45 protein-coding genes (2 of these 45 cut by a window edge) are annotated in these 57671 nt (G+C 43.5%); 25 read left to right on the top strand and 20 right to left on the bottom strand.

Going from position 1 to position 57671, the window contains the following annotated elements; all coding sequences use genetic code 11:
• The 4 genes in view from RB622_RS03270 to RB622_RS03255 are tightly spaced (at most 21 nt apart) and all read right to left on the bottom strand, a layout consistent with a single transcriptional unit that may run on beyond the window.
• On the bottom strand, window positions 1–119 hold the 5' end (the start) of the coding sequence (locus tag RB622_RS03270) for an FdhF/YdeP family oxidoreductase (protein WP_308045075.1). 2197 nt of this gene lie to the left of the window's left edge; the window shows 119 of its 2316 coding nt (coding positions 1–119); it begins with the start codon at window positions 117–119; the stop codon falls past the left edge of the window.
• A 2-nt stretch (window positions 120–121) separates the two neighbouring features.
• Window positions 122–490, bottom strand: a complete 369-nt coding sequence (locus tag RB622_RS03265) for a DUF7009 family protein (protein WP_308045074.1) — start codon at window positions 488–490, stop codon at window positions 122–124.
• A 21-nt stretch (window positions 491–511) separates the two neighbouring features.
• Window positions 512–1342 carry a formate dehydrogenase accessory sulfurtransferase FdhD gene (gene fdhD, locus RB622_RS03260; protein WP_308045073.1) on the bottom strand — a complete coding sequence of 277 codons (831 nt, stop codon included), beginning with the start codon at window positions 1340–1342 and terminating at the stop codon, window positions 512–514.
• An 11-nt stretch (window positions 1343–1353) separates the two neighbouring features.
• A complete protein-coding gene (locus RB622_RS03255) occupies window positions 1354–1956 on the bottom strand; it encodes an NTP transferase domain-containing protein (protein WP_308045072.1) in 603 nt (200 codons plus the stop codon).
• Window positions 1957–2155: 199 nt separating this feature from the next.
• Between RB622_RS03255 and RB622_RS03250 the strand changes: the two genes are divergently transcribed.
• Complete coding sequence (locus RB622_RS03250) at window positions 2156–3199, top strand: hypothetical protein (RefSeq protein ID WP_308045071.1); 1044 nt, start codon at window positions 2156–2158, stop codon at window positions 3197–3199.
• Window positions 3200–3533: 334 nt separating this feature from the next.
• Window positions 3534–4649, top strand: a complete 1116-nt coding sequence (mnmA, locus tag RB622_RS03245) for a tRNA 2-thiouridine(34) synthase MnmA (protein ID WP_308045070.1) — start codon at window positions 3534–3536, stop codon at window positions 4647–4649.
• Window positions 4650–4753: 104 nt separating this feature from the next.
• Here the strand turns inward: mnmA and RB622_RS03240 are convergent, their stop codons facing one another.
• From RB622_RS03240 to RB622_RS03220, 5 genes are all read right to left on the bottom strand, one after another.
• Window positions 4754–6061: an amidohydrolase gene (locus RB622_RS03240; RefSeq protein ID WP_308045069.1), complete on the bottom strand. Its 1308-nt coding sequence runs from the start codon at window positions 6059–6061 to the stop codon at window positions 4754–4756.
• A gap of 190 nt (window positions 6062–6251) precedes the next feature.
• Window positions 6252–6899, bottom strand: coding sequence for a lipid-binding protein (locus RB622_RS03235; RefSeq protein ID WP_308045068.1), 648 nt, complete (start codon window positions 6897–6899; stop codon window positions 6252–6254).
• Between the two features lie 13 nt (window positions 6900–6912).
• Window positions 6913–7548, bottom strand: coding sequence for an immunoglobulin-like domain-containing protein (locus tag RB622_RS03230; RefSeq protein ID WP_308045067.1), 636 nt, complete (start codon window positions 7546–7548; stop codon window positions 6913–6915).
• A 19-nt stretch (window positions 7549–7567) separates the two neighbouring features.
• Window positions 7568–9055, bottom strand: coding sequence for a SusD/RagB family nutrient-binding outer membrane lipoprotein (locus RB622_RS03225; protein WP_308045066.1), 1488 nt, complete (start codon window positions 9053–9055; stop codon window positions 7568–7570).
• Between the two features lie 11 nt (window positions 9056–9066).
• Window positions 9067–12267 carry a SusC/RagA family TonB-linked outer membrane protein gene (locus RB622_RS03220; RefSeq protein ID WP_308045065.1) on the bottom strand — a complete coding sequence of 1067 codons (3201 nt, stop codon included), beginning with the start codon at window positions 12265–12267 and terminating at the stop codon, window positions 9067–9069.
• A 565-nt stretch (window positions 12268–12832) separates the two neighbouring features.
• On the opposite strand from RB622_RS03220, the gene RB622_RS03215 reads away from it, so the two are divergent.
• From RB622_RS03215 to RB622_RS03200, 4 genes are all read left to right on the top strand, one after another.
• Window positions 12833–15970: a TonB-dependent receptor gene (locus tag RB622_RS03215; protein WP_308045064.1), complete on the top strand. Its 3138-nt coding sequence runs from the start codon at window positions 12833–12835 to the stop codon at window positions 15968–15970.
• 20 nt (window positions 15971–15990) lie between these two features.
• Window positions 15991–17592, top strand: coding sequence for a RagB/SusD family nutrient uptake outer membrane protein (locus RB622_RS03210; RefSeq protein ID WP_308045063.1), 1602 nt, complete (start codon window positions 15991–15993; stop codon window positions 17590–17592).
• 198 nt (window positions 17593–17790) lie between these two features.
• On the top strand, window positions 17791–19035 hold the full coding sequence (locus RB622_RS03205; protein ID WP_308045062.1) for a pyridoxal phosphate-dependent aminotransferase: 1245 nt from the start codon (window positions 17791–17793) through the stop codon (window positions 19033–19035).
• A gap of 137 nt (window positions 19036–19172) precedes the next feature.
• A complete protein-coding gene (locus RB622_RS03200) occupies window positions 19173–19967 on the top strand; it encodes a queuosine precursor transporter (RefSeq protein WP_308045061.1) in 795 nt (264 codons plus the stop codon).
• A gap of 137 nt (window positions 19968–20104) precedes the next feature.
• On the opposite strand, the gene RB622_RS03195 is transcribed toward RB622_RS03200, so the two are convergent.
• Window positions 20105–20860 carry an RNA methyltransferase gene (locus tag RB622_RS03195; RefSeq protein WP_308045060.1) on the bottom strand — a complete coding sequence of 252 codons (756 nt, stop codon included), beginning with the start codon at window positions 20858–20860 and terminating at the stop codon, window positions 20105–20107.
• Window positions 20861–20916: 56 nt separating this feature from the next.
• Between RB622_RS03195 and RB622_RS03190 the strand changes: the two genes are divergently transcribed.
• The 6 genes from RB622_RS03190 (at window position 20917) to secG (ending at window position 28088) form a co-directional block, all read left to right on the top strand.
• Window positions 20917–23334: a BamA/TamA family outer membrane protein gene (locus RB622_RS03190; RefSeq protein WP_308045059.1), complete on the top strand. Its 2418-nt coding sequence runs from the start codon at window positions 20917–20919 to the stop codon at window positions 23332–23334.
• Window positions 23335–23506: 172 nt separating this feature from the next.
• Window positions 23507–24961: a tRNA (N6-isopentenyl adenosine(37)-C2)-methylthiotransferase MiaB gene (gene miaB, locus RB622_RS03185; protein ID WP_308045058.1), complete on the top strand. Its 1455-nt coding sequence runs from the start codon at window positions 23507–23509 to the stop codon at window positions 24959–24961.
• A 72-nt stretch (window positions 24962–25033) separates the two neighbouring features.
• Entirely contained in the window at window positions 25034–26329 is a 1296-nt protein-coding gene (locus tag RB622_RS03180; protein ID WP_308045057.1) for a sigma-54 dependent transcriptional regulator, read from the top strand.
• Window positions 26330–26359: 30 nt separating this feature from the next.
• The gene (locus RB622_RS03175; RefSeq protein ID WP_308045056.1) at window positions 26360–26920 is read left to right on the top strand and encodes an LptE family protein; all 561 of its coding nucleotides are present in this window, start codon (window positions 26360–26362) and stop codon (window positions 26918–26920) included.
• Window positions 26921–26979: 59 nt separating this feature from the next.
• Window positions 26980–27654, top strand: coding sequence for a hypothetical protein (locus tag RB622_RS03170; protein ID WP_308045055.1), 675 nt, complete (start codon window positions 26980–26982; stop codon window positions 27652–27654).
• Between the two features lie 53 nt (window positions 27655–27707).
• Complete coding sequence (gene secG, locus RB622_RS03165) at window positions 27708–28088, top strand: preprotein translocase subunit SecG (RefSeq protein ID WP_308045054.1); 381 nt, start codon at window positions 27708–27710, stop codon at window positions 28086–28088.
• Window positions 28089–28234: 146 nt separating this feature from the next.
• Here secG and RB622_RS03160 read toward each other — a convergent pair whose 3' ends face one another.
• Window positions 28235–28942: a hypothetical protein gene (locus RB622_RS03160; protein ID WP_308045053.1), complete on the bottom strand. Its 708-nt coding sequence runs from the start codon at window positions 28940–28942 to the stop codon at window positions 28235–28237.
• 232 nt (window positions 28943–29174) lie between these two features.
• Here RB622_RS03160 and groES point away from each other — a divergent pair, with 232 nt between their 5' ends.
• Both groES and groL read left to right on the top strand, forming a co-directional pair.
• Window positions 29175–29471 (top strand): co-chaperone GroES, encoded by a 297-nt coding sequence (gene groES, locus RB622_RS03155; protein WP_308045052.1) that lies wholly within the window; start codon window positions 29175–29177, stop codon window positions 29469–29471.
• A 53-nt stretch (window positions 29472–29524) separates the two neighbouring features.
• Window positions 29525–31156 (top strand): chaperonin GroEL, encoded by a 1632-nt coding sequence (gene groL / locus RB622_RS03150; RefSeq protein ID WP_308045051.1) that lies wholly within the window; start codon window positions 29525–29527, stop codon window positions 31154–31156.
• Between the two features lie 331 nt (window positions 31157–31487).
• Here groL and RB622_RS03145 read toward each other — a convergent pair whose 3' ends face one another.
• A complete protein-coding gene (locus RB622_RS03145; protein ID WP_308045050.1) occupies window positions 31488–32150 on the bottom strand; it encodes an ABC transporter ATP-binding protein in 663 nt (220 codons plus the stop codon).
• Between the two features lie 88 nt (window positions 32151–32238).
• On the opposite strand from RB622_RS03145, the gene sucC reads away from it, so the two are divergent.
• Window positions 32239–33462 (top strand): ADP-forming succinate--CoA ligase subunit beta, encoded by a 1224-nt coding sequence (gene sucC / locus RB622_RS03140; RefSeq protein ID WP_254411659.1) that lies wholly within the window; start codon window positions 32239–32241, stop codon window positions 33460–33462.
• A gap of 959 nt (window positions 33463–34421) precedes the next feature.
• Here the strand turns inward: sucC and RB622_RS03135 are convergent.
• From RB622_RS03135 to RB622_RS03125, 3 genes are all read right to left on the bottom strand, one after another.
• Complete coding sequence (locus RB622_RS03135; protein ID WP_308045049.1) at window positions 34422–35753, bottom strand: GntP family permease; 1332 nt, start codon at window positions 35751–35753, stop codon at window positions 34422–34424.
• Window positions 35754–35790: 37 nt separating this feature from the next.
• The gene (locus RB622_RS03130; RefSeq protein WP_308045048.1) at window positions 35791–36939 is read right to left on the bottom strand and encodes an acetylxylan esterase; all 1149 of its coding nucleotides are present in this window, start codon (window positions 36937–36939) and stop codon (window positions 35791–35793) included.
• 104 nt (window positions 36940–37043) lie between these two features.
• Window positions 37044–37919 carry a diacylglycerol kinase family protein gene (locus RB622_RS03125; protein WP_308045047.1) on the bottom strand — a complete coding sequence of 292 codons (876 nt, stop codon included), beginning with the start codon at window positions 37917–37919 and terminating at the stop codon, window positions 37044–37046.
• A 47-nt stretch (window positions 37920–37966) separates the two neighbouring features.
• On the opposite strand from RB622_RS03125, the gene RB622_RS03120 reads away from it, so the two are divergent.
• The 8 genes from RB622_RS03120 to RB622_RS03085 all read left to right on the top strand — a co-directional run bounded on the left by RB622_RS03120 (window position 37967) and on the right by RB622_RS03085 (window position 48786).
• Window positions 37967–38974, top strand: coding sequence for an App1 family protein (locus tag RB622_RS03120; protein WP_308045046.1), 1008 nt, complete (start codon window positions 37967–37969; stop codon window positions 38972–38974).
• Between the two features lie 9 nt (window positions 38975–38983).
• A complete protein-coding gene (locus RB622_RS03115) occupies window positions 38984–40144 on the top strand; it encodes an aminotransferase class I/II-fold pyridoxal phosphate-dependent enzyme (RefSeq protein WP_308045045.1) in 1161 nt (386 codons plus the stop codon).
• 75 nt (window positions 40145–40219) lie between these two features.
• A complete protein-coding gene (locus RB622_RS03110) occupies window positions 40220–40906 on the top strand; it encodes a response regulator transcription factor (protein WP_308045044.1) in 687 nt (228 codons plus the stop codon).
• 42 nt (window positions 40907–40948) lie between these two features.
• Entirely contained in the window at window positions 40949–42316 is a 1368-nt protein-coding gene (locus RB622_RS03105) for a HAMP domain-containing sensor histidine kinase (protein WP_308045043.1), read from the top strand.
• 81 nt (window positions 42317–42397) lie between these two features.
• A complete protein-coding gene (locus tag RB622_RS03100; protein ID WP_308045042.1) occupies window positions 42398–43645 on the top strand; it encodes a TolC family protein in 1248 nt (415 codons plus the stop codon).
• A 33-nt stretch (window positions 43646–43678) separates the two neighbouring features.
• Window positions 43679–44818, top strand: coding sequence for an efflux RND transporter periplasmic adaptor subunit (locus tag RB622_RS03095; RefSeq protein WP_308045041.1), 1140 nt, complete (start codon window positions 43679–43681; stop codon window positions 44816–44818).
• 146 nt (window positions 44819–44964) lie between these two features.
• On the top strand, window positions 44965–48069 hold the full coding sequence (locus RB622_RS03090; protein ID WP_308045040.1) for a CusA/CzcA family heavy metal efflux RND transporter: 3105 nt from the start codon (window positions 44965–44967) through the stop codon (window positions 48067–48069).
• A gap of 204 nt (window positions 48070–48273) precedes the next feature.
• On the top strand, window positions 48274–48786 hold the full coding sequence (locus RB622_RS03085; RefSeq protein ID WP_308045039.1) for a hypothetical protein: 513 nt from the start codon (window positions 48274–48276) through the stop codon (window positions 48784–48786).
• Between the two features lie 37 nt (window positions 48787–48823).
• Here RB622_RS03085 and RB622_RS03080 read toward each other — a convergent pair whose 3' ends face one another.
• From RB622_RS03080 to rpoN, 5 genes are all read right to left on the bottom strand, one after another.
• On the bottom strand, window positions 48824–49552 hold the full coding sequence (locus tag RB622_RS03080) for a type II CAAX prenyl endopeptidase Rce1 family protein (protein WP_308045038.1): 729 nt from the start codon (window positions 49550–49552) through the stop codon (window positions 48824–48826).
• 116 nt (window positions 49553–49668) lie between these two features.
• Window positions 49669–51096, bottom strand: a complete 1428-nt coding sequence (locus RB622_RS03075) for an ATP-binding protein (RefSeq protein WP_308045037.1) — start codon at window positions 51094–51096, stop codon at window positions 49669–49671.
• Window positions 51097–51174: 78 nt separating this feature from the next.
• On the bottom strand, window positions 51175–52668 hold the full coding sequence (locus tag RB622_RS03070; RefSeq protein WP_308045036.1) for an ATP-binding protein: 1494 nt from the start codon (window positions 52666–52668) through the stop codon (window positions 51175–51177).
• 4 nt (window positions 52669–52672) lie between these two features.
• On the bottom strand, window positions 52673–54121 hold the full coding sequence (locus RB622_RS03065) for a sigma-54 dependent transcriptional regulator (protein ID WP_308045035.1): 1449 nt from the start codon (window positions 54119–54121) through the stop codon (window positions 52673–52675).
• 22 nt (window positions 54122–54143) lie between these two features.
• Window positions 54144–55595, bottom strand: coding sequence for an RNA polymerase factor sigma-54 (gene rpoN, locus RB622_RS03060; protein WP_308045034.1), 1452 nt, complete (start codon window positions 55593–55595; stop codon window positions 54144–54146).
• Window positions 55596–55849: 254 nt separating this feature from the next.
• Here rpoN and RB622_RS03055 point away from each other — a divergent pair, with 254 nt between their 5' ends.
• Together RB622_RS03055 and RB622_RS03050 are read left to right on the top strand one after the other, a co-directional pair.
• Window positions 55850–57292, top strand: coding sequence for an ATP-binding protein (locus RB622_RS03055; protein WP_308045033.1), 1443 nt, complete (start codon window positions 55850–55852; stop codon window positions 57290–57292).
• 76 nt (window positions 57293–57368) lie between these two features.
• On the top strand, window positions 57369–57671 hold the 5' portion of the coding sequence (locus tag RB622_RS03050; RefSeq protein WP_308045032.1) for a response regulator. The gene runs 93 nt beyond the window's last position; only the first 303 of its 396 coding nucleotides appear in the window; its start codon is at window positions 57369–57371; its stop codon lies beyond the right edge, outside the window.

Raw genomic sequence — 57671 nt, 5'->3', positions numbered from 1 at the left:
TCTATGCTGGAAACAACCGCCGGAATGCCAGCTGCAATGGTTTTTATTTTTCCTTTTTTTAAGCCGGTAAAGGTTTCCGGATTTTCAGCACCCGGTATTGACGAATTTTCTGAGCTCATAACTAACAGGTTTTACTCGGGTTTTCATAATTATCAGACTGGTCTTCGGTCGTGTTGTCCAGGCATTTAAAATCCTTTTCCACCAAAAGATACAACGTCTCTGTCTCGCTTATCCGCATGGTCGCATCAAAACCGACCACCTGATTTACTGGCCAGTCCAACAGCAATGATCCAGGTACTTCCATCGTAATCCGGTCATTTTTGTAAGAAGCGGTTAAGGCCGTAATCCCGGCACTTTTTTTAAGACAATAACCGAAAGAGGCATTCCCAAAAGAAGTTTTTTCTTCCACAACACCTTGGTTCACAAGCTTGTAAACTTCCGATTTCGATAACCTTATTCTGATCGAATTGCCCTGAATGCGTATTTTCATGTTATTTATTCAAAAGACAGGTCAGATGATAATCCGCTGGCTGCCTGTGTAAATATTAAATTTTTCATTCCCCAAAAAGCCGATTAAGGTAATACCAAAATCCTCTGCGAGCCGCAAAGCCAGGCTCGACGGTGCGCCAATGGCCGCTACGATCTTTATTCCAGCCATACTGGCTTTCTGAATCAGTTCAAAACTTGCCCTGCCGCTAAGCAGCAGAATCGAATTTTTCAAGGGTAATTGTTTATTTAAAAACGATGTACCAATGACCTTATCCAAAGCGTTATGCCGCCCCACATCCTCTCGCAGCAACAAAAAATCGCCCTGCTGATTGAACAGTGCAGACGCATGCAGACCGCCCGTGTTCTGAAAAACTTCCTGCCGCTTTTTCAGTGCATTCTGTAAATTGTAAAATAAATCCGCTGCAACCTGAATCGTATCATCCTGATTCTGATAAACTGAAACTGTTTTAATCGCCTCAATGCTGGATTTCCCGCAAACACCGCAGCTGGATGTGGTGTAAAAATTCCTTTCAGCCGTATGAAGCTGCGGGATTTCATTTTCATTAAAAACCACTGTCACTTTATTTTCGTCAAATAAATCAGTTCTAATATCGGTGATCTGATCCGATTTTTTGACGATACCTTCCGTAAACAGAAATCCGGCTGCGAGTTCCGCGTCGTTTCCGGGTGTGCGCATCGTTACAGAAATGCTCTTGACAACCGGATTCCCCTGATTTTTATAGCTGATCCGAATTTCCAGCGGCTCTTCGACGGCAAGCTGATCGGTGAAATCAACGATGCTGCCAGAACTCACTTTTCTAACCCTAATATGCTTAACCGAATTATTTTGCATGCACTGTATTTCTAAAACTGATTTTTTCGGGTTATTATCTTTTTTGCCGCCTGATAGTCCTCCGGCGTATCAACACTGACTATATTTCCCGGCCTTGGCGGATCGTATTTTCCAGCATTGTGCTCTCTTAGAAAATGTTGCAGCGAATACTGCTGCTTATTGAACATATTCAAAAGCTTTGCTCCGGATTTTTGCGAATACCAGGCCAGCAAGGGTTCATACATTGTGTTTTCCTTTTGATAAAAGGCAAATGCTATTCTTTTACTATCCAAAGATTTTAGAAATTCTTTTAAATCCTTGTTACTGATGTAGGGATAATCACAACCAACAACAAGAAAATTCTGATCCGGAAATGTGGCAAAAGCGGTCAGCAATGCAGCCATCGGGCCAATATTTTCATAGACAGGTAAGTCGGCCAGAACTGCATACGGTTTGGCAATGCTTTCCGCCTGCTGGCGGTTGCAGGAAATAAAAACCTTATCACATATCCATTCCAGCATTTCATAAACATAATACCGTTGTTGTTTTCCGTGATAGTCGATTAAACTTTTGTCGCTTCCCATTCGTGTGCTTTGTCCGCCACAAACAACAAGTCCATACAGTTGCTTTTTCATGTTTTGCTTATCGTTATGCAATTTGGTTAGAGCGGGCCAATCTTTCCATGTCAACAGACAATATAAAGTTAACAGTATACAAAACTTAAAAAAAGATAATCCGATGAAGCTTTTATGAAAAAATGATGGTGTAAATGATTAAAAAGAGTAGGTTGGTCCAATTTAAACAAATGCCTGTGATATTTTGTAAATTGCATATATGGAGACAAGCGATGTTAAGATTTCACGGAAGAAGCCAATTTATCCGGTCAGTGTCGAGTTGAGAAAATATCTTCGTTCTTACCAACGAGAGGCGCGTTTGCCGGTTGGTTATAATGATTTGCTTAACTTTTATGAGTCTTTCCCGGTGATTGACAAAAATGGAAAGGACACCCTTTGGGAGAGTCCGTTGTATCCGCCATATGATATAGAAAGGCTTCACAATGGCTTGAAAAAGGCGTATGCGATGCTGAAGGCTTCTGGTAATCTCAGGATTGTTGAGCACAAATACATTGATAAAATCGAGTATTGCACTTTTGGCAATTCGAATCCGTTCCGGATCAAGATCGTTAACCGGCTGAATGATATTTATGATTATTTTTATGTGAAGCGTGCGGATGCTTCGCGGATCTATGGCCTGGAACTTGAAGAAATATTCTCTCCAAATCAGGTCAATTATCTTGTAGATGGCAATTCATTAATTGAAGAGCATATTGCAGGCATTCCGGGTGATGTATTTTCGAAAACGCGCCTGGATCATACGGATTATAACCCTAAACGTATTGCCAAAGAATTTGTCAAGTTTAATGAGCGTTGCATGATCACGCTTTTGGGGGATATGCGGGCCTATAATTTTGTGATGCAGATAACACCGGATTTTGACGATTTTCAGTTCAGGCTGCGTGCCATCGATTTTGACCAGCAATTTTATGAAGGAAACTTAAAGGTGTATCAGCCTCAGTTTTTTAAGGAAAATCTCCCGTATGTAAAGTTGGCGATGGAACATTTGACTGACAAGACCGTGCTCCAATACCAGCAGGAAGAGCAGTCTTCTATTGTACATCAGGTAAGAAGTGAGCGGCACCGGCTGGCGGCTTTGAGAGACGTTTCTAAAAAAGATAAAATATCAACATCGGAAAAAATCCTCGAACTACGTGCTGGTTTAGCCCAGTATTACAACAATCCAGATTATTATAAATGCCTGACAATGACTGACATTATCGAACTAAATGTAAAAAATGTGATACGACAGGTCAGGCTTTGATTTTAATGGTTAAGTATCTGGGCGTATTTTACTTCACACTAACAAACTGATACAGAGTTAATTATTTACATATAAAGGATTTATCAGGATCTTGTACTCGCAGGGGTTAAGGAAGTCGGCCAATTTTGTACCATCGGTGCATTTCGTTGGTAGCAATATTGGGGATGCAATTGTTTCACTCGTTCCGTAGGAACGTTTGGTGCGCTTTCGGGAATTGTTACGGCAAATCCGCTATGATTAACTATCTTTGCGGAACCAATCAGATAATTTTCTCTGTTTGCATTTTTCAAATTAATCAAAATCGGAAGGCGTTCAACCTTCGCTGATTCCCGCAATGAGTAAACACGGACGAATTTTAGTCGCCATGAGTGGCGGTATCGACAGCTCTCTGGCAGCTGTCATGTTACACGAACAAGGTTATGAGGTCATTGGTATGACCATGAAAACCTGGGACTACGCCAGCAGTGGCGGCACCAAAAAAGAAACAGGCTGCTGCTCCCTTGATTCGATCAATGATGCAAGAAGTATTGCCGTTGAACTTGGATTTCCACATTATATATTAGATATCCGTGCAGAATTTGGCGATTATGTAATCGACCATTTTACAGGAGAATATCTTGAAGGACGTACGCCAAACCCTTGCGTTTTGTGTAATACGCACATCAAATGGGATGCACTTTTAAAACGTGCCGATCGTTTGGATTGTGAGTTTATTGCCACAGGTCATTATGCGAATATGCAGTTTAATGATGGTCGTCATTATGTTTCCAAAGGCATAGACAGCTGGAAAGATCAAAGTTATGTGCTTTGGGGTGTTTCGCAGCAGAGCCTTAGCCGGACGAAACTTCCGCTGGGATATTTGCATAAAACGGAAATCCGCGAAATGGCCCGTGAACGTGGTTTTATAGATCTGGTAAATAAGGCGGAAAGTTATGAAATCTGTTTCGTGCCCGACAATGATTATCGTGGATTTTTGAAACGCCGTATCCCTGGTTTGGAAGCGGAAGTAGCAGGCGGAAACTTTGTATATGAAGACGGAACCATTGTGGGAAAACATGAGGGTTATCCTTTTTATACGGTTGGCCAGCGTAAAGGTTTAGGCATAGCGCTAGGCAGGCCGGTTTTTGTGACAGAAGTTCGCAAGGACACCAATGAAGTTGTTTTGGGAGACTTACCGGATCTCTTCCGTGATGGCATGTATGTTGGCAAATTGAACTGGCAAAAGTACGACGGCCTTACCGAACCTTTGGAAACCGTAACAAAAGTGCGTTACAAACATGACGGCACGCCGGCACTATTACTGCCTGATGAACCAGGTAAGATCAAAGTTAATTTTCACGATGGTGTTAACGGTATCGCGCCCGGACAGGCTGCTGTTTTTTACGAAGGAGATGACGTAGTAGGTGGTGGCTGGATCATGAAGAATTTCAGACAAGACCGCGAAATATAAATTACCGGATTGATTATCCGGAGGAGTCAAGACCGGGCGTCCCCGTTTTTAAAATGGGGACGCCCAGACTTGACTTCACTTTTAGGCAATTCCTAATCCGCTCCTTATTTCTTACTTTTCTTTTCCATATAATCAAGTGCGAGTCTGCTCAGTGAGCGAACGCCCAGCACTATACCACTGTCATCGATAAAGAAGTCGGGCGTGTGGTGTGCAGCGGCTTTTAACGGATCTTTTCCTTTTGGCATTCCACCCAGAAAGAAGAAAAACCCGGGTACTTTTTGCTGATAATATGAAAAATCTTCCGCACCCGTTACCGCCGGAATCAGTTTTACATTGTCTTTTCCAGCCACATTTTGCAGCGTACCAATCATTTCTTCTGTTAACGGAACATCATTGAAGGTAACGGGATAAAGCGTGGTGATATTTACCTCTGCTTTGGCGCCTGCACTTTCTGCAATGTTGGTGGCAATATCCGTCACGCGCTTATGCACTTTTGTATGCATTTCCTCATCAAAAGTCCGGATTGTACCAATCATTTTCACCTGTTCAGGAATAATATTTTGCCTGATACCTCCATTGATGGCCCCGATCGTTACCACTGCCGGTGCTTTGGTTATATCCAGGTTACGGCTCACAATGGTCTGCAAACCCATCACGATTTGGGACGAAGTAACAATCGGATCCACACCAGACCATGGATACGCTCCGTGCGTTTGCACGCCTTTTACATCAATACTAAAGAAATCCACGGCCGCCATGGTTGCACCAGGCTTATAGGCAATTTTACCAACTTCGGTCTGGGAGTTAATATGCAGTCCAAAAATGACATCTACCTTCGGATTTTCCAGCACACCTTCCTTGATCATCAACTTCGCCCCGCCCTCTTCACCCTCAGGCGCACCTTCTTCCGCGGGTTGAAAAATAAACTTGACCGTCCCTTTGATATCACTTTTCATAGAAGCGAGTACTTCTGCAACACCCATCAAAATCGACATATGGGTATCGTGTCCACAGGCATGCATCACCCCTACTTTCTGTCCGTTATAGTCCGTCGTGACTGTGGATTTGAAAGGAAGATCTCCCCTTTCCGTAACCGGCAGACCGTCCATATCAGCACGAAGCGCTACAACCGGACCCGGTTTCCCTCCTTTCAACAAACCGACCACACCCGTGTGACCAACACCGGTCTGCACTTCAATACCCAAACTTTTTAGATGTTTTGCTATTTTTTCCGCAGTTTTAAATTCACGGTTTCCAAGTTCAGGATTTTGATGAAAGTCACGTCTCCATTCGACAATTTTAGGTTCAAGCGATTGCGCTTTCTGATCTATTTTAACGTTAAGCGGTAATTGTGCAAAAACAAAGGCAGGTGAAAAACCAAGCGAGAGTAAGAGGAATAGTCGTTTCTTCATGAGAAAGTTGGTGTAAGTTCTAAATGACTTTACCAAAATAGCGAAATAAACCGCTCTTCAATCATTTCACATCGGAACATATGACAATTTACCACAACAAAAGAGAGGCAATATCTTGCGATATGCCTCTCTTTTGCACTATTCAAATAATATTTAATCCTTTGAAATTATCATTGTTCAGTTGATAAGATCAATGCTCATCTTCACGGAAACCAGTACGGCGGTAACCGCGCAGGATGTAAGGACCATCCGGCTCAACGGCTGTACCTGTCATTTTCCAAACAACCGTGGTATCCGCTTTCCCAGCAACCGTTGTGATTTTATACTCGCTCGCCTGATACGTGTTAGCAACATAAGCACCTGTAATATGCAAGTACATGCTGTCTGTACGGGTTTTGGAAGGAGCAATGAAAGAATCCTTCAAAACTTTACCATCTGTGATCGTAACGGTTTGTGGAGTAGCTGAAAGCACTTTTTTATTTGTCCCCAATTTTACAACAGGTTTTCCGGCAGGAACAACAGGCTCTGCATAATCCAGATTCGGGCTGTTGGTTGAAGTAAAGGTAAGCGCATTAGGATCGACAGTCAATTTCGATTGCGCACCAAAAACATCATGATCAATAAACCACATTTCTGTGGCTACATTGGCAGCGGTATTGGATGTCGTAAACAGATTATAAGAAACTATAACCTTATTATCTTCATCCGCAAGCTGCAAAAACCATTCTCCTGATAATTTTTGTGTTGCTGTTCCTCCAATACTCGGCTCATCTCCAGCATCGCAGGAAAACAAACCCAGTGCTAAAAAGAATAGCCCTCCATATATTAACTTTTTCATATTCTCTATTTAGTTATTGTTTAACAAATGTCCGTATGGCATTCCCGTACCCACCGTTGATTACAGCCCAGCTATAACTAACACCTTCGATAATTGTGGCATTAATTGCCTCAAAGGCATTACCTGGTGTTCTCTGGTAAGGTACGCCCAGTTTTCCTTTGTCGTAGTAGTAAAAATATACGCCTAAACTAGGATCTGTAACGGCAACACCACCAACATTGTCAGCATAAAACAAGTTGCCTGATATTCTGGAAACATTACTCACACCCAGCGCACCGGCATTTCTTTTATATGCTCCTGAAATATCAACACCTTTTACAGCGGGGGCGATAACCCCAACATACCTGTATTCAGTAGAAGAATAACCATCTTTGTTCACAGCATCATACCGAATGGTGTAAACACCAGCTTTTGATACATCGACGGTTCCCGACGCCTTGGCCTGAATTTCAGTATCACCTTCTTTGGCAACAACACCCGGATCAGCCCATGTGCCTCCGACAGCGATTTCATTCCACTGCTCCCCTTTCAAGGTTATAATCGGGAAATAAGTGATGTCGGATATACCCTCGGTCACTTTGTCGGGTTCGCAGGCAAAAAGTAATCCCGTCAGGACCACCATTGCCATATATTTTATTCCTTTTATCATGATCTTTTTCTATTAAAAGTTATTTCATCCACCAGATTTTCGCAGTAACCAAAACAGGTGCCGGTGTATTGCCAGGGTTTACATCACGTGAAGCGGATGTATATAGGATTCTTTTTGGGAAAAGACCACTTGTTACTCCATTCACCGCATAAGTCCACTGACCTGGAATGTAATTGGCATTGCTGGCGGCCACAGGAGAATTTTCAGGATAGCCGGTACGCGCCTGATCCCAGAAAGATTCATAACCTTGTTTGAACATGGCTACCCATTTCTGATACATGATTGCTTTCAACTTCGCTTCCATTGTACCAGCAGTTGGGAATGCATACACACCACCCGCAGCAATTTTCGCCGCGTCGAAAGGAACCGAGAATTTAGCATAGGCAGCGGCTACCGCTTTATCATAAAATGATTTTGCCTCTGCATCGTTACCCGATCTCAGATGTGCTTCTGCCAGCATGAAATAAACTTCATCAAGACTGAAGAAAAAGAAAGGATCGGTAGCGGACATTTTGGTAACACTTGGAACATTCGCGCCAACCACTGTTGTACTTACATTGAAATCTCCCTGCGCCAGACCATATTGCCCCGTAGTTCCGGGAGTGAAATAGGCGTTTAAACGTGCAAAGTCATTATTTACTTCCAGGTAAGACTGCAAGGTTTTACTCAACCGAAGGTTGTTACCGGTATTCAGCTGGCGGATATTGCTTTCATAAAGTGGATTACTCCGATTTGGCTCATCTACAAACAGCGTAACAGCAGCCGGCGTAGTTAGAAACTCTGTATTGTTGGTCAGCATCGTTTTAATGGCAGCAAGTGCCGTAGCGGAATTTGGGCTGCTTGTCTGACGCAAATACATTTTCAGCTTTAGGGTATTTGCAAAACGCTTCCATTGTGCAATTTGGTCTGCTCCGCTAAGTTTACCGAATACAAGATCCGAGCTTACCTGAGTCGATTTGCCATTGTTGAAATCCAAAGCCAAAGCGGCATCCAGTCTTTTCAGTAATTCAGCATAAACCGCAGGACCGTCGTCATACTTAGGCGTTCTGGTCAGCTCGATATTCAAAGCTTCCGACATCGGTATTTTATCAAACCAGTCCGCCAGAATCTGAAAACCATATGACTGCACGGCTACGGCCTGAAGAACCAGATTGTTGTTTCCTGATGCAGTTGCTTTCGTCTTAACATCTTCGAAATCATTTAACCCGCCTGAGTAGAACTCCGTCCAAGCATTGTTATAAGCGGCCGGAGCAAGATCATAAGAGTCAATTGTTTTGTATTGCGTACTTACGTGCGCTTGTGTCCAGTGCTGAGACCACAAACCACCTAAAATTGCAAACGAACCACCCGTTACCGCCATCACAGAAGCCTGAGCCGCCGGCAATACGTATTCAGGTGCTACATTGGTTGGGTTGTTCGGGTCCTCGTTCACGTCAAGCCAGTTTTCACAGGAGCCCAGTGAAAATACGGCGAGAAGCAACAAACTATGTTTAAATATGCCTTTCATTGTGAGTCGAATTAGAATGATAAGTTTAACTGAACACCATAGCTCGCAGTTGACGGCCCGGATGCAAATTCACCATACAGGTTTTTAAGGTTGGTACCGAATGTGTTAGCCTCCGGATCCACATAGTGGTTTTTCTTAGGCGTCCATAAAATAAGGTTACGACCAAATACACCTATCGAAGCAGCAGTGATCGGCATTTTAGCCAGCACACTCTTCGGTATCGTATAGTTTAATGCAACGTTTCTCAGTTTAAAGAATGTTTTTGGCAAAACGTGGTTGTACTGATACGCGTTGTTGACACCATAATAAGTAGCCAAATCATTTCTTGAAATCGCTGTGGTGTTTTCGCTCAAAGTTCCATCTGATGCCTGTACAACCGATCCCGGAATAATAAACGGCTCTCTGTCGTTATACTGGGTCTCGTATGCATTTCCGTTGAAGTAGTTCAAACGCGCCGTGTAAGAGTAGAACACACCACCTTTACGATAATCCGCGTTAGCGCTCAAACGGAAGCCTTTGTAAGTAACATACGTTCCGATACCCATGGTGTAGTCAGGATTGATCGAACCTCTGTAATGTTCTTTCGAATCAACAATTGGTAAACCTGTTGCAGCGTTTACGATCGTTGCGCCTGTCGCATCATCACGTAAAACGTCCGGAGAATAAATGGCACCCAGGGGTTTTCCTACAACGGCTCTCAATTTAACGTCATAACTGTCGTTCAAAAGAATGTTGGTACTATCGGAAAGACCAAGGGATTCCACGACGTTTTTGATTTTATTGTAGTTGAAAGTAACTCCCCACTCCACTTTTTCCGTACGAACAGGAACTAATGTCAACATGGCCTCGATACCTTTATTTCTCACCTGACCTAAGTTAACGGTCTGGTTCTGATAACCGGTTGCAGGTTCAAGATTCAGGCTGATGATCTGGTTTTTAGTAACCTTATCATAATAACTTGCTTCAAGACCGATTCTTCTGCCAAAGAAACCAAGTTCCACACCAGCTTCATATTCGTTTGAGATTTCAGGTTTGAGGTTCTTGTTTCCCGGGTTGTTCGCAACCTCGTAGGCATTAACTCCGCCAAACGGGAAATTAATGTCTCCAAAACCACCCGTACTTACACTACCAGGAACATAAACCGGTATAATCTGATATGGATCTGCGTCATTACCAGCAGAAGCAGCAGCGAAGCGTACTTTAACAAATGGTATTTCAGCAGGAAGTTTGAACACATCGGAAAGCACAGCACTGATACTTGCACTTGGGTAGAAGTAGGAGTTCTTACCTTTTGGCAGCGTACTGGTCCAGTCATTTCTTGCACCAACGGTTAAGTACAACCAGTGATCAAAACCGAAAGTAGCCGATCCGAAGACCCCAACCAAACGTCTCTTCTGATCATTTGTATAAGTACTTGGCGTAACAGAGCTATTTTTGATGTTGTAAAAACCTGGTAAATCCAGATTGGTTACACCGACCAACTGCGTTTGCCCTGTACGCTGGTTAATGTTATGCCCTAAAAAAGCCTGAACATCAAAACGGCTACCGACATTGGTGCTGTAATTTAAAAGGATGTCACTGTTAAACTGGCGGTTGTTTCTAGCAATTTGCGAAACGCTACCCACAACGTTGTTAGCGCTGCTGTTGGGCGAACCCGGCGTAATACGTCCCAAATTACCCCAATCTTTCTGGAATGCATCGGAATAATCACCACCGACTCTCCACAAAATATTCAGGTTTTTAACAATGTCGTATTTGAACTCGACGTTTCCGAAAATACGGTCTTCATCGTAATTGTTACCCTGGTTGTATAATGTCCAGTACGGGTTTTGAGCGTAAGGCGTAAAGTAGTTATCCAGGTTATAGAATTTGTTCCATGGATTGTTTGGATCATTGTATTGTTTAGAATCTACAATCGAATGGTCTCTTGGGATCTGGATAATTTCCTGCCACAATACTTTTCCACCACCTGCATCGTCACCTTGTCCGGTAGCAACGGCTTTCTGATTTTTACGAACGTAGTTGATATTTGAGTTAACCGAGAATTTCCCCAGCTTCAAACCTCCGTTCAAACCGATTGTGTGTCTTTTGTACGAGTCAGCGTTTGTTGGCACAACCCCGTCTGCATCGGCATAGGAGTAAGAAACACGGTAGTTCGCCATTTCAGTACCACCGGCAACGGCAAGGCTGCTGTTCCATTCATAACCACGGTCAAGAAAATCTTTCAAGTTATCTTTTTGCACTGAAAATGGTTTGAGCAATTGAGAGTCGTCAACAACGTTACCCCAAAGTCTTGTCTGTCCATCCATTTTAGGCCCCCAGGAACCGTTTTCGATCGGATCAAACAGTCCGCTCCATCCCTGTCCGTAGGTGTTTTGCAAATGCGGCACACGCAGAATCTGTGTTTGCGCAAAAGAACTTGTAAAATCAACGGTTGTTTTGCCGGATTTCCCTTTCTTGGTAGTGATCAGTATGGCACCATTCGCTGCACGGCTACCATACAGCGCGGATGCAGAAATACCTTTAAGTACCGTTACACTTTCAATTTCATTGGGGTTGATGTCGTTCATCTGGTTACCAAAGTCCATCGAACGGTTGAAATCGTCATTACCGTTCGAAGCGTTGGTCGAAGAAGTATTCCCCCGGTTGTTCATCGGGACACCATCAACAACGTATAAAGGTTGGTTGTTACCCGTTACCGAATTAAACCCCCGAATATTCAAAACAGTTGACGCACCCGGCGCACCTGAAGCGGTTGAAACTGAAAGCCCCGGAACACGACCGTTCAAGGCATCCAGTGCACTGGTGTTACGTCCTTCTGTAATCGAAAGATTCGATATGGTGGCTGTACTATAACCGATGGATTTTCTTTCTCTTGAAATACCAAGGGCCGTTACTACCACCTCACCCAATTGCTGCGAATCAGAAACCAGTTTTATATCGATCTTGGTTTGAGATCCTAAAACAACATTTTGAGTAACATACCCTACAAAGGAGTAAACGAGTGTAGCACCCGAAGAAACGGTAATGGCATACTTGCCGTCAATACTTGTGGTCACTCCTCTGGTGGTACCTTTTATGGCAACATTGACTCCTGGTAACGTAGAACCGTCGTCCGCAGTGACGGTACCTGTCACCTCGCGATCCTGAGCATACACTTGCATACTTAAAAGCAGCAAGCTTCCCAGAAATGATAGTAAAAAATTTCTCATAGAATGATAAATAGTTTAATTGAAAAAGAATTACTGTAATTAAAGTTACAAAACTAATAGTTGTTTTAATAATCACAATGACTTTTTTTTCTAAAATCAGAATAAAATTTGGCACAAATAACAAATCAAGTGATACAACAGCAGTAAAACACCCTAAATATAGGTAAAAATAGACCAATAAACGTAGATTATAGAAGTTTTATATTTTCATCGTTTTACTGATAAAAATTGCAACGTTTCTACATAATTGTTATACGAATCATAACATATTCCTATAATTACTTCTTTTACGTACAACCTTATCCGTGTTAATTTTAAGTTAATACCGAGAATAAAAAAAGGGTAAAAATCAGACGAATTTTACAAAAACAAGAAAATATTCCGCCATTACAATATCTATAAAGAATTCTGGATTTTAAGTGACTTTTGTAATAAATTTTCAATTTTTTGGGCAAAAAACCAAAGTTTATTTCGATAATCGAGAAAAACACATTGTAATGGTTAAAACAACTATTATGTTTGCAACATTAAATTTCTGTTAAGAACCTAACTATCTATTTTTTTAATGAAGAAAATAATACTCTCAGTCATGATGGTATTTTGGGTTGGTATTGTCTTTGCCCAGAGTAAAATCGTTACCGGAAAGGTAACTGCCGAAGAAGATGGATCAACCATTCCCGGTGCAAGTGTTTTAGTAAAAGGTACCTCCATAGGAACAACCACATCCGTGGACGGAACCTATCAAATCGAGCTCCCTCAAGGCAGCACTACGTTGGTTTTCAGCTTCGTAGGATTAATTTCAAAAGAATTGGAAGCGGGTAACCAAAGTGTTATCAATGTTCAGATGAAGTCTGATGTGAAAGCACTGGGTGAAGTTGTTGTAACGGGTTACGGTACGCAGCAACGAAGAGACGTTACCGGTTCCGTGGGTACAATCAAAGGTGATGGTCTTAAAAACATCGCCGTGCCTAGTTTCGACCGCTATTTGCAAGGACAGGTGGCCGGTGTACAAGCATCTGTACCCAGTGGTATTCTCGGACAAGCAGCCAAAGTCAGAATTCGTGGGGTGAACTCGATCTCCAATAACTCCGACCCTCTATACGTAGTCGATGGACTACCCTATATCACCGGAGATCAGGGGCAAAATACATCAAACAACCCACTGGGAGATATCAATCCAAATGATATTGAAAGTGTTGAAGTATTGAAAGATGGTTCGGCCACGGCAATCTATGGTTCAAGAGCAGCAAACGGTGTGGTTTTAATCACGACAAAAAGAGGAAAACTGGGCAGCGCCCGCATCACCTATGACGGCTGGCTGGCCGTTTCAAAGCCATCAAAAAGATTTGATCTTTTAAATGCGGACGAATTCATTGCCATTACCAATGAAAAACTGGCTAATGCCGCATTACCTAACGCAGCATTCCCAACGTTGAATCCGGAAACCCAGCAGCCATACAATACCGACTGGCAGGATGTCATTTTGAGAAGCGGATTCCAGCAGAACCATGCAGTATCTTTTAGCGGAGCGACACCTCAGACGAACTATTATTTCTCTTTGGGTTACGCAGATTTGCAAGGAAACATCGTTGGAAACGACCAGACGAAATATAATTTCCGTGCAAAGCTTGACCAAAAAGCATTTAACGACAAGGTAACGTTCGGGATGAACACCTTTGTTACCCATACGACAAACACGGGCTTAAATACCTCAACCAACGGTTTGTCAGGAAACGTAGCCGGTGCAATTTATGCATTCCCAAACGTTCCGGCGCAATGGCCTGATGGAAGTTATAACCTTAGTGCGGACAAAACAAGTTTAGGTCAGGGAGCCAATACGCGCCCGCTTTATGGAAACTACACCAACCAGGCTTATGTACTCGAAAAAAACATTTTCAAAAACCAGCAGCTTAACCTGACCGGTAATGCGTTTGTAGATGTTGAGATCGTAAAAGGATTGAATGCAAAGTCGTACATCGGTATCAATTACCTGAACGGTGAAGACTATTTGTATTATGACCCGGGTCATGGTGACGGCAAAAACGTTAATGGCAGAATTTATCAGTACAATCTTCCTTCGTTCCGTTACAACTGGCAAAATACGATCAGTTACAATAATTCTTTCGGCGCACATAAAATCGGTTTCGTAGGAGGTCACGAAATCCAGAAAACGAGATCACGGTATTTCTTTGCACATGGTACAAACCTGTCAAACTCATATTTTGGCAGCAATGAAAACATCATCAGTAATACGTTAACCAACCAGTTTATCGGAGGTTTCGCTTCTGAAAGAGCTTTCCAGTCTTTCTTTGCAAGAGCAAACTACGCATTACTTGATCGTTACCTGATCAGCGCAACGGTTCGTCACGATTTAATTTCTTCTTTACCTCATAACAATCAGAGTGCAACACTTCCGGGTGTTTCTTTGGGATGGAGAATCTCGGAAGAAAATTTCTTTAAAAACAGCCCGGCGTTAGGTTTCGTAAGTGAACTGAAGCTTCGCGGCGGATGGGCAAAAGTTGGTAACGTTGAAATTGGCAACTATCCATACGCAGGGACTTTCGGCGCCGCACAATATGGCGATTTGAGCGGCATCCGTTTCAATCAGGCAGGAAACAATCTTCTTGGTTTCGAAACAAGCAAAAAATTAAACCTTGGATTAGACCTCTCACTTTGGGCTAACAAGCTTAGCTTCTCGGCTGAATACTTCCGCAATGATATTGACAACCTGATTCTGCAATCGCCTACACCTCCTTCATTGGGTGTGCCAGGCAACACCATTGCGCAGAACATCGGTAAAATGTATAACAAAGGATGGGAATTCAGCATCAACAGTACAAATATCCAGACAGCGCATTTCTCATGGAGAACAAATGCCAACATTTCTTTTGTGCAAAACAAAGTACAGAGACTCGTGGCAAACACACCGATCAACAGTACTTATAACACGACAAGAGAAGGCGAATCGATTGGTTCATTCTTTGGATATGAATATTATGGTGTGAATGCTGCAAACGGTAACCCGATCTACGAAAAAGCGGACGGATCTTACGTTCAGCAAGTAACAGCAGCAAATCGCTGGGCAAAATTTGATCCTGCAAATCCATCAAACGATACAGAAGCTGGTGCCGCTTTGACCTTTGCAGATAAGAGAGTCCTTGGAAAATCAAACCCTACCTGGTATGGAGGCCTTAACAACCAGGTGTCTTTCAAAAACTTTGATTTCACACTTTTCCTTACTTTCTCAGGCGGTAATAAAATTTACAACGTAACAAGACAAGAGCAGTTAAACAACCAGTTGTTTGCCAACGGGGGACGTGAATTGCTTGACCGCTGGACAACGCCGGGACAGGTTACAGAAGTGCCAAGACTTTATTTCAACTCGGATGCACGTGTTAACCAGACAGGAAATGCAACATCACGATTCCTTGAAGATGGCAGTTTCATCCGGGCACAAAATATCAGTATTGGCTATACGCTTCCTGCTTTCCTGAAAGACAAAATCAAAGCAACGAATCTGAGAATTTATGCACAGGTTCAGAATGCGTTTATTATAACCAAATACAAAGGATTGGATCCTGAGCTGGGTTTCATTTCAACCTCAACAACTGCAAGCGCGGACAATAACAACCAAACGGGTCTTGATAACCGTACCAACCCGGTTCCACGCGTTTTCACTGTCGGCCTTAATCTTGGTTTCTAAAAACATTTTTCAATACAGCAATGAGAAACAACAATAAATTACAATATAAAATAACCCGGAGATCTGCCATAGCCATGTTGGGCATGATGGCAATTCTTCCCGCATGCAGTGACTTCACCAAACTTGAACCACTGTCTGCATTATCAGAAACGGCTGCTTTTACAACACCTGCAACAATTGAACTTGCTGCAAACGGGGTTTACTGGGCTGCCGCGGTAGGACAATATGACGGAGCTGCGGGTCGTGGATATCCTTTTGGTGCTGCAGCAATTGTTCAAGGAGAAATGCGCGGAGAAGATATGCTGAACATTCAGGCGTTTTACGATTTCACATACCGTTCGCTTTACAGCACTACAACGGCCAATAATAAGAATCACTGGGAGCAGCTTTACGCTTTGATCAATCAGGCGAATATCCTGATCGATGGTGTGAAAACTGCCGGTGCAAACAATATTATCAGTGCGGAGCTTGCGGCACAATACGAAGGGGAAGGCAGATTTTTGCGTGCACTTGCGCACCATGAATTGCTGATCCATTTCTCCCGTCCTTTCGCCGATGGAAACGGTTCTCAGCCAGGTGTTCCTTACAGAGAAAAACCAATTATTTCGACCGCAGCAGTACAGGAAGGACTGGCCCAGGAAAGAGGAACTGTGGCAGAAGCTTACACAAAAGTTCTCGCAGACCTCGATTTCGCAGAACAAAGCCTTCCTGCCACACGTACGACCAATGCGATTTCCCGTGCGACAAAAGGAGCGGCCATTGCTTTGAAAACGAGAATCAAGCTGCACCAGCAAGACTGGAAAGGCGTCATTGCGGAAGGTGCTAAATTAGGGACAGACGGAACAGGTACAACCTTTTCAAGCCCGATCGGCGCTTATACACTTGAAACTGCACCGGAAACTCCATTTGTTAACTACAAGGCAAATAAAGAATCTGTCTTCTCAATTGCTAACAGCGCACAGTCAAATGGCGGTGTAAACGGGGCTCTGGCAAGTGTTTTCGGTCCAACTTCGCTTGCGGGACGAGATCTTGTGGCAACAAGTCCTAACCTATACAATGCGACTTTCTGGGTGGATGGTGATCTTAGAAGAACCAGACTTCAGGTAAAACAGGCAACGGGCAGTTATCCCTATGGTTTCAACTACAAATTCCGTGAATATGGAGTTTTTGGTGACTGGGCACCTGTTTTGCGTTATGCTGAGGTGTTATTAAACGTTGCTGAAGCATCTTCAAGAGAAGGAAATGCAACAAAAGCGTTAGCTCTTTTAAATGCTGTCCGTAACAGGTCGGTACCAACGGCCGCGCAATTCACAACTACACCAGCAGACCTGACACTGGCAATTCTTCAGGAGCGCCGTATTGAACTGGCAGGCGAAGGACGCAGATGGCCTGACATTCACCGTCTGTCTCAGGATCCAACTTATAAAGTTTCTGTCGGCATACCTGCAAAGGTTGAAGTGACTCAGGTTAAAACAACGAGTTATGATATTGTAGCGCGTCCGGTAATTGCCGGTTCAGTTGCCGCAATCCCATACGCCGATTTCCGGTTCTTATGGCCAATTCCTCTCTCTGAAATTTCATCGAATGAAACATTGAGAAAACAACAAAATCCGGGATATTAACCTGACTAATAGTTTTTTTTAACGAAGGGAGTCTGCATCTGTCAGACTCCCTTCGTTGTTTAAATACCAGAAAAATTCAGACGTTTTATAAGTACAGTCAACAGCGGAGATAATAATCATCAATCAAAACAAAAGAAGAATTGATTATAAAAGATGATTTTTCTTAACTTTGGATTACAATATGACCTTATTAAACGCATGGAATTCTTAAAAAGTCAGCGCCTCAACAATCTCAAATATGAAATTCGTGGGGCTACTTATGAAAAAGCACTAGAGCTGGAAAGCCAGGGCTTCAAAATTCATAATCTGAATATTGGGAATCCCGCCCCATTCGGTTTCGATTCCCCCGACGAAATTGTGCACGATATCATCATGAATATCCGGAATGCGCAAGGTTATTCTGATTCAAGAGGATTGTTTTCAGCGCGCAAAGCGGTGATGCATTACACACAAACGATCGGGATTCAGGATGTTGAAATCAGTGATATTTTTATTGGAAACGGCGTTAGTGAACTGATCCTGCTTTCGATGCAGGCGTTACTGAATCCGGGTGATGAAATCCTCGTTCCTTCTCCTGACTATCCGCTATGGACGGCCGCAATCGCTTTGAGTGGTGGCAAACCGGTACATTACATTTGTGACGAAGAGTCGGACTGGAACCCTGACCTGGAAGATATGGAAAGTAAGATCACTTCCCGTACCAAAGGCATCGTGCTGATCAACCCGAATAACCCAACCGGTGCGGTGTATGAAAAGGATGTGTTGAAACGTATTGCAAAAATGGCAGAAGAACATGGTCTCATTATTTTTGCGGATGAGATTTATGACAAAATATTATACGATGGAGCCGTGCACCATCCCATGGGAACGCTCGTGTCAGAAACCCTTTGTGTTTCTTATGGCGGACTTTCTAAAAATTACCGTTCGGCAGGCTTCCGGGGCGGCTGGATGATATTAAGCGGTGCCAAGCAAAGGGCCAAGTCTTATGTGGAAGGACTCCTGCTGCTGGCCAGTATGCGGCTTTGTGCGAACGTACCGACCCAATATGCGATTCAAACTGCCCTGGGCGGTTATCAGAGTATAAAAGAACTCGTTGTGCCGACCGGAAGATTACACAAACAGATGAATCTGGTTTATGACAGACTAACTTCCATCCCCGGTATTACCTGCGTGAAACCAAAGGGTTCTTTGTATGTTTTCCCGAAAATTGATCTTAAAAAATTTGGTCTGCCCGGTGATGAAAAGTTCGTTTACGATTTATTGAGCGAACAAAAAGTACTTGTCGTGGCCGGAACTGGTTTCAACTACATTACCGACGACCATTTCAGGATCGTTTTCCTGCCCACCATTGACGAACTGAATCAGGCGATGGATAAACTGGAATATTTCCTTGAAACCAGACGCGTCTTATCCACGCGTACCGTCGAGGACATTATTGCCTGATTTGCAGCTTTTAGTAGTTAGGATTTAGCTATTAGCTTTTTTACGGCTAGTAGCTATTTTTTTACCCGCCATTTTGCAACTTTAAATCCCCTATTAACCAGCCTATAACAAGGCAAAAGCTAATAGCTCCTAAACCTATGATCCAACCATCAGTATCAGAGCAGAAAAGACAACGCCTTTTTCTTTTGCTTTGCGGCATCTTCCTGACCAATGCACTCATCGCTGAAATTATCGGGATGAAAATATTTTCCGTTGAAACACTGCTGGGTTTCCCCCCGGCCCAATTGCTGATTGGCGGCGAAAGGCTCGATTTTAATATGACGGCCGGCGTTGTCAACTGGCCTGTTGTTTTTATTACCTCCGATATTATTAACGAATATTTTGGAACAAAAGGCGTAAAACGCATTTCTTACCTGACTGCCGGATTTATCGTTTATACCTTTATAACCATTTATTTCTCCACCCAGCTTCCGCCTGCACAATTCTGGCTGGATATTAACGGCCGGGATGCCAACGGAAATCCGTTTAACATCAATGAAGCTTTTTTCAGGATTTTTAATCAGGGTCTGGGCATCATGATCGGTTCTATTGTGGCATTTCTTTTGGGACAAATCCTGGATGTTTCGATTTTTGCCTGGCTGCGCCGCAGGACAGGTAGCAAATACATTTGGCTCCGGGCGACGGGCTCAACCATGTTTTCCCAACTTGTAGATAGCTTCGTTGTATTGACTATTGCCTTTTACGTTTTCGGAAACTGGGACCTGAAACAAATATTCTCGGTGGGCTGTATCAATTATTTATACAAAGGCTGTATCGCCATCCTGCTGACGCCCGTACTTTACATCGCCCATTATTTTATTGACCAGTATCTCGGCAAGGATTATGCGGAGCAATTATCGCATCATGCGGCACACGATGGGGAGGTTTTGTAATTTGTCTTTGATCGACAGCGTATTCAAGGGTATTGTTTTTATTACCGGTCCGACGGCGGAAAGCCGTCGGACCGGGCGTCCCGTCTGATGGCTTTTTCCGCCATCAGACGGGTGAAAAAATTTCTTTGTATCAGCCCTCACTCAATAACCCGCCGCATATTATCCAGCATCACCGCCGTAGCAATGCCCACATTCAGCGACTCCGCCTCTCCAATTCTTGGAATTGTAATGCGATGTGTCACGAAGGCTTCCACGGCGGCGCCAATTCCATTCGACTCATTGCCCATGACCACATAACCTCCTTCGGCCGAAAACGGATGATCATAAATTGATCCGCCATCCAGAAAGGCGCCCAGGATATTTCTCCCACCCGCGTGCGCTTCCAAAAAGCCGGCAAGATCAGTATAATAAAGATCTATCCTGGTAAATGAACCCTTACTGGCTGCAATAACCTTCGGATTGTAAACATCTGTGGTATCTGCAGAACAAATTATTTTTTTTATTCCATACCAGTCAGCCACACGAATGATCGTACCGAGATTGCCCGGATCACGGATATCATCCAAAATCAATGCGTATTCCTGCCTGTCTGCGCTTAAAAAAACGTTATCTTTCGTCTTTGCCACAGCAAGACAGGAATCATTGGTTTGAAATAATCCAAGACCTTCCAGCTCTTTTGCCGTCACAGTTTCGACAAGAGTTTTATGGTCAGATAAAATACTTGCGTATTTTTGCTGAAAATCCGGGGTAGATAATACGAATTCGATTTCAAAAGCCGAATCCAGTAATTCAAGTACACTCTTCGCTCCTTCAACAATAAAGGCCTCATGAAGTTGTCGGTACTTCTTGATTTTCAGAGAATTAATATATTTTATACGATTTTTAGATAACATTGAATATTAGGTGTCGGGTTACATATTTCGGATATTTCTTCCTTTTCTTTCTGGGAGTGACAAGTTGCGCCCGTAAAACAAGTACCGAATCGGGTAATTATTTCCTTGGCAATTCTACTTTTAAAGGCAACAAGGTGATCAGTGATGATGACCTGGATGCATTGATTCCGCAAAGACCCAACAGTCGTTTTCTCAGCTTGCCCATTTTCCCGAAAGTTGGCATGTATCAGTTTGGCCAGCTGTTCTACAAAAGGGACGAAAAGCAACGGAAGGTTATTGAGGTCACGCAAAATTATCAGAAAGAATCGCGTTTACATGAAAATAATGTCAGACAATTAGAAAAGATTCAAAGAAGATACGCCAAAAAGCTTGCCAGAGCCCAAAAACGCGTGGATGAAGGAAATTTCTGGATGCGGGTTTTAGGCGAAGCGCCCGTTTATTACAATCAGAACGATATTGAAAAAAATACCGAAAAGATGCAAAAATATCTTTACAACAACGGTTTTTTTCAAAACACAGTCGGTTTTAAAACCGATACCACTTTCAAACGTATCCGTGTAAAATACCTGATCGCAGAAAATCGCCCTGCTTTACTCAACAATATCATTTATCAGGTAAGAAGCCCGCTGATAGATAGTCTTTTAAAAACGTCGACAAAAGATGCCGCGCTGGTCAGCAAGAAACGGTATGATGGTGATTCATTTGAAGAAGAACGGGTACGCATCGAAACCTTGCTGCGTGACCAGGGATATTTCGGTTTCTCACGTCAGAATGTTTCCTTTCTTATCAACGACACGATCACAAAACCCAAAACAGACAGCCTGTTTAAAAGTGTTGATGTCAATGTGCGCGTTAATTTGCCTACCAGAGAAATAAATCCGGTTCCATACCATGTTGAATCTGTACGTTTCGAAGTCTTACCACCCGCAGGTTTACCGGATTCACTTTTCAAAAAAGACACCGTGTATTCTCAGGGGATTCAATATATATTCGCTGATAAGAAATTTGCTCCGCGGATCCTTGACACCAAAATAAGAATACGGCCAGGCGAACTTTACAGCCAGAAAAATGAGCGGGATACCCAGCGCCAGCTTTCTTTAACGGACCAGTTCAGGTTTGTGAATTACAATTTTGATTCCACCGGCCATAAGATCAAGGTTCACTACCAGGCAATTCCACTTGAAAAATATCAGGTATCAGCCGATGTCGGCTTAAACGTAATTCAGCTTCAGGGAGCGCCTGGGCCTTTTGCTAATTTATCCTACAAGATCAGAAACGTTTTTAACGGACTTGAAAATTTTGAGGCGAACCTTCGGGCCGGTATTGAACTTGTTCCTGGATTTGTCGAAAATGACGGTATTTATAAAAGCCAGGAAATTGGATTGAATACCTCCCTGACTTTTCCTCGCCTGCTGATTCCTTTCCGTCGCTTCCAAAACACATCAGCTTTATACAATCCACGTACACAAATCGGTCTAGGCTATAATTATGTAGAACGACCGGAATACACACGTACGAACGTTAAGGCAGCCATGAGCTATTCCTGGCAACCCACCGTTAAAACGTTATGGACGCTATCCTTTATTGATCTGAATATTCTGAACACCACAAAAATAAAACCTGAATTTCAAAAATTACTTGAAGAACTTTCTCGTCAGGGAAATAACCTGAAATACAGTTTTAACAGATCTTTCGTGTCCGACGTCAACCTCACGTTCGTTCACAATACAAACTCGATCATCGGTCCTCAAAAAAGCGCTCATTACTTCCGTGCGTCGCTGGAATCCGGAGGAACCACACTAAATATTTTGCCCGCACAGGAAAGGTGGATTACTGATATATTCGGAAAAAGTGGAGATACTTTACAATTCTACAAATATTTGCGGGGCAATATTGATTTCCGTCGCTATTGGCCAACTGGGCGCCGCTCTTCGTTTATTGCTCGTGTCAACACCGGCGCAATTTATAGTTATGGAAAAAATAAAGTACCCCCGTATGAAAAATACTTTTTTGCCGGTGGTTCAAATAGTTTAAGAGCATGGCTTCCCCGCCGTCTGGGACCGGGTTCCGCCGCGCCGCGTGTTACTGATGCCAACTTATCCATTGAAGCTCCGGGAGAATTACTGATTGAAGGCAACCTGGAATGGCGCGGGCATCTGGCTAAATTCTTCGGCGATATTAATTATGCCCTTTTTATTGACGTCGGAAATGTATGGACCCTGAGCAAAGTGCCGAAGGGACAGGAAGCTCAAAAATTCAAACCGGACTCTTTTCTACAAGAAATCGCCGTTGGAACCGGTTTTGGTATCCGTTATGACTTATCGTTTTTCATTTTGCGGTTCGATTTCGGGACAAAAGTGTACGATCCCTACACCCGAAAATTTGTTCTTGACAAACTTGAATTCAGTAAACTTTTCAACCGCAGACAGGAAAACTTCCTGAACATTAATCTCGGCGTTGGTTACCCATTCTAACTTTTTGAGCCTGATTTAACTTATCTTAACAGCCAACTTATCTGCCAGTTTGTCAGTTTTTACCGTTTTATTCGTACCTTTGTAGTTCGTACCTGGAACAATACGTGCTTAGAAAGCATTATCATATTCACACGGGAACAAAGAAATACAAACCGTTCAATATCACGGACAAATGGAGAACAGAATTGCGGAGACCCTAAAAATATTAACCGATACGGATAAAGAGGCGTGTGAGATCGTGCGGTTTTCGGAAAATGAGCCAATATCCAATAAAAAACGCTTATTCATTGAAAGTTACGGATGCCAGATGAACTTCGCAGACAGCGAAATTGTGGCTTCTGTGATGCGTGAAGCTGGTTTTGCGACCACGTCTGATGCAGAAAATGCAGATCTGGTGTTCCTCAATACCTGCGCGATACGCGACAATGCGGAACAGCGCGTAAGAACACGGCTCAAACAGCTTAATGTTTATAAAAAGAAAAGACCGGGCATGCTGATCGGCGTGCTGGGCTGTATGGCAGAACGACTGAAAGCCAAACTGCTTGAAGAAGAGAAAATGGTTGATATCGTGACAGGCCCGGATGCCTACCGCGATCTTCCGCGCTTGGTTGAAGAAGCCGAAACGGGTCAGAAAGGCGTAAATGTTTTTCTTTCAAGAGAGGAAACTTATGCCGATATATCACCGGTGCGCTTAAATTCCAACGGAATCACTGCCCTGATCTCCATCATGCGTGGCTGCGATAATATGTGCAGCTTTTGCGTGGTACCTTATACAAGAGGACGCGAGCGCAGCCGTGACCCGGAATCGATTTTGAAAGAAGCGCAGGATCTTTTTGCCGACGGCTATAAAGAAGTGACATTGCTCGGACAAAACGTGGATAGCTATAAATACGCGAATCCGAACGATCCTGCTGATATTGTTTCTTTCGCCAAACTGCTGGAAAGAGTCGCCCAGATCAGTCCGGAACTACGTGTTCGTTTCAGCACATCGCACCCGAAAGACATTACTGACGAAGTACTTTACACGATTAAAAAGTACGATAACATTTGCAAATACATTCACTTACCTGCGCAAAGTGGTAACAGTCGTGTGCTGGAAATCATGAACCGTACTTATACCCGTGAATGGTATCTGGAAAGAATTGACGCCATCAGAAGAATTCTCGGCGATGCATGCGGCATTTCACACGATATGATTGCCGGCTTTTGTACAGAAACAGAAGAAGAACATCAGGATTCATTGTCGCTTCTGGAATATGTCCGTTTTGATTTTGGCTACATGTTCTCCTATTCCGAGCGTCCGGGAACACCGGCTGCGAAGAAGTTCAAGGATGACATTCCTGCCGATGTAAAACAGCGACGCCTGGCAGAGATCATTGAAGTACAGCAGCGAATTTCAAGCGAACGCAATAAGACGCTTATCGGAACCATCCAAAAGGTTTTGGTTGAAGGCACTTCCAAACGTTCAGAAGCAGATTTCTCGGGAAGAAGCGACCAGAATAAAGTGGTTATTTTCCCAAGAGAAAACTTCAAAAAAGGGGATTATGTTGACGTTCTGATCACAGAAACGACTTCCGCAACGTTGCGCGGAAAAGCTGTGATTGAAGAAGAAGTGACACAATACTGACCAGTGTAAGATAGTCCGGTGCATTAACAAACAAAGGCTTGTCGCTAAAAGCAGACAACCAATCGCTATTTAATGAATCCAACAGAGATACAAGCAATAAAAAACCGGTTCGGGATCATTGGAACATCTCCGGCGCTCAACCATGCAATCAATGTGGCGGTGCAGGTGGCGGCTACCGATCTGACGGTTTTAATAACAGGAGAAAGCGGAAGTGGAAAAGAATCTTTTTCCAAAATCATTCATAGCATCAGTTCCAGAAAACACGGCCCTTTCATAGCCATCAACTGTGGTGCTATTCCGGAGGGAACGATTGATTCCGAATTATTTGGCCATGAAAAAGGTGCTTTTACGGGTGCTTTGGATTCAAGAAAAGGATATTTTGAAACAACGAACGGAGGTACTATATTTCTTGATGAAGTAGGTGAAATGCCTTTGGGAACACAGGCGCGGTTACTTCGTGTGCTTGAAAACGGAGAATATATCCGTGTGGGCTCCTCCAAGGTTTTAAAAACAAATGTACGTATTGTTGCCGCAACCAATGTTAATCTTTTGGATGCCGTAAACAATGCCCGGTTCAGAGAGGATTTATACTATCGTCTGAATACCGTTCCGATTTACGTACCGCCTTTGCGCGAGCGCGGAGAGGATGTTTTGCTGCTTTTCAGGAAATTTACCAATGATTTTTCCGAAAGATACCGTACAAAAGCCGTAAGACTGGATGCTGATGCACGTGAATTGCTGATGCGTTATGACTTCCCCGGCAACATCCGCCAGCTGAAAAATATCGCCGAGCAGATCACGATTCTTGAAACGGACAAAGAACTGCCGATAAATTCAGCCACGTTAAATCATTACCTTAACCCCATCCAGCCGACGAGCCGCAAGGCGCTGGTTCCGTTGAGACAGGGAGACGACTCAGCGACTTCTTTTTCGGAGAGGGAGCTCCTTTACAAGGTATTGTTTGACATGCGCCGGGACATGACCGAGCTTAAAAAGCTTGTCCGGAATGTACTGGAAAATGAGAAATATGGCGGTGATATTTTAAAAGACCACCAGGATCTGTTCAGTTCACTGAATAATGTGGATCCGATTACAGCAACGCCAACCACCGAGCCAACGCGGCTGCTTACCCCACCGCCACAGCGCACAGTAGACCTGGATCGCTATTCTGACGAAAGAGGGGAAATTGAAGATGTACAGCACGTAACAGCCGAAGAAGAATCTCTTTCTCTGGAAGACAAGGAAAAAGAAATGATCATCAAGGCGCTTCGAAAAAATAATAATAAACGAAAATATGCCGCCAGCGCACTGGGAATTTCCGAGCGTACGTTATACCGGAAGATCAAGCAGTATGATATTGAGGAGTAGAGGCGTGTTATGAAAATCGAAATAGCTAAAATGAATTTTCAGATAAAAAATATTTTGCGAAGATCAGAGTCCTTATCCGTTTCCAGGCGTTGGATCGTGATGTTATGCGTCATGCTTAATGCTTCCTTCCTGCTTTCCAGCTGTGGTATTTATTCTTTCACAGGAACGAGTTTATCACCTGACATAAAGACATTTACCATTGTCAATTTTAACATGGGAACGGCGGGCGGGCCGTCTGATCTGCCGCAAAAGCTGACGGAACAACTGAAAGAATATTTTCAGAAAAATACCAGCTTAACCTTGCAGCAAAACGGCGGGGATTTACTCCTGGAAGGGACGATCACCGGATATGATGTATTGGCGGCGGCGCCAACGGCCAATGACCAGGCAGGACTTAACCGACTGAATGTCACCATTCAGGTTCGGTTTACGAATGCAAAAGATGAAACCAAAAACTTTGACCAGTCATTTACCTATTTTGCGGATTTCCCCCAGGATCAAACGCTTAATCAAAATGAATCAAGATTGTTGCCAACCATACAGGAGAATTTAGTGCAACAGATCTTTAATAAATCTGCGGCAGACTGGTAAGAACGGTTCATTTGTTTTCAACTAAATTATTATTCCAAAAATTAAAACTGAGCGATTTAATGGCAATCGTTGATAAAGAAACGTTTAGTCGTTTGGTAAAATATCCGAATGACCTTGATTTAGCGGTTATCCCCAGGCTTGAAGCGACCATCAAGGCATTTCCCTATTGTCAGATCTCTCATTCGCTGTTGGCCAAAGCTGCACAGCTTAGTGAAGATCAGTTAAACGATAGTACACCGCGTGCTGCTGCTTACGCCCTGAGCCGCATTGCGTTGCAGCAACTGGTTGAAGGAAAATATAAAACGTATGACCGTGTTGCTGAGCAGGAAACGGATGTACTGATAGCAGAACCAGCCCCTGCGACTGAAGATATTCTCGAAACAATTCAGTCCATCGAAGTAAAAGCACCGACAGCTTCCCAGATATCTGAATTGCAGAAAAAACAGCAGCAGATCATTCAGGGTTTTATCAAAAACAACCCAAGAATGGGGCCGATCAGACAGGACAATACTAGCGAGCTGCCTGCGCTGGACCTGACCGGACGGGTGGCTCAAAATAATTCTTCGGAATCTTTTGGAGGAGGAATTGAAACAGAAGCATTTGCCAAAATTTTGATTCGTCAGGGCAAAACTGACAAGGCAATTGACATATATCAAAAATTGATTTTGAAAAAACCAGAAAAAAAGGATTACTTTGCGAAAAAATTAAGTGAATTGATCCATAACCGATCCTAGCTTTCACTGACTTATTAATTGCGTATTCATTCATTCTATATTATATACAAGGCATGTATTTGGGTTTGATTATTCTGGTTGCGATCATCGCAGTATTGTTGATTCTGGTAGTATTGGTACAAAATTCAAAAGGAGGAGGTCTTTCCAGTGAATTTAGCGGAGCGGGTACTGCGCAAATGTTTGGTGTAAAAAAAACCACTGATTTATTAGAACAAATCACCTGGGGATTGGCAGCTGGTATTATCCTTATCTCATTGGCTTCGTATGTTATTGCGAGCGGAGGTTCTGCTGACGCTGGTACGATTAACAGTGTGAACATTGAAAAAGCACAAAACACAGTAATCCCTGGCGCTAAATTGCCAGCAGCTCCAGCACCAGGCGCAACGGCTCCGGCAGAAACAGCACCGGCAGCTCCTGCGGATACGACGAAATAATAAAAACGTAAAGTTTTATGTATAGCTGATAAAGACAGATTAATCTGTTTTTATCAGCTATATTTTTTATGCGACAGCTCTGATTTAATGGATTAGAATATTTCCAAATCCAGGCCGACCGCTGATTGCCGACTACCGAAAGCCATTTAAGCCACGTTCATCTGCTTCACCATAAGCCTTTGCACGACCGGCAGCAAAGTTTCCTCCAAAGGATAATCGTATTTTGATTCAACCACATAGGTGGCTGGATTAGGCCAGGCCTGAAATTTCCTTGTCAGGTCAATTTTTATCTGCTCGATTGTCGTACCTATGGAAGTACGCACCGAATCAATCAACACTGTTTTCAAATATCTTTCCCGCATTTCATTGTACAGCGCCAGCTGATAGCGGAAAATTGTTACCATTCTTTCATAACTATTCAGAAAAAAAAGATAACCTTCTTCAGTTCTCAGCGGAACAATACCAACGGGCGAAATTTTAATGTTTTCCCCAACCTCCGAAAACCGGTCAACGCCCTCATTCATGGTTTGGGAAAATCGTGGAATCGCAAAATCAAGAATATCATTCAACTCGGAAAGATATACGTCGTCATACAACGTATCTTCATAGACCAGTTTTGCAGCAGACATATCCAGTCCTTTTAATGTTTTTGGAAAAGAATTCCTGATTGCATTCTTGTTGGACTGCAAAAGCGTGCATGTTTCCAGGTGTAATTTCAAATCCTGTAAAGAAGGATAAAGGCGGTTGGAGGTAAACTCGCCGTTAATGTGCTGAAGATAGTCCAACAGCACATATTTTTTGTACTCAAAATCAAAAATACCTTCTGTCAACCAATCATCATGAAGTTTCGTCATTGTGTCCAGCGGTTTGATCCTGATAAAATTTACTCAATTCCGGCGACATTTCAAACACTTGTCCTTACCTGACATACAAATTAATGCAAAATTCATATTCTAGCTCGTTTACATACAAAATTGTCATGCACCTCCTGAAAAAATGTCAGCACATAGGTGCTGGCATAGATTGTGCTTTATAGTGGCAGGTCATATCAATTACTGACAACTTAAAAATAAACGCTTAATATCTATGTCAACTTTAGCAGAAATACAAGTGAACGTACAACCTCTGGCTGACCGTGTTCTTGTAGAACCAGCCCCAGCCGAAGAAAAAACAGCATTTGGTATCATTATCCCTGATACTGCAAAAGAAAAACCACAACGTGGTACAGTAGTGGCAGTTGGCCCTGGCAAAAAAGATGAGCCTATGACCGTTAAAGTAGGAGACACCGTATTATACGGAAAATATTCAGGTACTGAGTTGGCATACGATGGCAAAGATTGCCTTATCATGCGTGAATCAGATATCTATGCCATCATTGGTTAGTCTTCTGACACCTTCAGTAATAAAATCTTAAAAAATTAAAATCAAAAATTAGAATGGCTAAGAAAATATTTTTTGACATTGAAGCCCGCGATAAAATAAAAAAGGGTGTTGACACTTTGGCTGACGCCGTTAAGGTTACATTGGGACCTCGTGGTCGTAACGTTGTTATCGACAAAAAATTCGGTTCACCTAGCATTACAAAAGATGGTGTAACGGTTGCGAAAGAAATCGACTTGAAAGACCCTATCGAAAACATGGGTGCGCAATTGGTTAAAGAAGTAGCTTCTAAAACTGCTGATTCCGCGGGTGATGGTACTACCACTGCAACAGTATTGGCTCAGGCTATCTACTCAATCGGTGTTAAAAACGTAGCGGCGGGTGCTAACCCAATGGATTTGAAACGCGGTATCGAAAAAGCGGTTTCTGCTGTTGTTAAAAACCTTGAAGCTCAGAAAAAAGATATCTCTACTTCAAAAGAAATCGCTCAGGTTGCTACGATTTCAGCAAACCATGACGAAGAAATCGGTAACATGATTGCTGAAGCGATGGAAAAAGTAGGAAAAGAAGGCGTTATCACTGTGGAAGAAGCGCGTGGTACTGAAACAGAAGTTAAAACTGTTGAAGGTATGCAGTTCGACCGTGGATACCTTTCTCCATATTTCGTAACCAATACAGAGAAAATGGAAGCTGACCTTGAGCGTCCATTCATCCTGATCTCTGAGAAGAAAGTTTCTTCTATGAAAGAACTTCTTCCTGTATTGGAAGCAGTTGCTCAAACAGGTCGTCCTTTGCTTATCCTGGCAGAAGATGTTGACGGAGAAGCGTTGGCTACTTTGGTAGTAAACAAAATCCGTGGCGCCTTGAAAGTTGCCGCTGTTAAAGCACCTGGTTTTGGTGACCGTCGTAAAGCTATGCTTGAAGACATCGCGATCATCACGGGTGGTACTGTAATTTCTGAAGAACGTGGTTTCAAATTGGAAAACGTTACCTTGGATTACCTTGGTACTTGCGAAAAAGCAATTATCGACAAAGACAACACAACATTGGTGAACGGTGCTGGAAATTCAGAAGATATCCAGGGACGTGTTAACCAAATCAAAGCACAGATCGAAAACACAACATCTGATTACGATCGTGAAAAACTTCAGGAACGTCTTGCTAAATTGTCAGGTGGTGTTGCCATCTTGTACATTGGTGCAGTGACAGAAGTTGAAATGAAAGAGAAAAAAGACCGTGTTGACGATGCATTGCACGCAACCCGTGCTGCGGTTGAAGAAGGTATCGTAGCAGGTGGTGGTGTTGCTTACATCCGTGCAACTGCTGCTCTTGAAGGCTTGGTTGGTAACAACGAAGACGAAAACACAGGTATCAACATCATCCGTGTTGCTCTTGAAGCACCATTAAGAACAATCGTTTCTAACTCAGGTCAGGAACCATCTGTTGTGGTTGCGAAAGTGAAAGAAGGAACAGGTGCTTACGGTTACAATGCGAAAGACAACGTTTACACAGATCTTTTAGAAGCTGGTATCATCGATCCTAAGAAAGTTTCACGTCTTGCTTTGGAAAATGCGGCATCTATCGCAGGCTTGTTGTTAACAACAGAATGTGTAATTGCTGACGAACCAGAAGAAAACGCTGCACCAATGGGTGGCGGACACGGCGGTGGAATGGGCGGCATGATGTAATCATCCCCAAATCATATAGATTAGGCAAAAAAATAGCCGTTCGGAAAATTCCGGACGGCTATTTGCTTTACTCAACGTTATGAAAATCTCCAACCCTTAGGAAATCGATATTTAGACTGGCCTTTCCGGGAGAAGTCACAGGTCTTCAAAAAAATATTTCCTTTATTTTTTCTTTTTCATACGGCCATATAAAAAAATGACCGTCCGAAATCTCCGGACGGTTATTCACTTTACTCAACGTTATGAAAAACTTCGCTCTTATGACGTGATCATCAAAGTGAAGTCACATGTAAAACGAAAAATATTAACAATTTGTTTATTTTCTGTTTTGTTATTTCAATATTTTCCCGTCTTGCATCACAATGCGTCTGTCAGCCATTTCCGCCAGATCTTCATTGTGTGTCACAATAATGAAAGTATGACCGAGCTCATCCCGTAGCTTGAAAAATAACTGATGCAGGTCCAGTGCATTCTGGGAATCCAGGTTACCACTGGGCTCATCGGCCAAAACAATCGTGGGCTTGTTTAATAACGCTCTGGCGACAGCCACCCGCTGCTGCTCTCCACCGGAAAGCTGGGAGGGCAAATGATCCATTCTGTCCGACAGGCCTAACAAACCCAATAACTCCTCTCCTCTCCTTTTGATTTCCTTTTCGCTAAGGCCTGCGTTAATATATCCTGGCATACAGGCATTTTCCAACGCTGTAAATTCCGCAAGCAGATTGTGAAACTGAAAGATAAAACCGATCTCCTCATTCCTGAATTTTGCCAGCTCTTTATCACCCAAAGAAGATATTTTCGTATTACCAATAAATACTTCTCCCTCGTCGGGGCGGTCGAGCGTACCCAGAATATGCAGCAGTGTACTTTTACCGGCACCTGACGCGCCAACGATCGCCACGACCTCTCCGCTATTCACCTCAATATCTATTCCTTTCAAAACTTGTAAGGCGCCATACGTACGCTTTATTCCTCTGGCCTGAAGTAAATTCATATTATGAAAAGATAATTAGGTAAAAAGTTACCCCCGTTTTGATTAATTCCTTAATTTGCCGTGAAAATACCAATTTACTTTTATACTCATGAATATTCACGAATATCAAGGCAAAAGTGTCCTGAAAAAATACGGTGTACGTATTCAGGAAGGACTCGTTGCCGACACCCCTGACAAGGCGGTGGAAGTCGCCCGTGAGATTAGCCAGCAAACAGGTACCAAATGGTATGTGGTTAAATCACAAATTCACGCGGGTGGGCGTGGTAAAGGCAGAATTGTAGGCAGCGAACAACGTGGTGTCGCCCTGGCCAAATCTGTTGAGGATGTACGTACAATATCGAATAACATTCTGGGAAAAGTACTTGTTACGCACCAGACTGGCCCTGAGGGAAAGCGTGTAAACAAGGTTCTTATTGCTGAGGACGTTTACTATCCAGGTCCTACGGAGCCAAAAGAATACTACCTTTCTATCCTTCTTGACAGAGGCAGAAACTGTAATGTCATCATGGCAAGTACAGAAGGTGGTATGGATATCGAGGAGGTTGCTGAGCACACTCCTGAAAAAATCATGAAAGAGTGGATTGATCCACGTGTTGGTTTACAACCATTCCAGGCTCGTAAAGTTGCTTTTGCACTGGGCTTGGAAGGCGACGCTTTCAAAGAAATGGTTAAATTTATCACTGCTCTTTACAAAGCCTACATTGAGAGTGATTCAGCGATGTTTGAAATCAACCCGGTTTTAAAAACATCTGATAATAAAATTCTTGCCGTGGATGCAAAAGTTGATTTGGATGACAACGCTTTGTACCGTCACCCGGATCTTGCAGAAATGCGCGATACCAACGAAGAAGATCCTTTGGAAGTAGAAGCAGGCGCTAATAACCTGAACTATGTGAAACTGGACGGAAACGTCGGTTGTATGGTAAACGGTGCAGGACTAGCCATGGCAACAATGGACCTTATCAAGCTTTCAGGCGGCGAGCCGGCCAACTTCCTTGATGTTGGAGGTGGAGCGAACGCACGTACCGTAGAAGCAGGTTTCCGTATCATCCTGAAAGATCCAAACGTTAAGGCAATCCTTATCAATATCTTTGGTGGTATCGTACGTTGCGACCGTGTTGCATCAGGTGTCGTTGAAGCTTACAAAGCGATCGGCGAAATCCCTGTTCCAATTATCGTTCGTTTACAAGGAACCAACGCTGAAGAAGGAGCCCGTATCATTAATGAATCAGGCTTGAAAGTTTCTTCTGCTATCGAATTTAAAGAAGCAGCTGCCAAAGTTTCAGAAGTATTGGCTGAACTGGGCGTTTAATTCTTTCAATCGTTGTAACGAACATGGCGGCTCTAACGGGTCGCCATTTTTGTTATGGGTTATTTTTCCGAGGGAAGTTATTTCGGTGCGCTGCACCTTAGGGGATCGATTTTGCTTCTTCTTTCTACAAATATTCCGGTGCCCCGCACCTTAGGGGATCGATTTTACTTCTTCTTTCTACAAATATTCCGGTACCCCGCACCTGAGGAGATCGATTTTACTTTTTCTTTCTACAAATATTTCGGTGCCCCACACCTGAGGGGATCGATTTTACTTCTTCTTTCTACAAATATTCCGGTGCCCCACACCTTAGGGGATCGATTTTGCTTCTTCTTTCTACAAATATTCGGGTGCCCCGCACCTGAGGAGATCGATTTTACTTCTTCTTTCTACAAATATTCCGGTATCCCGCACCTTTGGGGGGCTATTTTTGCTTCTTCTTTCTACAAATATTCCGGTACCCCGCACCTGAGGAGATCGCTTTTTCTTTCTACAAATATTCCGATGCCCCGCACCTGAGGAGATCGATTTTGCTTCTTCTTTCTACAAATATTCCGGTGCCCCGCACCTGAGGAGATCGATTTTACTTCTTCTTTCTACAAATATTCCGGTACCCCGCACCTGAGGGGGGCTATTTTTGCTTCTTCTTTCTACAAATATTCCGGTACCCCGCACCTGAGGGGATCGATTTTGCTTCTTCTTTCTACAAATATTCCGGTGCCCCGCACCTTAGGGGATCGATTTTACTTCTTCTTTCTACAAATATTCCGGTACCCCGCACCTTTGGGGGGCTATTTTTGCTTTTTCTTTCTACAAATATTTCTTTGCTACGCACCTTTAAGTCGGTACCACTTCAACGGCCCATGGTGCAGCGCACCAAAATATTTGTAGAACAATAACCCTACCAAAGAAACATTAGGTGCATAGCACCGAAATAAATCATACACGACAATCCTTTTTTAAACCAATATAAAATACAAAATAACCGTCGTTAAAAAACTGACAATCCCCTGTAACCCTGTCAGGATGGTATGCGTCCGGTAAGTATCTTTTGCCGAAATACCCGTGAATTGAGAAACCACCCAAAACCAAGCGTCATTTGTATGGGAAACAACCATCGCACCACTTCCCGCAGCCATCACCAATAAAGTAATCTGGATCGGTGTCACAAAACCCAGCGTAGCCAGTAATGGCGCAATGATACTGGTTGTCAGCACCATGGATGAGGTTGTGGATCCCTGCGCCGTTTTGAAAAAAGCAGCGATCAGAAACGTGATGATCAGTAAAAACACGCCAGACATTTCATTTCTCGTCAGCCATTCACTCACCATTTCTTTTAGAGAGGTTTCCTTTAAAATAGCACCAAAAGCACCACCGGCACCCACCAAAACCAGTGTCGTACCGCAGTGTTCAATACCGCTTTTAAAACAGGATATCATTTTCTCCGCCGACTTTTCCGGGAAAAGTGAATAACTGAAAAAGATCGCCAGTAAAAATGAAACCAGCGGACTGCCAAAAAAGCTTGTCCACCGGATCAGGTTATCCGGAAAATGTAATATCCTTGCGAAGGATGCCAGCGTTATCAACAGGATCGGAAGCAGAATGGGCATAAAAGCTTTCCAGGCCGGTGGCAGTATCCGCTCATGAAAGGCATGAACTTTCGCTGTTGGGTCTTCTATAATCGGGACATCTTTGGCATATCTCGCGGCAAACCAGGTCGATAGAAATAAACTTGGAATTGAAACAATCAAACCGATCAGAATGACCAGCCCGACAGAATCTGCTATGCCCAAATTGCCCGCTGCCGAAAGCGGTCCTGGTGTGGGCGGCACTAACGTATGCGTAGCAAAAAGTCCACCAGAAAGTGAAAGCGCCACCACAGCCAGGGGTTTATTGGTCCTTTCAGCCACAACCTGGTTTAGTTTATGTAAAATGATATAACCAGAATCACAGAAAACGGGAATTCCCACGATTGCACCAATGACCGACATCGCAAAAGCCGGCCGTTTTTCTCCAAACAATTTCAGGATCACATCCGCCACTTTTATTGCCGCACCCGACTGATCCAGAATTGCCCCGATAACACAGCCCAAAATAACCATCAACCCGATTTTGGACATTAACTCTCCAAAACCTTTCCCGATTGTTTCCGCCAGTTTATCAATCGGTAACCCGGCAAATATGCCAACACCCAAAGCCGCCAGCAAGAGGCCGGTTAACGGGTGCATTTTTAAAATCGTTGAACTTAAAACAATGAAAACAATAGCCAGAAAAACAATCAGAATGATCATACAAATACCTTTACAGAAAGCGGAATGGTGTCAAAAATTATAACAGTTTTAAAACTGCCTCATCGCCCATCACCGCATTCGCCGGCCTTGGATGTTCCGCGTTGAAGACGGCCAGATCTTTTTGTTCCAGCACTTTGGACGGGCCTTCATCCACATTCCCCTGCGCATCCGAAACCGCTTTGATATCCAGATTCAGATGTTTTGCCATAAAGACATACATGGCTTTTCGCTTATTCGGGCCGTAATCATGTTTTTCATCCGGCAAATGCACGTTTTCAACCAGGTTTTGTTTTCCATACAGCGCATAAATTTTCTGCATGAATGGAAATTCCACGGTGGGTGTATTTTTCGTCCAGTCGTCTCCGTCCGAAGTTAAAAGCATAGGACGCGGCGCCGTGAGTGCCGCAATTTCTACGTTGTTGGTCTGATAATCTCCTTTTTTATGAATCGGCATGCCGCTTTCACAAACACATCCGCCGAAAAAGTGCGCTGAAACCATTACCGTTGGCGCTGTCACTTTTACACGCTGATCCAGGGCCGCTAACAAAAATGTCTGCGTTCCCCCACCCGATTCACCCGTTACTGCAATGCGCTGCGGGTCAACACCAGGCAATGAAATCAGGAAATCAATTCCCCTGGTTGCATTGATCGTTTGAAGTTTCAATGCCTTCGAAAACTTGTGTTCGGTTTGTTTTGAATCCCCTTGTCCCGCCATATCCAGCACAAAAACGACTGCTCCCATACGTGCCAGTGTTGCACAGCGCTTCTGGGTTTGTTCCCGGAAACGTCCGTGCGGATTTTCACCATGCCCATGCGGACATAATATTCCGGCATAGGATTTTTGCTTTTTTATCGGACGGTATAGATTTCCCGTCACATAAATGCCCGGTAAACTTTCAAACGCAACATTCTCGACCGTGTAGCCATCCATAACCCGTTTGCTATGGATGATTGGGGCCGATTTCGGTTTGGCTGGCATCGTTTCCAACGCCATACCCGCTCTGATGTGTGCCCTGATTTTCTGCGCGCGGGCTTCCCAGGCTACTCTGCTTGCCGGTACGTGGCTATCAAGAAATGCTTTTCCTTCTGCCTCTGTGAAGTACGCGCCCTGGCATAACTCAGGTTTTTGCGCGTAAGCATTGAATGCAAGCGTAGATGCAAATAATATCGTTGTTAAAGTTTTCATTTTCAGGATTTATCTTTTTGCCAATTAACCTGAAAAGGCAAGCCAACAGTTTGGACTACTGTTGGCTTGTTACTAAATATTAATAAAATTAGAGATCCCGGATTTCAGGGAATCGCGATCCGCACAAACCCTTTCAGAATCGAGCTGTTCAGTTCTTTCACTTCTCCCTTATACTCCCCATCCACCTGAAAATGTACTTCCCTGTCCAGGCATTCTATTTTAGCACTTTCAACAGACAATACTTCCATCACATCATGGTTAAAATCTGCGTTCCCGGTTAAAAACTTGGCGGTTTCAAAGAAATCGATCCGCTTGGCAATCACCAGTTCAAAAAGCCCGTCTGACATATCCCCAAAAGGATTGATACTGATTCCGGTACCGTATTTTTTCGCATTGGCAATAATGACAACCAACGCTTCTGTTTCCAAAACAGTGCTTTCGGTGGTTATACGCACACGAAAATTCTGGTGTTCATTAAGCGTTTTGAACATTTCCAGTACATAACCCATTTTTCCGCGCATATCTCCGTTTTCGTAATTTTTTACCAGAAGCGCATTCAGACCAATATCGCTGAGATGCAAGCTTATTTCATCATTGATCCTGACCGCGTCAATAGGTATCGATTTTTCCCCGAAAGCCACCTCAATCGATTCCTCGATAGAAGAAGGTAGTCCAAAGTCCGCCGATAAACCATTGGCAGAACCTGCGGGAATAATACCGAAAGTAATGTTGCTGCCCGTAATTGCCTCGGCTACCATGGAAATCGTGCCGTCGCCCCCGGCAACCAAAACCCGGCTGGGGCACAGATTTTTTACCAGTTTCCTTATCTCGCCCAAATCATCAAAACCGGTTGTGGAAAAAATAGTTAACACATAGTCATCCTCCTCAGCTTTTTCCGCCACTTTTACAAGAATTTCCTCTTTATCCCGGTTACCGGATATCGGGTTTACAACTAACAAAACTTTTCGTTCTGAAAACATATTGTCTAATTTAGGCACTTCAAGTGCATAAGGGTAAAGGTAAGAATATGAAACGATGCGACTTAAAATTATACCGGGGCTACGCAAATAAAAATGAATTGGTTGTTTTTGGACACATCGTTGAGAAATATCCTCTCGGAGACCACAAATATACCCGCAAAGGTTTTCGGTACGCACGGACCATTATTCAGTTGTTTTCAATAAAAACCATACCAAAATTAAGAGTTATCCTTCGGGTTGGCTCCGTGGTTGCTGAAACACATGCAGAGGAAGACGGCTATTTCAGGTTTCAAGTCCCTTTTAATGAGCCGCTCGAAGGTGGCTGGCATCCTTATGAGGTGAGCGTGGACGATCAGGTGGGCAGGCACAAATATCACGTAACACGCCAGGAAGAATTTTTTCTTCCTTATACAAGTTCCTACGGGATCATATCCGACATTGATGATACTTTTTTAATATCCCATAGCCGCCGGTCCTTCAAAAAGTTATTTGTGCTGCTCTCTAAAAACGTTCAGGCGAGAAAACCTTTTGCCGATGTGGTTAAGCACTATCAGCTGCTTTCACTCGCCAGCCCTACCAATCCGATACATCCAGCCAACATTTTCTTTTACGTTTCCAGCAGTGAATGGAACCTGTATGATATGATTATCCGCTTTGCAGAACTGAACGGATTGCCCAAAGCAGTATTGAAATTAAAAAAAATAAAGTCGGGACTGGATGATTTTATCATGACAGGTTCCGGTTCGCATGACCATAAACTTCGTAAAATCCAGAATATTGTCGAATTTTACCCCGAGTTACAATTTATCCTGCTTGGAGACGACTCGCAGAAGGATCCGGAAATCTATGAAGAAATTTGTGGAATGTTCGCAGCCAATATCAGAGCTGTGTACATTCGGCAAACCCGGACAAGGAGTAAATCCGCCACAACGCTGCTTTTAAAGAAAATTCAGGAACGGGGTATTGATACCTGCTACTTCTCACACAGTAACAAAGCCATTATCCATTCCCTTGAAACCGATATTGTATTTCGACACCCAACTGAAAATAATTAAATTAAGTAAATGGACATTTCCTACATTCTGAACGAGCTTGGTGAAGACCGCAGTCAATATTTTAACGCTGTTTCTCCGCCCATCGTGCAGACTAGTAATTTCGCTTTCAACACCTTTGAAGAGTTACGTAATGCTTTCGCCAACGAAGAATCTGCCTTTTTGTACTCGCGCGGCAAAAATCCAACAGTAGATATCCTCAGTAAAAAACTCGCCGCGCTGGACGGCGCCGAAGATGCCCTGGTTTTCAACAGCGGAGCTTCGGCAATTTATTGTTCGGTGATGGCCAATGTCAAATCCGGCGACCATATCATCTCCATCAAAAAACCATATACCTGGGCAACGAGGCTTTTTGACAATGTGCTAATACGTTTTGGCATCGAAACTACTTACATCGACGGCACAAAAATTGAAAACTTTGTAAACGCACTCCGCCCCGAAACGCGTATTATTTACCTGGAAACCCCCAATACACTGACCTACGAATTACAGGATCTTCAGGCCGTTTCCCAGCTCGCCAAAAGCCACGGTATTATTACCATTGTTGACAACAGCTACTGCACACCAATTTATCAAAAACCACACGATTTCGGCATTGATCTAAGCATTCAATCCGGGACAAAATACCTTGGCGGACACAGCGATGTACTTGCCGGTGTGTTAACCGGTTCCCAGGAAATGCTGAAAAAAATATTCAATGAGCAGTTGTTAAACACGGGTTCAGGTATTTCACCTTTTAACGCCTGGCTGGTTTTGCGTGGTTTGAGAACATTGCCCATGCGTCTGGAACATATTTCCAAATCGACGGTAAAAGTGGTCGAATATCTAAAAAAACACCCTAAAATTGAGAAAGTACTCTTTCCTTTCGATGAAGATTTTCCACAGTTGGAATTAGCACATAAGCAAATGAAAGGTGCCTGCGGCCTGTTGACGGTTGTTTTAAAAGCCAATTCCCTTGAAGTAATCGAAAAATTCACGTATTCTTTAAAGCATTTTCTCGTCGCGGTTTCCTGGGGCGGGCATGAATCGCTGATCTTGCCACAGGCCGGCGGACTGGCACCCGAAGATTTCGATGTCAATATTGAACTTCACCGCATGGCACGTATTTATATCGGTTTCGAAGATCCTGATTACCTGATCAGTGACCTGGAACAAGCTCTGGAAGTGTTGTAATAATCGTTATTCTTCACCGGAAAGCCATTATTACATGTAACTTACTGTAATTTTAAAGAAACGACCTGACCATACATGAAAACCATACTGATTGTCGAAGATGACAGGCGTATTGCCCAGAATATTTACCGCGGACTGCATGCCGAAGATTTTGAAGCGGAAATCGCTTATGATGGCATTACGGGTAAAAATCTGGCATTGAGTAAAAAGTTTGACCTTGTTTTGCTCGATGTAAACCTTCCCGGCCTGAAAGGTTATGATGTTTGCCAGCAGATCAGGGTTTACAAACCCTCTCTGCCCATCATCATGCTGACGGCCTATGGCGAGGTGGAAGATAAGGTGGAGGGATTGAATAAGGGCGCCAATGATTATATCGTGAAACCTTTTGATTTCCGCGAATTAATGGCCCGGATCAACGCAGCCTTACGGGTTTCTGAACTTAACAATCCTGAAACCGAAAACAAGACGCTTCGCATTGCCGATCTGGAACTGAATGTGGGAACGAAGGAAGTGATCCGGGCCGGAAAATCCATCGAGCTTACGGCCAAGGAATTTGCATTACTCGAATATTTCCTGCTTCATCGTGGACGCGTGGTTTCCAAAATGGATCTGGCAGAACACGTGTGGCACCTGAATTTTGATCCGGGGACAAACGTTGTGGAGGTGTATATCAATTATTTACGAAAAAAAATAGACAAGGATTTTTCCACAAAACTAATCCACACCCGGCCCGGTCTGGGATATATTATGAAAGAAGAATAACATTCTTCTTATTGTGCTGTATTTTAAGAAATATCATTTCCCGTGAAAATAAAAGACCGAATCGCTCTTCAGTTCACCCTGATGGTTGCTGTAATATTGTTGTTATTTTCTGTCTCAATTTACAGTATATCAGCGCAATACCGGCAGGAGGAATTTTATGACCGGTTAAAAAGCAAGGCACAGACCACCTGCCGACTTCTGGTCAAGGTAAAGGGAATTGACAAAGACCTGCTCAGAACCATCGACATGAACACGCTCACGGAAATGTTCGACGAAAAGGTACTGATTTTCAACATGAAAGATGAGCTCGTTTATTCCAGTGTCGATGATAAACTGATCACCTATCACAAAGAGTTATTGGGGCAGGTCAGGCATCATAAGGAAATGGAATTTTTGCAGGATCAGAGCGAAACCATTGGCCTGCTCTACGAAGAGGGTGACGAACCGCTGGTGGTGCTGGCATCCGCTTTTGATAAATTCGGCAGGAGCAAATTACAGAATCTTCTGCAAACGCTGGCCTGGGGATTTGTCGGCGGGATTGGATTAACTATTGCTTTGGGAATATATTTTGCCAGTAATTCCTTAAAACCGATCAGTGCGATCAATCACCAGGTTTCTCAGATTACCGCGCATAATCTGGAACAAAAACTGGACGAGGGAAACCGGAAAGATGAGATTGCGCAGCTGGCCATCAACTTCAATACCGTTCTCGACCGTTTGAACAAGGCTTTTGAACAGCAGAAAAGTTTTGTTTCGCACGCTTCTCACGAACTCCGAACGCCACTGGCCGCGTTGAAATCTGAAATACAGCTGGGACAGCGTTTTGCCAAAAATAACCCTGATCTGGAAGAAATTTTCGAAAACCTTTTTTCGGATACCGAGCGTCTGATCAGCATCACCAATAACCTGCTTTTCCTGGCCCGTTCCATTGAAAATATGGGTAATATGAAGTTCACGCCCGTACGGGTGGAAGACATTGCTTTTATGGCAAAAGAAGAAATTCTGTCCTCATTTCCCAACTATACGATCTTCATCGACTATATCACCATACCTGAAAACGAAAATGATACCATCATTGCCGGGAACGAAGAGTTATTAAAACGGGTGCTCCTGAATCTGATTGACAATGCCTGTAAATACTCCGAAAATCATACCGCACGGGTTCTGTTTGAAACAAATGAAACAGATTGTATAGTCAAAATTATCGATGAAGGCGTTGGTATCAGCCAGGAAGACCTGCCCTATCTTTTTGACCCGTTTTACCGGTCGTCGCACACCAGCGAGGTTCCAGGTTTTGGGATCGGACTTTCCATTTGCCAGCGGATCGTTGATCTGCACCATGGGAGTATTTCCGTACAAAGTGAATTGGGTAAAGGAAGTGCGTTTCAGGTCAAATTAAGGCACATTTAGCATTCTAATTTTTTTCTAAGGTTATTCTAAGCCTCCTGTAATACCCGGTAACGAATATCGCATCTCTCTAACAATGCGTATATGCGAACCTACGTCACCGGCTTTTTACTGTTATTATCCGTTCATTTACATGCCCAGGACACCCTGCGGCTTACCATCCGGCAAGCGGATAGTATTTTCCTGCACCATAACCTGCAACTGTTAGCTGAAAAGTATCAGATCGACATTTCCAAATCCCAGGAAATTCAGGACAAATTATGGGCTAATCCCACGCTTGGTGTAGAAATAAGTGCTTACAACCCATCAAGGGGTGCTTTCGATGTGGGCCGTCAGGGACAAAAAGCCATCACCATCCAACAGCTGATCACCCGCGCCGGCAAAAGGAATAAACGTGTTGCGCTGGATGTTGAGTCGACCCGCAAAACCGAGTTTCAGTTTTACGACCTGATCAGGACTTTAAAATTTGAACTTCGGGAAATTTTCTTCGAATCGTATTTTCTGAATCAGACAATTGCCTTGTACGATACACAGATTGCCACGCTCCATACCACCGTTGTCGCTTTCGATAAGGAGTATAACCGTAAAAATATTTCGCTAAAAGAAGTGGTTCGGTTAAAGGCGCTCCTTTTCCAGCTCACCAACGACCGTGCCGATATTCTATTTGAATTATCAGAAAATCAGCGCGACCTGAAAACGCTTTTAAATTCGGAGAATCCCGTTAAATCGGTTGTCGACAGCACCGACATCAGCCGTTATCAGCTTAAAAACTATAATCTCGCCATCTTAAAAGATCGGGCCCTGCAAAGCCGCTCCGATTTGAAAGTTGCCGAATCCGAAACCAAACAATCAGAACTAAATTATACGCTTCAAAAAGCGCTGGCCGTGCCCGACATCCAGATCGGAGGTATTTATGACCAGTCGAGTAATTACGTAAGCAACTATTTTGGGCTTAACCTCTCCATGGACCTCCCCATTTTTAACAGAAACCAGGGAAACATCAAAGCCGCCAAAAGTAGCATCAGCTATTTCAAAACGGCAGAAATGGCCAAACAGGTCAGCATTAACAACGAAGTCGATGCCGCTTTGCAAAAAGTTGTTGTTGCTGAAAAAGCGTACAAAAGCGTGGAAAATCATTTCACCGACCAGTTCGAATTATTAAGCAAAGGTTTCTATGAAAACTTTCAGAAACGGAATATCACCCTTTTGGAATTTATCGACTTCATTGAAACCTACAACGAAAGCATCAGGGAGTTCAACCGGTTACAAGCCGACCGGATCAAGGTATATGAAGAGCTCAATTTTGTAGTTGGCGAAGAGCTTTTTAATTAATCAAAACGAAATTCAATTCTTACATACATCCGGATGAAAGCTGAAACAAAGCAATTCGATCAATCATTTTATCGCAACGAGGCTGGTAAAAACCTGTTATACCTCTGCTCACTGGCATTCGTGAGCCTGTGGCTGTCTTCCTGTACCAAAACAGAAGAAAAACAGGACGAAGCCAAGGCATTTATGCTTTCGGATACCATGATGAACAGGATAACCCTTGACACGGTAAAAACTGAAACCGTTAAAAACGAATTAACGCTCGTCGGAAAAGTCGTACCTGACGAAAACCAGGTGATAAAAGTCTTTCCGCTTGTGGGTGGAAATGTGGAAGATGTGGATGTGGAACTGGGAGATAATGTGCGCAAAGGCCAAAAACTGGCAACCATCCGATCGGGTGAAGTTGCCGATTTTGAGCGTCAGTTAATCCAGGCGCAGTCTGATCTTCTGATCGCTCAGAAAAATCTTTCTTCTACCGAAGATCTTTACGAAAGTAAACTGGTTCCCGAGCGCGACGCGATCACGGCCAGACAAATGGTGGATAAAGCCAAAGCAGAAGTAAACCGGGTGAAGGAAATTTTCTCGATTTACGGTCTGGGAAACTCTACAAATTATACCGTTAAATCGCCGATCAACGGGTTTATTATTGCCAAAAATGTAAACCGCGGCATGCAGCTTCGTTCGGATAACTCTGAAAGTTTATTTACCGTAGGGCAAATTGCCGACGTATGGGTGATGGCCAATGTCAACGAAAGCGATATTCCGAGAATCAAGTTGGGCATGACTGCCAATGTGCAGACGATTAGCTTCCCGGACGAAATATTCAAAGGGAAAGTTGACAAAATATACAACGTCCTCGATCCAGAATCCAAAGCGATGCAGATCCGTATCCAGTTGCAGAATGTGGGGATGAAACTAAAACCTGAAATGCACGCGACGGTTAACCTCAACTTTGATGAAGGCGGCGAAATGCATGCCATTCCATCCCAATCCATCATTTTCGACCGGAGTAAAAACTGGGTCATGGTGTTTCACAGCCGCTCACAAATCGAGACCCGTCCCGTTGAAGTATACCGGAGCCTGGCCAACCGCGCATACATCAAAACCGGCTTAAAAGACGGCGAAAGAGTTATTTCAAAAAACCAGCTACTTGTTTACGATGCGTTGAATGATTGAATCGATGATAGAATTTTGATTGATAGAATGATAGAGTAAACGGCAAAAAAAGCATTGTCTATCATTCCATCATGCCATCATTCCACCATTCTCTCACTCCGCAGCGACGGACCGCCATCATTCTATCATTCAAAATTCATTTTATCATGAATAAATTTATCAGGGGAATTGTTGGTTTTTCCCTTAAAAACAGGTTCTTCATTTTCTTCATGACCGGGCTGCTCATTGTCGCCGGGGTGATGAGTTATAAGGAAACACCGCTGGAAGCATTCCCGGATGTTACCAATACCCAGATCATTATTGTAACCCAATGGAACGGTCGGAGCGCCGAAGAAATCGAACGGTTCGTGACCGTGCCGATTGAGGTGGCGATGAATTCCGTGCAGCAAAAAACGAATGTACGAAGTACCACCATGTTTGGGCTCAGTATTATCAAGATCATTTTTGATGATACCGTTGAAGACTTTTTCGCCCGGCAACAAGTCAATAACCTGCTCCGGAATATATCATTGCCCGAGGGTGTGGAACCCGACGTCCAGCCTCCCTACGGCCCGACCGGTGAGATTTTCCGTTTCACCCTGAAAAGCGCCGACCGCGACAGCCGCGAATTACTGACGCTTCACAACTGGGTTATCGACAGGCAGCTGCGCAGTATTCCCGGGGTCGCCGATGTTGTCGCTTTTGGTGGCCGGCAGAAAATCTATGAAGTGCAGGTTAATCCTACCAAACTTGTAAAATACAATATCACGCCACTGGAAGTTTATCAGGCTGTCACAAAAAGCAATGTCAATGTAGGCGGTGATGTTATTGAAAAAAATGGCCAGGCTTATGTGGTGCGCGGAATTGGTCTGCTGAATTCCATCCCCGACATTGAAAATATTATTGTAGAATATGTCAAGGATTATCCCGTTCTGGTTAAGGATGTGGCCGTAGTAAAAGAATCGGATATGCCACGTGTCGGGCAGGTCGGTCTCGACGACAATGATGATGTCGTTGAGGGAATTGTCGTGCAACGAAAAGGCGAAAACCCAAGTGAGGTATTGGCGCGTATCAAGGACAAGGTTGCAGAACTGAATACCAAAATCCTGCCGCCCGACGTAAAAATGGTAACGTTTTACGACCGCGATAATCTGATCGAATTTTGTGCACATACCGTAAAACACAACCTGATCGAAGGGATCGTGTTTGTGACCGTGATCGTTTTCCTTTTCATGGCCGACTGGCGAACCACCATCATCGTATCAATCATTATTCCGCTTGCCCTGCTGTTTGCGTTCATGTGTTTAAAACTCAAAGGCATGTCGGCGAACCTGCTATCGATGGGGGCGATTGACTTCGGAATCATCATTGACGGCGCCGTCGTCATGGTGGAAGGGATATTTGTGGCACTCGATCATCTTGCCCATAAAAACGGGATGGATCGTTACAATAAACTTTCCAAATTAGGTCTGATCAAGAAAACCGGTGGCGAGTTGGGAAAAGCCATTTTTTTCTCGAAGCTGATCATCATCATGGCACTTATCCCTATTTTCAGCTTCCAGAAAGTAGAAGGTAAAATGTTTACACCGCTGGCCTATACACTGGGTTTTGCCTTATTGGGTGCTTTGCTTTACACGCTTACCCTGGTTCCGGTTTTGTGTTCGTTTCTGTTGAATAAAAACGTTCGTGAAAAGAGTAACCCAATCGTAAGATTCTTTGACAGGATTGTCAGTGGCGGTTTTGAATGGTGTTATGCGCGAAAAAAACTCAGCGTTATTTTTGCTTTTGCCTTTCTTTCAGTCAGTTTATTTTCTGCCAAATTTTTAGGGACGGAATTTCTTCCCACGCTAAACGAAGGTGCATTATGGGTAGAGGCAAAACTTCCAATGAGTAGCTCGCTGACCGAAACGATTAAAATGGTACACACCCTGCGTGCCAAGCTGAATGAATTCCCGGAAGTAAACGGGGTGTTATCACAAACGGGGCGTTCCAATGATGGGACCGATCCATCCGGATTTTACTATGTTCAGATGCAGGTTAACCTGAAACCAAAAGATGAATGGAAACGAAAAATCAGCCAGGACGACCTGATCGAAGAAATGGACGCCAAGCTGAAACAATTCCAGGGTATCAACTACAATTATTCACAACCCATTATTGATAACGTGGCCGAGGCCGTCGCCGGTATGAATGCGAGTAATGCAGTGAAAATTTATGGGGATGATCTGGAAACGCTGAATGCAAAAGCCAATCAGGTTTTGGAAGCGATTAAAGATGTTCCGGGAATTAAGGACGTCGGTATTTTGAGAAATATCGGTCAGCCGGAAATCAGTGTGATCCTGCACGACCACAAAATGGCGCAATACGGCGTCAGCACCGCCGATGTGCAGGCAGTTATCGAAATGGCCATTGGCGGAAAAACCGCTTCGATACTTTATGAAGGCGAACGGAAGTTTGATATACGTTTGCGCTACGAACAACAATACCGCCGCGATGTAACTGATATCCAGCAACTGATGGCACCCACTTTAACAGGCGGAAAAATACCTTTGAAAGAGATTTCGTCCATCCGGATGGTGACCGGCCCCGCCTTTGTATACCGTGATAACAACAAACGTTTTATCGGTGTTAAATTCTCCGTTCGTGAGCGCGACCTGGGAAGTACCATTGCCGACGCACAAAGCCGGGTTAAGCCTTTGTTAAAATCACTGCCAAAGGGTTATTCCGTAAACTGGTCCGGTGAATTTGAAAACCAGGTTCGGGCCACGGCGCGTTTGGGGCAAGTGGTGCCAATCAGTTTAATCGGGATATTTATTCTGTTGTTCATCATGTTCAGCAATGCCAAAGATGCAGGTTTGGTGTTGGTTAACGTTCCTTTTGCATTGATCGGTGGAATTCTGGCTTTGCATGTGACGCATATGAATTTTGGGATCTCGGCCGGTGTAGGTTTTATTGCGCTCTTCGGTCTATGCGTTCAGAATGGTGTTATTCTTATTTCCGTTTTCAATAAAAATCTAGCAGCCCACATGCCTCTTGACGATGCCATCCGCGAAGGTGTCAAATCAAGGATCAGACCGGTAGTCATGACCGCACTCATGGCTGCCATTGGGCTGCTCCCGGCTGCAACTTCAACCGGTATCGGATCGGAGACTCAAAAGCCACTGGCGATTGTCGTGATCGGCGGACTGATTACGGCCACTATTCTAACTTTATTGATCTTCCCGATCATCTACGGCTTCTTTAACCGAAGAAAACGGATAACAGCCTCATAACGACTAAATTCACCCAGTCCCCGCTCCGATTAAAAACGTAGCGGGGATTTTTTGTTCAATACATTCTTCGTTAAAATTCGCCGAACCATCGATAAATTTGATCACTCCATCGAATTTTTTCGTTACGCATTAAACATCTTTCAATTTATCCTGTCATAACATCACAAAAGTGCAGGAATTTATAACATTAAAACATCAGCAATCATGAAAAAGGTAATGCTCGCAATATGGGTAGTTCTGGGTGTTTCCACAACACAGGAATCAAAAGCCCAGGTGAATATAAGTATCAACATTGGCAGCCAGCCGGCCTGGGGTCCCACCGGATATAACCACGTAGATTTCTACTACCTGCCAGACATCAATGCCTACTTCGATGTAACCAGAGCACAATATGTTTATCTGAATGGGCCAAGATGGGTTTATGTTTCGTCTCTGCCGGCACGCTACCGCAGTTATGATATTTACAATTCCTATAAAGTGGTGATTAACGAGCCAAGACCGTTTGTTCACAACAATATCCATATTTCGAAATATGCCCGCTATAAAGGAAATCATAGCCAGCATATCATCCGCGACAGTCGTGACGACCGATATTCACACAACAACGGAAACCGACGTTATGAAAAACCAGGCAACGGACCTAAATCAGGTTATGCAAAAAATCATAAAAAAGACAAAGACTGGAAACATGACAACAAGGGTCATGGCAAGCACTAAGTAAAAATCCCGGGGCAACATCCCGGGATTTTTTCATTCAGCCCAGCATTGCATGTATCGCAAAAGGCATAAAATTATTTGCAGCATGCAGCAATACCGCATAAAGGATTCCATATTTGAGTCGGATGTATCCGAACATAAAACCACCAGCAATTTGTGGCAACGTAAGTATCGGAGCTAACAAAAAAACAGTAAGACTATTCTCAAAATTCGTAACATGGAGGAAGCCGAAACTGATAACGGAAAGATAAAATATCAACTTGAAGTGTAATGACCAAAATTTTGTCAGCCTGTCATCAATCGCCGGATTGCTCTGTAAAATGCTGTATACAATGGCTATAAAAATTAACACCAAGCCAATACGCAGCGACAACGGGTTATCCTCTCCAAATATTCCCCTGCCCTTTATCAGGATGCCGGGAAAAATATAGAAACAAAAACCGGCAGTAACAGCAAAGTTCAGTTTTGAATAGCGGAGACAAACCCGGAATAACATTTCTTCAACAAACGGCGCTATCAGGCAAATGACAACAAACTGATAAATCAATTTCTGATTTTCCGGAAGATGGCCTAGGAGATTTACCGGACGCTCCATTTTAATCAAATTAAAAAAGCCGAATGATAAACCAACACCCGTAATTCCTAGAAAAATGGTTAGGAAATAAATCCATAAAAATCCCGCAAACCGTTCACGGAGACTGTACCGGTTTTTGATCAGTTTTCCTTTTACCAGAAGATATCCCAACTCAGCAATGATCAATTTCATTGTCGAACAACATTATAGCGTGTGCATTTCTGTTGTTTGACCAGACCAAGTGCTTTTGGTCACGAAAATGACAGGAAATAATTTGAGCAATAATTTATGTAATGACTGACAATAAACTATTTACCAGAAAAACTCACGGTAAAGGTTGTTCCGGCTCCCACTTCCGACTGTACATCGATACGTCCGTGGTGCATATGCAGGATGTTAAGCGTTGTTGCAAGCCCTAAACCCATCCCGTTTTTCTTCCCTGTAAAATAGGGTTCAAAAACCTTATCCATATTTTCTTCGCTAATCCCCGATCCGTTGTCTGCAAAAATCACTTGCAGCGAATCCGATTGAAGCCTGGTTGTGATCCTGAGAATCCCCCTATCCTCCTGCATGGCTTCGATAGCGTTGGTAATCAGGTTTAAAAACGCCATATGCAACGAAACCGAATCGAGTGGGATTACAAAATCTTCCTCTGCATAAGACTTTACAATCTGAATCCTTTTTAGCTGCATCCGGTCAAGGGCGGTCGTGATTGCCTCGTCCAGCACCCCGTGAATGGATGTTTCGATCAGATTCACTTCGGTTGAACTGGACGGCTGAAGCAACTGCGTGATGAGGTCATTGATACGCATGCAGTTTCGCTTGATGATCTGCGTATAAAATTTGAGGTCCTCATCGGCAAGCTCCATTTCCAGCTGTTCCGCAGATAAATTTACATTGGTAAGCGGATTACGAACCTCATGTGCGAGCATACGTACCAGTCGGCTTGTCACAGCAAGTTTTTCCGAAAATAAACGCTCTCTTTCCGACTGCTTTCTGGCGGTAATGTCATGCAAACGGCCCTGAACATAGGGACTATCCTCATCCATTTCCATCGACGCCGAGAACACACAGAACTTTTTCTCCCCATCCGCCGTCACCAGCTTTACCTCAAAATCCTGAATAACTCTGTCCTGAATACCGTTCCACACCAACCCGAAAAGTGGATCATCCATGATTTCCAGAATATTTTTCCCTTTTAATTCTTTGGGTAAATAACCGGTTAATGTGCAGGCAGTCGCATTGAAATCTGTAATCGTTCCTTCAAGATCACTGATAAATAAAAAGTCGTTTGACTCCTCAAAAACCCTCCGGTAACGTCTTTCACTGTGGCGCAGCGCCTTTAAAACAGAAGTACGTTCCAGCGCATACCGGATAGTACGTTCCAGTTTTTCCGAATCCAGTTCATTTTTAATCAGATAGTCAACCGCGCCAAGTCTTAAGGCCTCTACTGCAATTTTGGTATCTCCTTTCCCAGTGAGCAGAATCATCGGCTCTTCGCATTCCATTGTACTCGCTTCCTCGATCAGGTCGATTCCGTTGCGTTCGCCAAGCAGGTAGTCGAAAAAGTAAAGATCAAATTTCTTATTCTGAATGGCGTGAATCGCCTCCCGATAGGTAGCACACCAGGTAATATCAAATTTCCAGTTGATCAGATCACCAAAATATTCCCTGGTCAGGAAGTAGTCATCTTCATCATCATCAACCAAAAGCACGCTTATTACTTTGCTATTCATTATTGTTCAGCATTGGAAAACTTAGATCCATCGTGTCAGCCCCACCTGAGGTGTGCGACTGGTACAAGGTTATTAAAATTAATTCTGACTAACAGGAAGAATAACTTCAAAAGTTGCACCTTCATCGGGTACGCCAAAAGCCTCGATAATCCCCTGATGTCCCTCCACTACTTTCTTACAAACGGAAAGCCCGATACCAGCGCCTTCATATTCCGACCGGCCTCTGAGGCGCTGGAAAATTGTGAAAATTCTGGCAGCGTTTTCATTCGAAAATCCGATACCATTGTCCTTCAGCGTAATACTGATATACCGTTTGTCGGTCATTAATTTTCGCCTCTGGATTTCCGCTAAAGGCACTTCTGATAGCCGCAGCGAGATTACAGGATCCACGCCCGGCTGGGTAAATTTCAGAGAATTGGATATTAAATTGATAAACAGCTGAGAAATTTGTGTCGGATTTGCCTCGATAACCGGCAACTCATCTAAGTCGAGTGTGGCTTTATTCTGCTGAATGGTAACTTCCAGATCGCTCAGTGTGCTTTTTAAAACTTCGTTAAGATCCGTTGGCTCAAATACTTTGGATGAACTGGCAACCCTTGAAAATTCCAGAAGGTTATTGATCATTTTCTGCATCCGGCGCGTGGCACTCAGAATACGATTAAGATACTGACTCTGTTCATCGTTTAAAATGTCCTTCGTCTTGGTTTCCAGCCGCTCGCCAAAAGAAACAATTTTCCGCAGCGGCTCCTGTAAATCATGGGAAGCAATATAGGCAAACTGTTCAAGTTCGGCATTGGATGTGTTCAGGTCACTGACCTTCTGTTCAAGTTCCCGCTGGATCTCACGGAGTGTCGATACGTTAAACGCGGTGCCTATAGATATGATATGCCCGGTAATTTCATCGATAGTATTATGACCACGCACATACAGATATTTTTCATGACCTCCTTCCGCAATAACCCTGAATTCCAGAATGTATGTATCCGTGTACGACAATACATTTTTGAATTTTCCCGTGATCATTTCAAGATCATCAGGGTGGATATTCTTCTTAAAAAAGCTACTGTCAAGTTTCGAAAATGAGGCATCTTCCGGTTTATACCCCATCAGGCGGTACATCCCTTCTGTCCATTCGTATGTGGAATTGTTGATATCCCAGATCCAGCTGCCGAATTCCATCGTTTCCTCTGCTTCACTGGATAATTTCATGAGGTGTGACAATCTGAATTCTGCCTGTTTTTCCGCGGTAATATCTGTGATCGTATAGAGACAGCTATTTGTGTTTAATTCAGATTTTACAATTCGGCACCATAAACCGGTCTTCTCAGACTGGTACGCTATCGTTCCAAGAGATTCCAAGGTCTGACAATCAAACTGCTCGCCATAAACCGACAACAATGTCTGTCCAACCGGATCCGCTATTCCTGTCATTTTTTGTGCTGCCCTATTGGCAAAAACACAGTTACTCCCACCAGCACCCGGACTGACATCAGCGGAACTGCAAATGATAAATCCGGTTGCTGATGCATTTAATACCTCTTCAAATGAAAAAAGACACAACTGATTTTCCAATTTCTTAAATATCAAATTGTTTCATTTTGTTATATAGGGTTTTACGGTCGATGTTCAATAAACGCGCTGCCTTGCTTTTATTGAAATTCACATCCCGCAAAACCTGCATAATCATATCATACTCGGCTTCATTGGCAACGGTCTTTAAACTTGGCTTAGCATCTTCACCGTCCACAGATTCCTGAGCAGCAACCGTTGGCACTACGGGCAGGGCGACTTCGTCGTCCAGATCTTTTAATTTACTGTAATTGACGATTTCAAACGGAAGCGATTTTTCTTCGATCAAATCACCGTCTGACAATAACGTCGCGCGTTTGATCACGTTTTTGAGTTCACGTAAATTTCCGGGCCACGAATAATTGACGAAATCCTTCATCACTTCATCGGAAAAGCCTTTCACATCTTTGTTCAGCTCTCCGTTGGTTGTTTCCAGGAAAGTATTGGCAAAAAGTAAAAGATCATCCTTTCTGTTCCTTAATGCCGGGACTTCAATCGTAAATTCATTGAAACGGTAATAAAGGTCTTCGCGAAATTTACCATTTCTGGCCGAATCCAGTAACCTTTCGTTACTCGCTACAATAATCCGGACGTCCAGCTCTATTTCCTTATTCCCGCCAATCCGGCGCATCCTGCGTTCCTGTACCACACGCAGCAAAGCAACCTGTATTTCATAGGATAAGTTTGACACCTCATCCAGGAACAAAGTACCTCCATTCGCCATTTCAAAATGACCGATTTTGGTTTGCAACGCACCCGTAAACGATCCTTTTTCGTGGCCAAAAAGCTCGCTTCCGGCAAGTTCTTTCGAAATTGCCCCACAATCCATTGCCACAAAGGGCATGTCTTTTCTCTTTGACCTGTTATGAATTTCATGCGCGATCGCTTCTTTTCCAGAACCGCTTTCGCCATAAATAATCACACTGAAATTGGTAGGTGCAACAAGGTCAACCTGGCGAAATAGGTTATCCGCCACCTCACTCTGCCCCATCACATAACCCGCCTGCATTTTATGTGATATTTTGCGGACAGGTTTAACAGCAGTGGTTTCGGCCACGCCTGAAATAAATTCAGTTTCACCGGATTTATCAGATTCCGCATCAGCCAATGCTTTTTTGACTGTTACTAATATTTCATCCGGGAAAAGCGGTTTCGTAATATAATCGTAGGCACCAAGTTTCATCACATGCACGGCGACCTTAATGTCAGAATAGCCCGTAATGATCAAAACAGGCACATGCGGCCGTTTGGTTTTAATAGCATTCAGCAACTCGGTACCGGTAATATCGCCCAGGCGAAAATCGGTCATCACCAGGTCAGGTTCGAAAGATTCTATTAATGCAAGCCCTTCTTTTCCTGTCTGGGCCGTTTCAACTATGAATTCATTCTTGGATAAAAATCTTTTCAACAGGAAGCAAATATCCGCTTCATCATCAACCACCAATACTTTTTTCATGTGAAATAAAGTGCTTTCTTAATTAAATGGTAACCCGCAATCTTGCGGTTGGGATATTTAATTGCTCCCTGTATTTAGCAACAGTCCTGCGCGCCACAGAATAACCCTTTTCCGACAAGAGATCCGTAATCTGCTGGTCATTGAAAGGATGCCGCTTATCTTCCGCAGCCGTTATTTCTCTTATCGCTTCCTGAATCTCCCGGTTAGAAACTTCCGTGCCATCTTCATTCGTCACGCCCTCCGTAAACAGATCCTTTAATAAAACAATGCCGAAAGGCGTCTGCACGTATTTGTTGGTGGTAACCCTCGATACCGTGGATATATCCATATCGATAATTTCCGCCACATCTTTCAGGATCATCGGGCGCAATTTCTTGATATCACCGGTTTGAAAATAATCGTATTGAAGCTTTACAATGGCTCTCAACGTACTCAGCATCGTGTTTTCCCGTTGCTTGATCGCATCAATAAACCATTTCGCAGAGTTCATTTTATTCTTTAAAAACTGATTCGTTGCCTTATCAATTTTTTGCTCTGCCATTTGGGTAAACAATTTATTCAGCCTCAAAGCAGGACTGTTTCCCCAGGTCAGCTGCACTTCGATCTCACTGTCATCAATATATCGCAGCATGAAATCAGGCTTAATACTTTCGTTGACAAGGCTATCATTCCTGAGTCCTGAGGCTGGTTTGGGATTCAGGGTTGTGATCAGATGAATGGCCTTTTTCAGGCATTCCTCATCAATTCCCAAAACCCGCATAATTTTATCATAATTACGCGCCCCCAACTCATCAAACGTATCCGAAATAATCTTAAAGGCCCAGCCCCATACTTCATCCTGATTTTCAATACGTTGCAACTGGATCAACAAACATTCTTTCAGATCTTTTGCCGCAATGCCCGGGGGATCAAGCTGCTGAATAACCCGAAGCATTAATTCAACTTCCTCGGTATCGATGAACATGCTGTTGGCAAAAGAAATATCGTCTGCGATGACATCACTTTCTCTTCTTAAAAATCCGTCTTCGTCGAGGGAATCGAGAATAAAATCGGCCACAAGCTGCTGTCTTTCATCCAGTCTTAAGAAATGCACCTGCTGTTTAAGGTCATCACGGAAAGACATAGTCTCCACCATCGGACGCGTATACAATTCATTATCAGCCGATTGATTATTTGCATATGTTTTGTAATCTGGAATATCGTCGTCTCTGAACTCATCCCAGTCATAATAATCCTGTACAGACGGCGTATCATCTTCTCCGGTGCCCACGGTATCCTCCGCATCCTGAAATTCCTCTGGCTGGTCCTCCGATGCATTTTCTTCTTTACCCTCTTCCAAAACAGGGTTTTCCTCCAGCTCTTCTTTAATTCTTTGTTCTAGCTCCATCGTCGTCAAATGCAGCAAATTGAGCATCTGAATCTGAAGGGGCGAATATTTAAGGGTCTGTCGTTGCGTCTGCGTTTGTCTTTGCATATAGCAATTAATTCTAATATTAAAATTCTCTTGAATGATATCGTTTGCACGTGAAACCTGTATATTTCGAAAACACCGAAATATACCATGAAAAGGGCCGCTCTCGTTGACTTATTACGTACATCATTTAAATTTACTATACTTTATCCTAACTTACTTACCCCTGCACGCTCAAAATGTAAATATTGCGTACATATTTCCACATACTGAGTATATTAATTCGGAATGTAGATTTTTCACACAACATATCTTTTATGAAACTATCTACCTTTAACTTGTTAAACAGAACACTCAGCGAACAGCAATTGTCTCTGATAACAAGGTTTCTTTTAGGCACATCATTAATTCTAATCATTGCGCTTTCATACAGTTACAACGAAATAAATCAGGAACTGATTAATTATTCCGAAAAGGTCAATCAAACGCAGCGTGTGATCAGCAGCCTCAACGAAGTATCCTCAGCGCTGTATGAAAGTACTTATCACGCGAATACCTATTTATTTCTAAAAGATACCGCTTACATAAACAAAACGCTTGCCGCAGCTAAAACGATTCCGGCACTCACACAAAAAATTGATTCCCTTGTGATTGGCAACGAATCGCAGCAGAAAAGGCTGGAGGCACTGAAAGTACATGTCGGCGAATTTTCTACTTATACCGAACACCTGGCCAAATCGGTAACGCTGGTCAATCCGGCCATTGTGTATGCCCTTTACAAGAAAAAGAATCTGGAAGTGGATTCGATTACCAAATTGATTTCTGAAATGAGTAATGTGGAAGGCCAGCTTATGCAGATGCGCATGCGGAGCAGGGACAATTACAAGCTCCAGGTTTTCAGATACAACTGGATTATCATGCTCGTTGCGATCGTTTTCCTGTCTTCGGCGTTTGTCCTGCTGGACCGGGAACTGAAGAGAAATAAATTTTACCGGGTTGATCTTGAAAACAAAATTGAAAACCTGAACCGCTCAAACAGCGAGCTTGAACAGTTTGCCTATGTTGCTTCGCATGATTTACAGGAGCCTCTGCGCAAGATCAGGTCGTTTTCCGACCGGTTGATATCGAGATATCAGGAGGAGGTTTCGGGAGAAATTTTTCAAATATTAGGCAAAATTGATGGCTCGGCCCAGCGTATGCAGCTTTTGATCAACGACCTTTTATCCTTTTCCCGCATTGTAAAAACGGGCTCAGAAGCGCGACTTATCAACCTTAACGCTTCCCTCGCCGATGCAAAATCCAATCTATCGGAAATGATTATCGAAAATAAGGCGGTCATTCACTGCGAATCTTTACCTTCTGTGGAAGGGTATGGATCGCAGATGGTCCAGTTGTTTCAAAACCTGCTTTCCAATTCGATCAAGTACCACAAAAAGGATCAGCGTCCTGTCATTCGCATCACGCACCGGCTGGTAAACGGCGAGATTATCCCCGGCGTGAAACCTTCGCATCAGGATATACAATTTCACCAGATCAGGATCAGCGATAATGGGATCGGTTTCAAGAAGGAGTTTTCAGAAAAAATCTTTATTATTTTTAAAAGACTTCACGGACGAAATGAGTTCGCCGGAACGGGTATAGGCCTCGCGATTTGCAAACGGGTCGTTTCAAACCATAACGGTTATATTTTTGCGGAGAGTACGGAAGGGGAAGGAGCCAATTTTTACATATATTTACCCTCGGAATCCTTATTAAGCTAAAAGATCAGCGTTTCGTTGGCACTTCCGGCATCATAAAAAATATAAATAACGGGGCTCAAATGGTGGCCCGGAATATATGCGTGACAAATCCATTTTAATGGCGGATGATGATGCCGACGATCGTTTTCTGGTCCAGGCTGCTCTGGAAGACAACAACCTTTCCCACGCCGTCCTGTATTTCGAAGATGGGGAACAATTGCTGAATTATCTTCTCCCTGAAAACAACAATGAAATACCAAATCTGATTCTGCTCGACCTCAATATGCCCAAAAGAGATGGAAGGGAGGTTTTAAAGATTATCAGAACCTATGAAAAATGGCATAACATTCCCGTCATCATTTTCAGCACGTCCAACGCTCCCGACGACATCATAACGGCT

The organism is Dyadobacter sp. LHD-138 (assembly GCF_030929615.1).
Classification (GTDB): Bacteria; Bacteroidota; Bacteroidia; order Cytophagales; family Spirosomataceae; genus Dyadobacter.
This window is presented reverse-complemented; position numbering and strand designations above follow the sequence as displayed.

Coding starts and splice junctions, on each gene's coding strand:
- RB622_RS03265 (WP_308045074.1), bottom strand. CDS start 490: ATGAAAATACGCATTCAGGGCAATTCGATCAGAATAAGGTTATCGAAA.
- fdhD (WP_308045073.1), bottom strand. CDS start 1,342: ATGCAAAATAATTCGGTTAAGCATATTAGGGTTAGAAAAGTGAGTTCT.
- RB622_RS03255 (WP_308045072.1), bottom strand. CDS start 1,956: ATGAAAAAGCAACTGTATGGACTTGTTGTTTGTGGCGGACAAAGCACA.
- RB622_RS03250 (WP_308045071.1), top strand. CDS start 2,156: ATGGAGACAAGCGATGTTAAGATTTCACGGAAGAAGCCAATTTATCCG.
- mnmA (WP_308045070.1), top strand. CDS start 3,534: ATGAGTAAACACGGACGAATTTTAGTCGCCATGAGTGGCGGTATCGAC.
- RB622_RS03240 (WP_308045069.1), bottom strand. CDS start 6,061: ATGAAGAAACGACTATTCCTCTTACTCTCGCTTGGTTTTTCACCTGCC.
- RB622_RS03235 (WP_308045068.1), bottom strand. CDS start 6,899: ATGAAAAAGTTAATATATGGAGGGCTATTCTTTTTAGCACTGGGTTTG.
- RB622_RS03230 (WP_308045067.1), bottom strand. CDS start 7,548: ATGATAAAAGGAATAAAATATATGGCAATGGTGGTCCTGACGGGATTA.
- RB622_RS03225 (WP_308045066.1), bottom strand. CDS start 9,055: ATGAAAGGCATATTTAAACATAGTTTGTTGCTTCTCGCCGTATTTTCA.
- RB622_RS03220 (WP_308045065.1), bottom strand. CDS start 12,267: ATGAGAAATTTTTTACTATCATTTCTGGGAAGCTTGCTGCTTTTAAGT.
- RB622_RS03215 (WP_308045064.1), top strand. CDS start 12,833: ATGAAGAAAATAATACTCTCAGTCATGATGGTATTTTGGGTTGGTATT.
- RB622_RS03210 (WP_308045063.1), top strand. CDS start 15,991: ATGAGAAACAACAATAAATTACAATATAAAATAACCCGGAGATCTGCC.
- RB622_RS03205 (WP_308045062.1), top strand. CDS start 17,791: ATGGAATTCTTAAAAAGTCAGCGCCTCAACAATCTCAAATATGAAATT.
- RB622_RS03200 (WP_308045061.1), top strand. CDS start 19,173: ATGATCCAACCATCAGTATCAGAGCAGAAAAGACAACGCCTTTTTCTT.
- RB622_RS03195 (WP_308045060.1), bottom strand. CDS start 20,860: ATGTTATCTAAAAATCGTATAAAATATATTAATTCTCTGAAAATCAAG.
- miaB (WP_308045058.1), top strand. CDS start 23,507: ATGGAGAACAGAATTGCGGAGACCCTAAAAATATTAACCGATACGGAT.
- RB622_RS03180 (WP_308045057.1), top strand. CDS start 25,034: ATGAATCCAACAGAGATACAAGCAATAAAAAACCGGTTCGGGATCATT.
- RB622_RS03175 (WP_308045056.1), top strand. CDS start 26,360: ATGAATTTTCAGATAAAAAATATTTTGCGAAGATCAGAGTCCTTATCC.
- RB622_RS03170 (WP_308045055.1), top strand. CDS start 26,980: ATGGCAATCGTTGATAAAGAAACGTTTAGTCGTTTGGTAAAATATCCG.
- secG (WP_308045054.1), top strand. CDS start 27,708: ATGTATTTGGGTTTGATTATTCTGGTTGCGATCATCGCAGTATTGTTG.
- RB622_RS03160 (WP_308045053.1), bottom strand. CDS start 28,942: ATGACGAAACTTCATGATGATTGGTTGACAGAAGGTATTTTTGATTTT.
- groES (WP_308045052.1), top strand. CDS start 29,175: ATGTCAACTTTAGCAGAAATACAAGTGAACGTACAACCTCTGGCTGAC.
- groL (WP_308045051.1), top strand. CDS start 29,525: ATGGCTAAGAAAATATTTTTTGACATTGAAGCCCGCGATAAAATAAAA.
- RB622_RS03145 (WP_308045050.1), bottom strand. CDS start 32,150: ATGAATTTACTTCAGGCCAGAGGAATAAAGCGTACGTATGGCGCCTTA.
- sucC (WP_254411659.1), top strand. CDS start 32,239: ATGAATATTCACGAATATCAAGGCAAAAGTGTCCTGAAAAAATACGGT.
- RB622_RS03135 (WP_308045049.1), bottom strand. CDS start 35,753: ATGATCATTCTGATTGTTTTTCTGGCTATTGTTTTCATTGTTTTAAGT.
- RB622_RS03130 (WP_308045048.1), bottom strand. CDS start 36,939: ATGAAAACTTTAACAACGATATTATTTGCATCTACGCTTGCATTCAAT.
- RB622_RS03125 (WP_308045047.1), bottom strand. CDS start 37,919: ATGTTTTCAGAACGAAAAGTTTTGTTAGTTGTAAACCCGATATCCGGT.
- RB622_RS03120 (WP_308045046.1), top strand. CDS start 37,967: ATGAAACGATGCGACTTAAAATTATACCGGGGCTACGCAAATAAAAAT.
- RB622_RS03115 (WP_308045045.1), top strand. CDS start 38,984: ATGGACATTTCCTACATTCTGAACGAGCTTGGTGAAGACCGCAGTCAA.
- RB622_RS03110 (WP_308045044.1), top strand. CDS start 40,220: ATGAAAACCATACTGATTGTCGAAGATGACAGGCGTATTGCCCAGAAT.
- RB622_RS03100 (WP_308045042.1), top strand. CDS start 42,398: ATGCGAACCTACGTCACCGGCTTTTTACTGTTATTATCCGTTCATTTA.
- RB622_RS03095 (WP_308045041.1), top strand. CDS start 43,679: ATGAAAGCTGAAACAAAGCAATTCGATCAATCATTTTATCGCAACGAG.
- RB622_RS03090 (WP_308045040.1), top strand. CDS start 44,965: ATGAATAAATTTATCAGGGGAATTGTTGGTTTTTCCCTTAAAAACAGG.
- RB622_RS03085 (WP_308045039.1), top strand. CDS start 48,274: ATGAAAAAGGTAATGCTCGCAATATGGGTAGTTCTGGGTGTTTCCACA.
- RB622_RS03080 (WP_308045038.1), bottom strand. CDS start 49,552: ATGAAATTGATCATTGCTGAGTTGGGATATCTTCTGGTAAAAGGAAAA.
- RB622_RS03075 (WP_308045037.1), bottom strand. CDS start 51,096: ATGAATAGCAAAGTAATAAGCGTGCTTTTGGTTGATGATGATGAAGAT.
- RB622_RS03065 (WP_308045035.1), bottom strand. CDS start 54,121: ATGAAAAAAGTATTGGTGGTTGATGATGAAGCGGATATTTGCTTCCTG.
- rpoN (WP_308045034.1), bottom strand. CDS start 55,595: ATGCAAAGACAAACGCAGACGCAACGACAGACCCTTAAATATTCGCCC.
- RB622_RS03055 (WP_308045033.1), top strand. CDS start 55,850: ATGAAACTATCTACCTTTAACTTGTTAAACAGAACACTCAGCGAACAG.